53 protein-coding genes, 3 pseudogenes and 1 riboswitch (1 of these 57 only partly in view) are annotated in these 54270 nt (G+C 72.5%); of the genes and pseudogenes, 16 read left to right on the plus strand and 40 right to left on the minus strand.

What is annotated here, in order from left to right; genetic code table 11:
* Positions 1-108 precede the first annotated feature (108 nt).
* The 13 genes from ACWD4O_RS34130 to ACWD4O_RS34190 all read right to left on the minus strand — a co-directional run bounded on the left by ACWD4O_RS34130 (position 109) and on the right by ACWD4O_RS34190 (position 12951).
* Complete coding sequence (locus tag ACWD4O_RS34130; RefSeq protein WP_451285882.1) at positions 109-1485, minus strand: NtaA/DmoA family FMN-dependent monooxygenase; 1377 nt, start codon at positions 1483-1485, stop codon at positions 109-111.
* Positions 1486-1507: 22 nt separating this feature from the next.
* Complete coding sequence (locus ACWD4O_RS34135) at positions 1508-2710, minus strand: LLM class flavin-dependent oxidoreductase (RefSeq protein ID WP_451286120.1); 1203 nt, start codon at positions 2708-2710, stop codon at positions 1508-1510.
* A gap of 70 nt (positions 2711-2780) precedes the next feature.
* Positions 2781-2912: a putative leader peptide gene (locus ACWD4O_RS34140; RefSeq protein WP_451285884.1), complete on the minus strand. Its 132-nt coding sequence runs from the start codon at positions 2910-2912 to the stop codon at positions 2781-2783.
* 11 nt (positions 2913-2923) lie between these two features.
* A complete protein-coding gene (locus tag ACWD4O_RS34145) occupies positions 2924-3673 on the minus strand; it encodes a GNAT family N-acetyltransferase (RefSeq protein WP_451286122.1) in 750 nt (249 codons plus the stop codon).
* 79 nt (positions 3674-3752) lie between these two features.
* Complete coding sequence (locus tag ACWD4O_RS34150; RefSeq protein ID WP_451285886.1) at positions 3753-4775, minus strand: ABC transporter substrate-binding protein; 1023 nt, start codon at positions 4773-4775, stop codon at positions 3753-3755.
* 81 nt (positions 4776-4856) lie between these two features.
* On the minus strand, positions 4857-5660 hold the full coding sequence (locus tag ACWD4O_RS34155; RefSeq protein ID WP_451285888.1) for an amino acid ABC transporter ATP-binding protein: 804 nt from the start codon (positions 5658-5660) through the stop codon (positions 4857-4859).
* Positions 5657-6637 (minus strand): amino acid ABC transporter permease, encoded by a 981-nt coding sequence (locus ACWD4O_RS34160; protein WP_351912035.1) that lies wholly within the window; start codon positions 6635-6637, stop codon positions 5657-5659. The genes ACWD4O_RS34155 and ACWD4O_RS34160 overlap by 4 nt, the downstream gene beginning before the upstream one ends.
* A gap of 396 nt (positions 6638-7033) precedes the next feature.
* Positions 7034-7153, minus strand: a riboswitch (SAM riboswitch).
* 66 nt (positions 7154-7219) lie between these two features.
* Positions 7220-8119 carry a glutathione S-transferase C-terminal domain-containing protein gene (locus ACWD4O_RS34165; RefSeq protein WP_451285891.1) on the minus strand — a complete coding sequence of 300 codons (900 nt, stop codon included), beginning with the start codon at positions 8117-8119 and terminating at the stop codon, positions 7220-7222.
* 395 nt (positions 8120-8514) lie between these two features.
* Positions 8515-8835: a hypothetical protein gene (locus ACWD4O_RS34170; RefSeq protein ID WP_451285893.1), complete on the minus strand. Its 321-nt coding sequence runs from the start codon at positions 8833-8835 to the stop codon at positions 8515-8517.
* A complete protein-coding gene (locus tag ACWD4O_RS34175) occupies positions 8798-9400 on the minus strand; it encodes a hypothetical protein (protein ID WP_451285895.1) in 603 nt (200 codons plus the stop codon). The genes ACWD4O_RS34170 and ACWD4O_RS34175 overlap by 38 nt, the downstream gene beginning before the upstream one ends.
* Positions 9397-10155 carry an ABC transporter ATP-binding protein gene (locus ACWD4O_RS34180; protein ID WP_451285897.1) on the minus strand — a complete coding sequence of 253 codons (759 nt, stop codon included), beginning with the start codon at positions 10153-10155 and terminating at the stop codon, positions 9397-9399. Before ACWD4O_RS34180 ends, ACWD4O_RS34175 begins: the two co-directional genes overlap by 4 nt.
* Complete coding sequence (locus ACWD4O_RS34185; RefSeq protein ID WP_451285899.1) at positions 10152-10862, minus strand: ABC transporter ATP-binding protein; 711 nt, start codon at positions 10860-10862, stop codon at positions 10152-10154. The genes ACWD4O_RS34180 and ACWD4O_RS34185 overlap by 4 nt, the downstream gene beginning before the upstream one ends.
* The gene (locus ACWD4O_RS34190) at positions 10843-12951 is read right to left on the minus strand and encodes a branched-chain amino acid ABC transporter permease (protein ID WP_451285901.1); all 2109 of its coding nucleotides are present in this window, start codon (positions 12949-12951) and stop codon (positions 10843-10845) included. Before ACWD4O_RS34190 ends, ACWD4O_RS34185 begins: the two co-directional genes overlap by 20 nt.
* A 69-nt stretch (positions 12952-13020) precedes the next feature.
* On the opposite strand from ACWD4O_RS34190, the gene ACWD4O_RS34195 reads away from it, so the two are divergent.
* The 5 genes from ACWD4O_RS34195 to ACWD4O_RS34215 all read left to right on the plus strand — a co-directional run bounded on the left by ACWD4O_RS34195 (position 13021) and on the right by ACWD4O_RS34215 (position 16710).
* Positions 13021-13485: a pyridoxamine 5'-phosphate oxidase family protein gene (locus ACWD4O_RS34195; protein ID WP_451285903.1), complete on the plus strand. Its 465-nt coding sequence runs from the start codon at positions 13021-13023 to the stop codon at positions 13483-13485.
* Between the two features lie 65 nt (positions 13486-13550).
* Positions 13551-13967 (plus strand): nuclear transport factor 2 family protein, encoded by a 417-nt coding sequence (locus ACWD4O_RS34200; RefSeq protein ID WP_451285905.1) that lies wholly within the window; start codon positions 13551-13553, stop codon positions 13965-13967.
* Positions 13964-15082, plus strand: a complete 1119-nt coding sequence (locus ACWD4O_RS34205) for an acyl-CoA dehydrogenase family protein (RefSeq protein WP_451285907.1) — start codon at positions 13964-13966, stop codon at positions 15080-15082. The genes ACWD4O_RS34200 and ACWD4O_RS34205 overlap by 4 nt, the downstream gene beginning before the upstream one ends.
* Before the next feature lie 7 nt (positions 15083-15089).
* Positions 15090-15893: an acyl-CoA dehydrogenase family protein gene (locus ACWD4O_RS34210; RefSeq protein ID WP_451285909.1), complete on the plus strand. Its 804-nt coding sequence runs from the start codon at positions 15090-15092 to the stop codon at positions 15891-15893.
* Positions 15894-15906: 13 nt separating this feature from the next.
* The gene (locus ACWD4O_RS34215; protein ID WP_451285911.1) at positions 15907-16710 is read left to right on the plus strand and encodes an acyl-CoA thioesterase; all 804 of its coding nucleotides are present in this window, start codon (positions 15907-15909) and stop codon (positions 16708-16710) included.
* A gap of 38 nt (positions 16711-16748) precedes the next feature.
* Here ACWD4O_RS34215 and ACWD4O_RS34220 read toward each other — a convergent pair whose 3' ends face one another.
* Positions 16749-17894, minus strand: a complete 1146-nt coding sequence (locus ACWD4O_RS34220) for a thiolase family protein (protein WP_451285913.1) — start codon at positions 17892-17894, stop codon at positions 16749-16751.
* Positions 17887-19317 (minus strand): class I adenylate-forming enzyme family protein, encoded by a 1431-nt coding sequence (locus tag ACWD4O_RS34225; RefSeq protein ID WP_451285915.1) that lies wholly within the window; start codon positions 19315-19317, stop codon positions 17887-17889. Before ACWD4O_RS34225 ends, ACWD4O_RS34220 begins: the two co-directional genes overlap by 8 nt.
* Before the next feature lie 54 nt (positions 19318-19371).
* Here ACWD4O_RS34225 and ACWD4O_RS34230 point away from each other — a divergent pair, with 54 nt between their 5' ends.
* On the plus strand, positions 19372-20139 hold the full coding sequence (locus ACWD4O_RS34230) for an SDR family oxidoreductase (protein ID WP_451285917.1): 768 nt from the start codon (positions 19372-19374) through the stop codon (positions 20137-20139).
* 7 nt (positions 20140-20146) lie between these two features.
* On the opposite strand, the gene ACWD4O_RS34235 is transcribed toward ACWD4O_RS34230, so the two are convergent.
* The 3 genes from ACWD4O_RS34235 to ACWD4O_RS34245 form a co-directional block, all read right to left on the minus strand.
* Entirely contained in the window at positions 20147-21250 is a 1104-nt protein-coding gene (locus ACWD4O_RS34235; protein WP_451285919.1) for a phosphotransferase family protein, read from the minus strand.
* Positions 21247-22572 carry an acyl-CoA dehydrogenase family protein gene (locus tag ACWD4O_RS34240; RefSeq protein ID WP_451285921.1) on the minus strand — a complete coding sequence of 442 codons (1326 nt, stop codon included), beginning with the start codon at positions 22570-22572 and terminating at the stop codon, positions 21247-21249. The genes ACWD4O_RS34235 and ACWD4O_RS34240 overlap by 4 nt, the downstream gene beginning before the upstream one ends.
* 67 nt (positions 22573-22639) lie before the next feature.
* Positions 22640-23254: a TetR/AcrR family transcriptional regulator gene (locus ACWD4O_RS34245; protein WP_451285923.1), complete on the minus strand. Its 615-nt coding sequence runs from the start codon at positions 23252-23254 to the stop codon at positions 22640-22642.
* 46 nt (positions 23255-23300) lie between these two features.
* On the opposite strand from ACWD4O_RS34245, the gene ACWD4O_RS34250 reads away from it, so the two are divergent.
* Entirely contained in the window at positions 23301-24068 is a 768-nt protein-coding gene (locus ACWD4O_RS34250; protein WP_451285925.1) for an SDR family NAD(P)-dependent oxidoreductase, read from the plus strand.
* A 79-nt stretch (positions 24069-24147) separates the two neighbouring features.
* On the opposite strand, the gene ACWD4O_RS34255 is transcribed toward ACWD4O_RS34250, so the two are convergent.
* The 7 genes from ACWD4O_RS34255 to ACWD4O_RS34285 are packed head-to-tail and all read right to left on the minus strand — an operon-like array spanning position 24148 to position 32383.
* Entirely contained in the window at positions 24148-25185 is a 1038-nt protein-coding gene (locus ACWD4O_RS34255; RefSeq protein WP_451285927.1) for a CaiB/BaiF CoA transferase family protein, read from the minus strand.
* The gene (locus ACWD4O_RS34260; protein ID WP_451285929.1) at positions 25182-26138 is read right to left on the minus strand and encodes an LLM class F420-dependent oxidoreductase; all 957 of its coding nucleotides are present in this window, start codon (positions 26136-26138) and stop codon (positions 25182-25184) included. Before ACWD4O_RS34260 ends, ACWD4O_RS34255 begins: the two co-directional genes overlap by 4 nt.
* Before the next feature lies 1 nt (position 26139).
* Positions 26140-26577, minus strand: coding sequence for a cobalamin B12-binding domain-containing protein (locus tag ACWD4O_RS34265; RefSeq protein ID WP_451285931.1), 438 nt, complete (start codon positions 26575-26577; stop codon positions 26140-26142).
* On the minus strand, positions 26577-28157 hold the full coding sequence (locus ACWD4O_RS34270) for a methylmalonyl-CoA mutase family protein (RefSeq protein WP_451285933.1): 1581 nt from the start codon (positions 28155-28157) through the stop codon (positions 26577-26579). Before ACWD4O_RS34270 ends, ACWD4O_RS34265 begins: the two co-directional genes overlap by 1 nt.
* Positions 28154-29596: a FadD3 family acyl-CoA ligase gene (locus ACWD4O_RS34275; RefSeq protein ID WP_451285935.1), complete on the minus strand. Its 1443-nt coding sequence runs from the start codon at positions 29594-29596 to the stop codon at positions 28154-28156. The genes ACWD4O_RS34270 and ACWD4O_RS34275 overlap by 4 nt, the downstream gene beginning before the upstream one ends.
* A gap of 8 nt (positions 29597-29604) precedes the next feature.
* On the minus strand, positions 29605-30783 hold the full coding sequence (locus ACWD4O_RS34280) for an amidohydrolase family protein (protein ID WP_451285937.1): 1179 nt from the start codon (positions 30781-30783) through the stop codon (positions 29605-29607).
* A gap of 37 nt (positions 30784-30820) precedes the next feature.
* On the minus strand, positions 30821-32383 hold the full coding sequence (locus tag ACWD4O_RS34285) for an AMP-binding protein (RefSeq protein ID WP_451285939.1): 1563 nt from the start codon (positions 32381-32383) through the stop codon (positions 30821-30823).
* Between the two features lie 89 nt (positions 32384-32472).
* Between ACWD4O_RS34285 and ACWD4O_RS34290 the strand changes: the two genes are divergently transcribed.
* Genes ACWD4O_RS34290 through ACWD4O_RS34300 form a run of 3 tightly spaced genes read left to right on the plus strand, consistent with a single transcriptional unit; the run spans position 32473 to position 34979 of the window.
* Complete coding sequence (locus ACWD4O_RS34290) at positions 32473-33534, plus strand: 2Fe-2S iron-sulfur cluster-binding protein (RefSeq protein ID WP_451285941.1); 1062 nt, start codon at positions 32473-32475, stop codon at positions 33532-33534.
* 1 nt (position 33535) lies between these two features.
* Positions 33536-34255, plus strand: coding sequence for an enoyl-CoA hydratase/isomerase family protein (locus ACWD4O_RS34295; RefSeq protein WP_451285943.1), 720 nt, complete (start codon positions 33536-33538; stop codon positions 34253-34255).
* The gene (locus ACWD4O_RS34300) at positions 34245-34979 is read left to right on the plus strand and encodes an alpha/beta hydrolase fold domain-containing protein (RefSeq protein WP_451285945.1); all 735 of its coding nucleotides are present in this window, start codon (positions 34245-34247) and stop codon (positions 34977-34979) included. Before ACWD4O_RS34295 ends, ACWD4O_RS34300 begins: the two co-directional genes overlap by 11 nt.
* Positions 34980-35043: 64 nt before the next feature.
* Here the strand turns inward: ACWD4O_RS34300 and ACWD4O_RS34305 are convergent, their stop codons facing one another.
* From ACWD4O_RS34305 to ACWD4O_RS34320, 4 genes are read right to left on the minus strand one after another with little or no spacing between them, the layout of a single operon-like run.
* Positions 35044-36642, minus strand: a complete 1599-nt coding sequence (locus ACWD4O_RS34305; RefSeq protein ID WP_451285947.1) for a GMC family oxidoreductase — start codon at positions 36640-36642, stop codon at positions 35044-35046.
* A 23-nt stretch (positions 36643-36665) separates the two neighbouring features.
* The gene (locus ACWD4O_RS34310) at positions 36666-37931 is read right to left on the minus strand and encodes an amidohydrolase family protein (RefSeq protein ID WP_451285949.1); all 1266 of its coding nucleotides are present in this window, start codon (positions 37929-37931) and stop codon (positions 36666-36668) included.
* Positions 37931-38260, minus strand: a complete 330-nt coding sequence (locus ACWD4O_RS34315) for a hypothetical protein (RefSeq protein WP_451285951.1) — start codon at positions 38258-38260, stop codon at positions 37931-37933. Before ACWD4O_RS34315 ends, ACWD4O_RS34310 begins: the two co-directional genes overlap by 1 nt.
* 31 nt (positions 38261-38291) lie before the next feature.
* The gene (locus ACWD4O_RS34320) at positions 38292-39569 is read right to left on the minus strand and encodes an aromatic ring-hydroxylating oxygenase subunit alpha (protein WP_451285953.1); all 1278 of its coding nucleotides are present in this window, start codon (positions 39567-39569) and stop codon (positions 38292-38294) included.
* A 116-nt stretch (positions 39570-39685) separates the two neighbouring features.
* Here ACWD4O_RS34320 and ACWD4O_RS34325 point away from each other — a divergent pair.
* The 4 genes and pseudogenes from ACWD4O_RS34325 to ACWD4O_RS34340 all read left to right on the plus strand — a co-directional run.
* Positions 39686-39905 (plus strand): annotated as a pseudogene (locus tag ACWD4O_RS34325) (aldehyde dehydrogenase family protein); the annotation flags it as partial.
* A 24-nt stretch (positions 39906-39929) separates the two neighbouring features.
* A pseudogene (locus ACWD4O_RS34330) lies at positions 39930-40172 on the plus strand (aldehyde dehydrogenase family protein); the annotation flags it as partial.
* A 128-nt stretch (positions 40173-40300) separates the two neighbouring features.
* A complete protein-coding gene (locus tag ACWD4O_RS34335) occupies positions 40301-40681 on the plus strand; it encodes a carboxymuconolactone decarboxylase family protein (RefSeq protein ID WP_451286124.1) in 381 nt (126 codons plus the stop codon).
* Positions 40678-41682 (plus strand): NAD(P)-dependent oxidoreductase, encoded by a 1005-nt coding sequence (locus ACWD4O_RS34340; RefSeq protein ID WP_451285955.1) that lies wholly within the window; start codon positions 40678-40680, stop codon positions 41680-41682. Before ACWD4O_RS34335 ends, ACWD4O_RS34340 begins: the two co-directional genes overlap by 4 nt.
* A gap of 374 nt (positions 41683-42056) precedes the next feature.
* Here the strand turns inward: ACWD4O_RS34340 and ACWD4O_RS34345 are convergent.
* The 11 genes and pseudogenes from ACWD4O_RS34345 to ACWD4O_RS34395 form a co-directional block, all read right to left on the minus strand.
* Positions 42057-42287 (minus strand): annotated as a pseudogene (locus tag ACWD4O_RS34345) (helix-turn-helix domain-containing protein); the annotation flags it as partial.
* Positions 42271-43104 carry an NAD(P)-dependent oxidoreductase gene (locus ACWD4O_RS34350; RefSeq protein ID WP_451285957.1) on the minus strand — a complete coding sequence of 278 codons (834 nt, stop codon included), beginning with the start codon at positions 43102-43104 and terminating at the stop codon, positions 42271-42273. The pseudogene ACWD4O_RS34345 and the gene ACWD4O_RS34350, both read right to left, overlap by 17 nt.
* Complete coding sequence (locus ACWD4O_RS34355; RefSeq protein ID WP_451285959.1) at positions 43101-43610, minus strand: DoxX family protein; 510 nt, start codon at positions 43608-43610, stop codon at positions 43101-43103. The genes ACWD4O_RS34350 and ACWD4O_RS34355 overlap by 4 nt, the downstream gene beginning before the upstream one ends.
* Positions 43611-43612: 2 nt before the next feature.
* Positions 43613-44542: an alpha/beta hydrolase gene (locus tag ACWD4O_RS34360; protein ID WP_451285961.1), complete on the minus strand. Its 930-nt coding sequence runs from the start codon at positions 44540-44542 to the stop codon at positions 43613-43615.
* Positions 44539-46212, minus strand: coding sequence for a thiolase C-terminal domain-containing protein (locus ACWD4O_RS34365; RefSeq protein WP_451285963.1), 1674 nt, complete (start codon positions 46210-46212; stop codon positions 44539-44541). Before ACWD4O_RS34365 ends, ACWD4O_RS34360 begins: the two co-directional genes overlap by 4 nt.
* Positions 46209-47567: a cytochrome P450 gene (locus tag ACWD4O_RS34370; RefSeq protein ID WP_451285965.1), complete on the minus strand. Its 1359-nt coding sequence runs from the start codon at positions 47565-47567 to the stop codon at positions 46209-46211. Before ACWD4O_RS34370 ends, ACWD4O_RS34365 begins: the two co-directional genes overlap by 4 nt.
* 12 nt (positions 47568-47579) lie before the next feature.
* On the minus strand, positions 47580-47771 hold the full coding sequence (locus tag ACWD4O_RS34375) for a ferredoxin (protein ID WP_450949153.1): 192 nt from the start codon (positions 47769-47771) through the stop codon (positions 47580-47582).
* A gap of 69 nt (positions 47772-47840) precedes the next feature.
* Positions 47841-49223 (minus strand): ABC transporter substrate-binding protein, encoded by a 1383-nt coding sequence (locus tag ACWD4O_RS34380; RefSeq protein ID WP_451285968.1) that lies wholly within the window; start codon positions 49221-49223, stop codon positions 47841-47843.
* A gap of 53 nt (positions 49224-49276) precedes the next feature.
* Complete coding sequence (locus ACWD4O_RS34385; protein WP_451285970.1) at positions 49277-50482, minus strand: CaiB/BaiF CoA transferase family protein; 1206 nt, start codon at positions 50480-50482, stop codon at positions 49277-49279.
* Positions 50479-52002, minus strand: a complete 1524-nt coding sequence (locus ACWD4O_RS34390) for an aldehyde dehydrogenase family protein (RefSeq protein ID WP_451285971.1) — start codon at positions 52000-52002, stop codon at positions 50479-50481. Before ACWD4O_RS34390 ends, ACWD4O_RS34385 begins: the two co-directional genes overlap by 4 nt.
* Positions 51999-52730 carry an SDR family oxidoreductase gene (locus tag ACWD4O_RS34395; protein WP_451285973.1) on the minus strand — a complete coding sequence of 244 codons (732 nt, stop codon included), beginning with the start codon at positions 52728-52730 and terminating at the stop codon, positions 51999-52001. The genes ACWD4O_RS34390 and ACWD4O_RS34395 overlap by 4 nt, the downstream gene beginning before the upstream one ends.
* A gap of 151 nt (positions 52731-52881) precedes the next feature.
* On the opposite strand from ACWD4O_RS34395, the gene ACWD4O_RS34400 reads away from it, so the two are divergent.
* Both ACWD4O_RS34400 and ACWD4O_RS34405 read left to right on the plus strand, forming a co-directional pair.
* Positions 52882-53688: a TauD/TfdA dioxygenase family protein gene (locus ACWD4O_RS34400; protein ID WP_451285975.1), complete on the plus strand. Its 807-nt coding sequence runs from the start codon at positions 52882-52884 to the stop codon at positions 53686-53688.
* Positions 53685-54270 carry the 5' portion of an SDR family NAD(P)-dependent oxidoreductase gene (locus ACWD4O_RS34405; protein WP_451285977.1) on the plus strand. It continues 146 nt past the right edge of the window, so 586 of the gene's 732 nt are visible here — the first part of the coding sequence; it begins with the start codon at positions 53685-53687; the stop codon falls past the right edge of the window. Before ACWD4O_RS34400 ends, ACWD4O_RS34405 begins: the two co-directional genes overlap by 4 nt.

The raw sequence follows: 54270 nt of genomic DNA on the forward strand, positions 1-54270 counted from the left end.
AGGAGGAACCATGAACAGCGACCACAGCGACCACAGCGACCACGGCGATCGCGAACCGGTGTACCTGGCCGTGTACGACGCCCTCGCCGACTGGGCGACCGAGGAGCTTCACGAGGCCACCCGCGCTGCGCCGACCGCCTCGTCCGGGTGGGCGAGGCCGAGGTGGTCCCGGAGCGTGGTGCCCTCGTACTCGGTGCGGAAGACGCCCTGTTCCTGGAGGAGCGGGACGACCTGGTCGGCGAACGCGTCGAGGCCGCTCGGGGTGATGTGCGGGACGAGGATGAAGCCGTCGGCGGCGTCGGCCTGCACGTACTCGTTGATCGTCCTGGCGACGGTCGCCGGGGAGCCGACGAAGTTCTGCCGGTTGCCGGTGTTGATGACCAGGTCGCGGATCGACCAGTTGTTGGCCTCCGCGAGCTCCCGCCATTCGCGGGCCGTGGCCAGCGGGTCGCGGTACATCCGGACCTGGGCGCGGCCGCGCGCGATGTGGTTCTCGCCGAGATCCGGGTCGATGTCGGGCAGGGGGCCCTCCGGGTCGTAGCCGGACAGGTCCCTGTTCCAGACGAACTCCAGGTGCTTGAGAGCGGTGGCGCCGCTGACCTGCTGGCGGCGCACGTCCTTGGCGATCTCCTCGGCCTCGGCGTCGGTGTCGCCCAGCACGAAGCTCGCGGCGGGCAGGATCAGCAGTTGGTCGGCGCGCCGGCCGTACTTGGCGAGGCGTGACTTGACGTCGGTGTAGAAGGCCTGCCCGGCGTCGAGCGCCGCGTACCGGCTGAAGATCGCGTCGGCGGACGAGGCGGCGAACTCGCGGCCCTCGTCGGAGTCTCCGGCCTGGAAGATCACCGGGCGGCCCTGGGGGCTGCGCGGCACGTTGAACCGGCCCTGGATGTCGAACTGCCGGCCCTCGTGGACGAAGGCCCCGGCCTTGGCGTCCTGGAGGAAGGTGCCGGTGCTCTGCTCGGCGACGATCTCGTCGCCCTGCCAGGAGTCGAAGAGCTCGCCCGTGGTGGCGAGGAACTCCTTGGCGCGGGCGTACCGCTCGTCCTGCGGGAGGTAGCCGCCGCGACGGAAGTTCTCGCCGGTGAAGGCGTCCCAGGAGGTGACGACGTTCCAGGCGGCGCGGCCGTCGGAGAGGTGGTCGAGGCTGGCGAACTGGCGGGCCACCTCGTAGGGCTCGTTGAAGGTGGAGTTGATGGTGCCGGTCAGGCCGAGGCGCTCGGTGACGGCGGCGAGCGCGGCCAGGATCGTGAAGGTGTCGGGGCGGCCGACCACGTCCAGGTCGTAGATCTGGCCGCCCTGTTCGCGCAGCCGCAGCCCCTCGGCGAGGAAGAGGAAGTCGAACTTGGCGCGTTCCGCGGTCCGCGCGAAGTGGGCGAAGGAGCTGAACTCGATATGGCTGCCGGCCCGCGGGTCGCTCCACACGGTGGTGTTGTTGACGCCGGGGAAGTGCGCGGCGAGGTGGATCTGCTTCTGGGGCTTGCTCATGGTCGGGGGCTCTCCGTCCGGCTCAGACTGCGGCGTAGCGGTTGGCGGGGCGGGGCAGACCGAGCAGCCCGCGCAAGGTGTCGGCCTCGTAGGCGCGGCGGAACGCGCCGCGGCGCTGGAGTTCGGGGACGAGACCGCGGGTGATCGCCGGGAGGTCGTGGCCGGCGACGGCGGGGCGCAGCCGGAACCCGGTCAGCCCCGACGCCTGGAAGTCCTGGAGGAGATCGGCGAGTTGGGCGGGCGAGCCGGCGAAGACACGGGCGTCGCTGCGGTACTCCTCGCCGGCGAGGGCGTCCAGGCGGTCGCGTCGGGCGGCGGCCTCGGAGGGGTCGTCGTCGAGGAAGACCACCAGGTCCCCGAAGATGTGCAGCGGCTCGGCGGCCCGCCCGGCCCGCTCCTGTTCGGCGCGGATCTCGGCGACGATCGCCCGGGCCTGGTCGGTGTCGTGCGGGGTGACATACCCGACGTCGGTGGCGCGGGCCACCAGCCGGTAGGGGACCGTGTCGTGCGCGAGAGCGGTGACCAGGGGCTGGCCCTGCGGCGGGCGCGGGGTGATGGAGGGCCCCTTGACGCTGAAGTGACGGCCCTCGAAGTCGATGTAGTGGAGCTTGTCGCGGTCGACGAAGCGGCCCGTCGCCACGTCCCGGATCTCCGCGTCGTCCTCCCAGCTGTCCCAGAGGCGGCGAACGACCTCGACGTAGTCGGCGGCCTCGTCGAACAGCTCGGTCACCAGGTCCTGGGTGGCCGGGGAGTCGTAGGCCTCGATCCGGGGGATCGTGCGGCGGCCGAAGTGGGCGGCTTCGGTGGGGCGGGCGGTGATCTGGACGCGCAGGCCGGCGCGGCCGGTGCTGACGTAGTCGAGGGTGGCGATCGCCTTGGAGAGGTGGAACGGCTCGGTGTGCGTGGCCACCGCGGTCGGCACCAGGCCTATGTGACGGGTGAGCGGGGCGACCCGGGAGGCGATGAGCACGGCGTCGAGCCGGCCGCGCACCTGGTCGGTGCGGTCGTCGGGGTCGAGGAAGTGGGAGGACTGCGGGCCGAGGCCGTCCTCGATGGTCACGAAGTCGAGCAGTCCGCGCTCGGCCTCGGCGACCAGGTCGGCCCAGTATCCGGCGGTGAACAGCTCACGGGGTCGGGCGACGGGCTCGCGCCAGGAGGCGGGGTGCCAGCCGGTGCCGTCCAGAGCGACGGCGAGATGCAGCGGGGAGGAGGGGGTCGAGGACACGAGGGTGCCTTCCTGGAGGTCCGTACGAGAGCGCACGCCACCCATGACAGGGGTGCGGCAGTGGAGAACGTCAGGAGCAACAGAGCGCGCCGGCCACGCGCTGAAGGTCGATGTGGGGCCGGGAGTAGAGGTGCACGGCGTGGCGTATGCAGGTCACGGCCGCACCTCCCGCTTTCCGGGCGCCGGGCGGCGCCTCATACATCTCGACATGACTCAGAACGCCCCGGCCTTGCGGGATGTTCCCGGCGTGCGGACCGAGACGATGGTCGAGCGACGGCGCAGGGTGAAGCCGAGCGACTCGTACAGGCGGATCGCGGGGGCGTTGCCGGCGGCGGCGTGCAGGAACGGGGTGTCGCCGCGCTCGCGGATGCCGTCACCTACCGCGCGGATCAGCCGGGTGGCGAGGCCCTTGCCACGGTGGCCGGGGTCGGTGCAGACGGCGCTGATCTCGGTCCAGCCGGGCAGTCGCAGGCGCTCGCCCGCCAGGGCGATGAGACGGCCCTGGCGGCGGATGCCGAGGTAGGTGCCGAGCTCGATGGTCCGCCGCAGGAACGGGCCGGGTCGGGTGCGGGCGACGAGGTCGAGGATCTCCGGCACGTCGTCGGGGCCGAGGCGTACGGCCTCGGGCGCGGGTTCGGTGCGGAACTCCCCGGTGGCGACGAGCTGGACGCCCTCTCCCCCGCCGATGACCTCCCAGCCGTCGGGCACCTGTTGAACGGGCTTGACGCGTACGGCCGTTCCGGGGCCGACGAGGGTGAGCAGGTCGGCCCAGGCGGCGGGGTTCCCGGGGTCGGCGAGGGCGGCGAAGTCGTAGACGTCGGCCGGGTAGCGCGCGGCGCGGCCGACCCGGTCGGCGAGGTGGGCGTGCGGGCCGTCGAGCGCGGCCCACACCGCGTTGTCGAGGGCGTGCGGGTGGGTGAAGGTCGGAGCTCCGCCTCCGCGGAGGTCGATCGAGGTGGCCACGGAGGCGAAGTCCCTTCCTGTCATCCCTGTCGTTGTTCCTAACTCAACTTGCATGCGTCAGCGCCATGGTGACGGTCGGTCAGGAGTTGTCCAGCGGCAGTCCGGGCGGGTTGATCTCGGACTTGGCGACGGCCTCGTTGGAGAGGTTGTAGGCGGCCAGCCACTTGGCGTACTGACCGTGCTCGATCAGGTAGTTGATGGCGTCGGCGACCGGCTTGGCGAGTCCGCTGTCCTTCTTGGCGGTGGCGGCGATCAGACCCTGGAGCGTCTCGCCGGCGCCGGAGAAGGTGCCCGCGTTACGGGTGGCGTTGGCCTTGCCCGCCGTCTGGGAGACGTTGTAGGCGATGCCGGGGTTGGGGCCGAAGTACGCGTCGATCTTGCCGCTGGCGAGCGCCAGGTAGATGCCGTTGCGGTCCGGGTAGTACTTGACGGTGAGCTTCTTGCCCTCGGACTCCAGCTTCTTCTTCCACTCCAGGAGGATCTTCTCCTGGTTGGTGCCGGAGCCGACGGTGACGGTCAGTCCGGCGAGGTTCTCGTAGTTGCCGTCGAAGTTCCACGTGTTGGACTTCTTGACCTCCCAGCCGAGGTTGTCCTGGCGGTAGGAGGCGAACTCGTACTTCTTCTTGCGCTCCTCGGTGTCGGTGATGTTCGAGAAGCCGACGTCGACCTTGCCGCTGTCGATGCCGACGAAGAGGTTCTCCCAGGTGAAGTTCTTCGTCTCCGGCTCGAGGCCGAGGACCGCGGCCACCAGACGGCCGAGGTCGGGCTCGGCCCCGGTGAGGGTCTTCTGGTCGTCGCCGACGTACGCCAGCGGGGCGAAGCCGGAGGGCAGGGCGCCGATGCCGATGTTCAGCTTGCCGCTCTTCTTGATGGCGTCGGGCAGTTCGGCGCTGATGGACTTGACCTCGGAGACCTTCAGGGCGGTCTCCTTGGCGGCGCCGTTGGACACCCGGCCGACGGTCACACTGCCGGCGGAGCTGTCGGTCGTGGTGGCGGCCTCGCTGTCACCACCGCAGGCGGCGAGCCCGGTGGCGAGGGTGGCGACCGCGGTCGCCGCGGTGATGCCGCGAATCAGGCTGCGTCGGGTGAAGTGGGCAGACATGGCCGTCCTTTGTGACTCAGAGGGTGGTGAGGGTGTGGCGTGAGGGCGTGGCGTGGGGGGAAGTCGTGGGGCGCGTCGGTGTCAGAGCACCTTGCTGAGGAAGTCCCGCGTCCGCTCGTGCTGCGGTCGGTCGAGGACCTCGCCGGGCGGGCCCTGTTCGACGATCTTTCCTTCGTCGATGAAGACGACCCGGTCGGCGACCTCGCGGGCGAATCCGACCTCGTGGGTGACGATGACGAGCGTGGTGCCGCTGGTCGCCAGGTCCTTGATGACGGCGAGGACCTCGCCGACGAGCTCGGGGTCGAGCGCGGAGGTGGGTTCGTCGAAGAGGATGACGCCGGGGCGCAGCGCGAGGGCGCGGGCGATGGCGACGCGCTGTTGCTGGCCGCCGGACAGCTGCCGGGGGTAGGCGCCGGCCTTGTCGGCGAGGCCCACCCGGTCCAGGAGTTCGCGGGCCAGTTCCAGGGCGGCGGGCTTGGCGAGTCGCCCGGTGGCAACGGGGGCGGCGGCGACGTTGTCCAGCACGGTCAGGTGCGGGAAGAGGTTGAAGTTCTGGAAGACGAAGCCGATCCGGCCCCGCTGGGTCAGGATGGCCCGTTCGCTCAGCTCGCGCAGCCGGTCGCCGTGCCGGCGGACGCCGATCAGCTCGCCGTTGACGCTGACGTAGCCGATCTCGGGCTTCTCCAGGTGGTTGATGACCCGCAGCAGGGTGGACTTGCCGGAGCCGGACGGGCCGAGGATCACGGTGACCTCGCCGGGCCGCACGGTCAGACTCACCCCGTCCAGGACGCGGTGGGCGCCGTACCACTTGTGCACGTCGTGCACCTCGACGGCGGCGGGCACGACCGCGGCGATGGCGGCGCTCTGCACGGTCTCGGTGGTCATACGGCGGCCTCCCGGCGGATGCGGGCCCGCAGGTCGGTGAGACCGGTCCGCAGTTTCTGCAACGGCGTCGGCGGCAGGGAACGCGTGGCGCCCCGGGCGTAGTACCGCTCGACGTAGAACTGGACGACGGAGACGAGGCTGGTCAGGATCAGGTACCAGACGGTGACGACCAGCAGCAGCGGCACGATGTCGCCGGGGTACGTGGCCCCCATGGTCTGCGCGGTGCCGAACAGGTCGAGCAGCGACACATAGAAGACCAGCGAGGTGGACTTGACCAGGCCGATCAGCTGGTTGACGTAGTTCGGCGTGATCGACCGCAGGGCCTGCGGGAAGACGATCTTCCAGAACTGGTAGCGCTTGGGCAGGCCGAGCGCGGCGGCCGCCTCGTGCTGGCCCTGGTCGACGGAGAGGATGCCGCCGCGGACCACTTCGGCGGCGTAGGCCGCCTCGTTGAGGCTGAGGCCGACGACGGCGATCACCATGTCGGTGGCCAGCCGGGACTCGTCGAAGCGGAAGAACGCCGGGCCGAAGGGAACCCCCACGCTCAGGGTCTGGTACAGGGCGCTGAAGTTGTAGAGGAAGAGCAGCACCACGATCAGCGGGATGGAGCGCAGCGCCCATACGTACGTCCAGCTGACCGCGCGCAGCACCGGGCTCCTGGAGAGCCGGGCGAGGGCGAGCAGGATGCCGCCGAGGAGGCCCAGCACCGCGCTGTAGGCGGCCACTTCCAGGGTGATCAGCAGTCCGTCGAGGATGACCGGCCGCAGGAACCAGTAGCCGAAGCGGTCCCACTGGTAGAAGGGGTTGGAGATCAGTCCGTGCGTGAACTGCGCCACCAGGACCAGGACCACGGCGGTGGCGATCCAGCGTCCGGGCTTGCGCAGCGGCTGGACGCGCTGGGCGGTGAGCTTCGCCGGCGGGACGTCGACGGCGGGTGCGGCCTCGGCGAGGGTCACGGCACCTGGGGGTTCACTCATGAGGGGCTCCGGCGGAAGTCGGACACCCCGGGTCACGGCAGCCGTGCGTGGCCGGACGCGCTTCGGCGGGGCGGCGGGGGCCGCTCCGGGGGCGCGAACAGGGCATGGCGCACGGATGCGTACAGGAGACCGGGGTGGGGCGGACAACGGCACACCGCTCGGGCGGTGTTCGTCAGGAACGCGGCGGCGGGGCTGCGGTGCGAGGGGTTCGTTCAGCCCCGACAGCGGGCACGGCCCGGTGCGGTACACAGTGCGCTGTTCACACGCAGGAGGTCGACGGCGCGGTTGGCGACGAGGATGTCGAGGTACGGCCGTACGCAGCCCCGGGGGCGGCGGGGCGCCGTCCGAAGAGCTGCGTACATGTCCGTCACCGTCACTGTTCCGGCCCCTGAGGGGCCCTCGCGCTTACCGATACGTCATTACCGAAACGTCGGTCCGGTCGTCACCTGGGGCACCCCACCGCGGAGCGAGGGTTGCCGGTCAGCTAGCCAGGGCTTGTCGCTGACGCTCATGACCGTTCTGGGCCGTAAGTAAGACAGTTGCCCGAACGAATGTCAACGGCGGTCCAGTGGATGGACCGGGTCAGGGCCGGTTGACCTGCGGTCGGACCGCCGAACCGTCCGCTGCATGGGTCTCCCAGTCCAGGATCTGGACAGCGGCGCCGGCGGCCTCCAGGCCCTGGCAACGGGCGTGGTGACGGCGGGCGATGGCGTCCAGGTCGAGGTGGGCGCTGAAGGCCGGGTGGGCGGCCAGCCGGCGGGCGTAGGCCCACAGGGCGGGGTGGTCGGCGATGCGGTGCACGGCGGCCGCGTCCAGGTGGTAGCGGTGCACGGTGTCGAGTTGGACCAGGGCGACCCACAACTCAACGTCGGCTGCGGTGATCTGATCGCTGATCAGATGGGTGTGCACACCGAGGCCGCGCTCCAGCACGCCGAGCGTGTCGAGCAGCGTCTCGAGGGCGGCGGCGCGCTCGGCCTCCCCGGCGTCGACCGCTCCGGCGCGCTGGGCGGCCGCCTCGATGCCCTGTGCGCACATCCGCTCGACGGCCTCGATCTGCGACTCGGCGCCGCACGGGTACAGCGTGGCCCGACCGCCGCCGAACCTGCGGGCGAGGTCGCGGGCGATGTCGGGGCCGTGGCTGCTGACGATGCGCCCGGACCAGTCGTCGCTGAGCACCGGCGCGAGGGCCGGTCCGCGGTACCGGTGCGCGCTGGCGTCGTACAGCGGGCGCAGCGCGCTGTGGCCGCCGTCGGGGCTGTCCGGGACGGCGGGCAGGAAGGTGACCGGACAGGCCTTCTCCAGGCCGAGGAGGCTGTGGGTGACGGCGATGCGCAGACAGTCGGGGTCGGCCGCGGCCAGGTGGAGGCGGTAGCGGCGCGGCACGGCGTAGTGGCCGCTGCGCGCGTCGCGGCCGATCCGGCCCCGGAAGACGGGTGCGGGCCGGGCGGACGGGTGGGCGGCGGCCAGTGGTGTGACGGACATGACTCTCCCCGGGGCGGGGCGCGCAGCGACGGTGCGCGCGGCGGCGGATACGACGTCGAACAGGGAGGTGTGGACCTCGTCCGTGCGCGCCGGGTGCGGCCGTGTCCGGGGGACACCGCCGGTGCGGTTCGGCGCGGGGACGGGCCCGGCTCAGCCCTGGGAGCTGATCGCGCTGCAGACGCGCTGCAGGTCGATGTGACGGCGGGAGGTGAGAAGGGGCGAGGACCACGCCGTGCGGCTCGCTCGGCCGCTGATCGGCTTCCGTCGCCCCATTGGCTCTACCTTCCCTACCTGTTCACTAGGATTCCCGGTTCGAGTGTCGATCCGCCCCGACCGCCCGTCAAGAGGGCGTCCACCTGGTGAGTACCCGGGACAGCACCCGGGGACTCGGGGCCTCAGTCGGAGGCGGGCAGCGCCTTGGGGGCCTTGACGGTCAACGGCTCGCCTCCGTAGGTCAGTCGGCCGGCGCCGGACGCGGTGCAGAGCAGTTCGAGGGTGTCGGCGGCGTCCACGTACCGCTTGCCGATGAGTGTGCCGGGGGTCTCCCCGGCGGCCGGCCCGGCGGGGACCTGCGCGGCAGGGACCATGGGGACGCCGCCGCATTCGACGACGCCCGTCGTGCCCTCGGGGGCCCGGATGACGATCACGCGGGTGGTGCCGCCGGCGACGGCGAGCTGGTCACCGGGGCGCGGGGTCGGTGCGGGGGACGACGCCATTGTGCGGCTCTCCTTCTGCTGGTTCTGCCGGGGGTGCGGGTTCCGCCGAGGGCGCGGGGGTGACCGAGGGCGCGGGGGCTGCAAGGGGTGCGGGGGCTGCAAGGGGTGCGGATACGGCCTGGGGTGCCGGTGCGGCCTGGGATGCGGGCGCGGCCTGGGATGCGGAGGCGGCCTGGGATGCGGGCGCGTGTGCCGGAGGGGCGGCGGGCCACTGGCCGGTGAGCCGCTCGCCCAGTCGGTCGAGCTCGTAGGACTGGCGGGCGAGCCAGAAGCGCAGGAAGCCGGTGAGCGAGTAGCGCAGGAACAGCGCGCCGCCCACCAGGGCGGCGGCCACGCCGCCGAGGCCGAGGGCGAGCGCGTCGCCCTGGCCGAGGGCGGAGTCGGTGGCGTGGGCGAGGGGGAAGGCGAGGCCGCCGAGGACCAGGCCGAGCAGCATCAGCAGCCCGCCCAGCCGGAGCCAGAGCGCGGCACGGGCGGTGGCCGGGTCGGGGATCTTCAGCTCGGCGAGGGTGCGGACGAACCGTTCCGCCCGGTCGGCGCTGTCCGCCTGGTCGGTAGTGGTCATGGGGCGCTCCCCAGGTAGTAGGACGAGAGTTCGGCGTGCAGCGAGCTGTCGGGGTGCCCCTGCCACTGGACCCGGCCGCGGACGACGACGGCGGCGTGGTCGGCGATCTTCAGCACGGCGGCGGCGAACTGCTCGACGACGAGGACGGCCACTCCCCGGCGGGCGATCTCGGCGACGAGCTCGTACAGTTCGGCGACGACCAACGGGGCGAGTCCCATGGAGAGTTCGTCGAGCAGCAGGACCGCGGGGTCGGTGGCCAGGCCCCGGGCCAGGGCGAGCATCTGCTGCTCGCCGCCGGAGAGGGTGCCCGCGTGCTGGGCGCGGCGGTTGCCGAGGACGGGGAAGCGGGCGTACGCGCTCTCCTCTATCTCCTCCCGGCCGCGGCCGGTGAAGGTCATCATCAGGAGGTTCTCGCGGACCGTGAGGTTGGGGAAGACGCCGCGGCCCTCGGGGATCAGACAGACCCCGGCGCGGGCCAGGTCGCCGGGCCGGACGCCGGTGGCGTCGCGGCCGCCGAACAGAAGGCGTCCGCCGCTGGGCGGGTGGACGCCGGAGGCGACCTTGAGGACGGTGGTCTTGCCGGCGCCGTTGGGTCCGAGCAGGGCGACGACCTGGCCGGCGGCGACCGCGAGGTCCACGCCGTGCAGGACGGTGATGCCGCCGTAGGCGGCCCGGACGCCGGCCAGCTCCAGCAGCGGCCGGACGGTCGTCGCGGGGGTGGGCTGTGCCTCGGGGGCGGCCCCGGTCGTCGTCATGTCTCCCCCAGGTAGGCCGCGAGGACGGTCGCGTCGCGCCGGATGCGGTCGGGCGGTCCGGCGGCGACGACCGAGCCGAGGTCGAGGACGTGGACGTCGTCGCAGACGGTCATCACGAGGCTCATGTCGTGTTCGACGAGGAGTACCGCGACGCCGTCGGCGGCCAGCGCGCGCAGCAGGGCGGCGAACCGCTCGGTCTCCTCGGCGTCCTGGCCCGCAGCGGGTTCGTCGAGGAGCAGGACGCGGGGCTTGAGGACGAGGGCGCGGCCGACCTCGACGAGGCGGGCGACGCCGGTGGGCAGGGCGTCGGCGGGGGCGTCGGCCTGGTCGGCGAGGCCGAGCCGGGCCAGGACCGCGTCGGCCGTGCGGGCCGCGTGCCGGCGTTCGGGGCCGAGTTCGGCGGCGACGAGGAGGTTGTCGCGGACCGAGAGCCGGCCGAAGAGCTCCAGGTGCTGGAAGGTGCGGGACATGCCGCGCCGGGCGCGCCGGGCGGGGCCTTCGCGGGTGATGTCGCGGCCGTCGAGCCGGACCCGGCCGGTGCGGGGTCGGCGCAGACCCGAGACGACGTCGAACAGGGTGGACTTGCCTGCCCCGTTGGGGCCGATGAGCCCGGTGACCCGGCCGGCCTCGGCGGTCAGGGAAACGGCGTCCAGGGCGCGGCGGCCGCCGAAGGAGACGGTCACCTCCTCAGCCTGCAGCAGTGGCACGGCTCAACACCTCCTCGTCCTCGGGCCGCCAGGGGCGGCGCACACCCCACCACTCGGGCGGCGTGTCAGGGGGCGGCCGTCGACCCGCCGCGGCGCGGATCCGCAGGGCGGTGGCGGCCGCGAGGGCGACGGCCAGCAGGAGCCATCCGTCGGCCGCCTCGATCGCGGCGAGCAGCCAGCAGGCGGCGAGGACCGTGCCCAACGCGCCCAGCAGCAGCCGGTCCTGGGCCAGCGGCGCCCATTCGGCGCGCAGCCGGGAGATGACGCCGGCCGGGCTGCTCGCGAGGCCCATTCCGGCGAGGGCGATCAGCAGCGCGGACAAGTCCTGTGCCCAGGGGCCGAGTTCGCCGAGCGCCTGGGTCGGCACCACGAACGCGAGGCCGGCGAAGAGGCCCGCGCCGACCGAGCCGAGTCCGGCGATGACCGCGATCAGGAAGATCGGCAGCCCGGCGACGAGGTTGAACTGCTCAGCGGTGACCGTCTGCAACTGCATGCCGTAGAGGGCGCCGCCCAGGCCCGCGAGTCCGGCCGACAGCGCGAAGACGGCGACCTTCGCACCGAGCAGCCGGCCGCCGAGGGTGGCGTAGGCGGCCTCGCTGTCGCGCACCGCGATGAGCCGGCGTCCGAACCGGCCCCGGCGCAGCGCGGCCACGCCGAGCGAGGCGAGGGCGAGACAGCAGGCGGCCAGCACCAGCAGTTCGGCGGGGGTGGTGAGGTGCAGTCCGAACAGGTCGGGGCCGGTGACCGACACCGAGCCCTGGTCGAACAGGGCGATACGGACGCCGAGGACGTCGAAGGCGGGCAGGGTGAAGATCCACCGGTCGAGGACGACGGCGAAGGCGGTGGTGCCGAGCGCGAGGTAGATGCCGGAGAGCCGCAGCGCCGGGAGCGCGATCGCCGCGCCGACGGCCGCGCACACGAGGATCGCGGCCGGCAGCGCCCACAGTTCGCCGTGCGCGCCGAGATGCCCCCAGGTCACCGCGCCGATCCCGGCGATGGACAGCTGGCAGAGCGAGACCTGCCCGGCGTACCCGGCGAGCGGGACGTAGGACAGGGCGATGACGCCGAGCGCGAAGATCGCGCCGTAGGAGATGAGCGCGTCTTCGGAGAGAACGGTGACCAGGACCAGCGCGAGGAGGAGGACGGCGCCGGCGAGGAGCAGGGCGCCGCGGCGGCCGGGGAGGGCGACGGGGACCAGACGGCGGTCCCGGCCGCGCAGCCTGCGGTGCGGGAAGGCGAGCAGGGCGAGGAGGAGGAGCAGGGCGGGGGCGGCCAGCCGCAGGCCGGGCAGGTAGTCGTTCTGCGGCAGGTAGCCGGCGAGAAAGGCCTCCAGGAGGCCGACGACGATCGCGCCGAGGAAGGTCAGCGGCAGGCTGCGCAGCCTGCCGAAGACGGCGGCGGTGTAGGCGCTGACGATGAGCAGGGAGAGCTGCTGGGCGTCGAGCGCGACGGTGGGCGCGATGAGGATGCCGCCGACGGCCGCGAGCTGGATGCCGAGCACCCAGGCGAGTCGGCCGGCCCGCAGCGGGTCGGCGCCGGTGAGCCCGGCCAGCGCCCGGTCGTCGACCGAGGCGCGCATCTCGGTGCCGGCGCGGGTGCGGTGCAGCAGGAACCAGAGCGCGGCGGCGACGGCGAGGGCGACCGCCATGGTGACGGCCTGGTGCCAGGTGACGGCGGCCGGCCCGAGACGCAGGGCCGGCCGGCCGGCGAAGAACGGGCTGAGGGGACGGGGGGTGTTGGGGTCCCACGCCCAGCGGGCGAGCGCGATGCAGCCGGTGAGCAGCGCGACCGTCATGACGAGGCGCTCGGCCTCGCCGAGGGCCTGCACCGGGCGCATCAGCACCCGTTCGACGAACAGGCCGAAGGCGGGCGCGAGGACGAGGAGGACGGCGGCCAGGGCGAGCGGGACCGGCCAGCCCCAGCCGACGGCGAGTTGCCAGTAGGCGAAGGCCGCGAGCATTCCGGCCGCACCGTGCGCGAAGTTGAAGACACCGGCCGTGGTGTGGGTGAGCACCAGACCGCTGCCGATCACGGCGTAGATCGCGGCGGTGCTCAGGCCGACCACCGTGAAGGCCAGGAACTGATCCATGGACTGGAAACTAGCTTCTCGCTATTGGAGAATCAACCATTCGGACAGAGGGAGACAGAGGGAGGTTCCATGACCGGAAAACAGAAGCGGGGCTCCGCGATCGCGATGAGCACCGCCGAGACCGACGCGTTCCTGCGGGCCCAGCCGGTCTGCCGGGTCGCCACCACGGCGTCCGACGGGCATCCGCACATCAGCCCGCTCTGGTTCGTCTGGGACGGCACAGCACTGTGGCTCAACTCGCTGGTGCGCAGCCGCCGCTGGGCGGACGTGGTGCGGACGGGGCGGCTCGCGGTCGTCGTGGACGAGGGCGGCCACGACTTCCTGGCGCTGCGCGGGGTGGAGCTGCGCGGCCCGGCGACAGCGGTCGGCGAGGTACCGCGGACGGGTGAGCCCAACGACGAACTCGTCGAGCCCGAGCGGCTGTTCGGGGAGAAGTACGCGGGCGGGACGTTCCGGTACGACGGGCGGCACGGATGGCTGCGGATGGTGCCGGAGGACGTGGTCAGCTGGGACTTCGGAAAGCTCCGGCGTTGACGGGCCGCCCTGCGCATGGAAGCGTGATACTCACTCACGAGAATGTCATTCTCACTGGAGGTCCCTTGAGCGACACCGACGACCTGGTGGAGATCGAGCAGCTCCTCGCCCGCTACGCGGTCTCGATGACCCGCGGCGACGTGGACCGGGTGCTCGCCGTCTTCACCCCGGACGGCGCGTACAGCGCGTTCGGCGACACCTACCCGCTCGACGAGTTCCCGGCGCTGATCTCGGCCGCCCCCAAAGGACTCTTCCTCGTCGGCCCGCCCGCGATCGAACTGGCGGCGGACGGCGCCACCGCGTCCGGCACCCAGCCGCTGTGCTTCGTGGAGCATGCGCAGCACGAGATGCGCATCGGCTACTACAACGACACCTACGTCCGCACGCCCGGCGGCTGGCGGCTGCGCACCCGGGCGATGACCTTCATCCGGCGCAGCGGCGACCACGACTCGGGCCGCCCGCACGCCTTCACGCGTTCATGAGGCTCTCCCCGTTCACCGGCCTCGACGCGTTCCGGGTCGAGCTGCGCGCCTGGCTGGACGACCATGACCTGACCCCGCCCGCCGGTCACGACCTGGACGCGCAGGTCGCCCAACTGGCCCGGGTGCGTGGGGCGTTGTGGCAGGCGGGCTGGATGCGGTACGGCTGGCCGCGCGAGGTCGGCGGGCTGGGCGGGACCGGAGCGCGGCGTGCCGTGCTCGGCGAGGAGGTCGCCGCCCGCGGCCTCGCCGAGCCCGGGATCTGGTCGATGGTCGAGGTGCTGGTCCCCACCCTGATCGACTACGCGCCGCCCGCGCTCGCCGCCGAGCTGGTGCCCCGGCTGCTGAGCGGCGAGGAGCAGTGGTGCCAGGGCTTCTCCGAGCCGGACTCGGGCAGCGATCTGGCGTCCCTGTCGACCCGGGCCGCCCCCGGCGGCGACGGGGAGGACGGCTGGACGGTGTCCGGGCAGAAGGTGTGGACGAGCCTCGCCCAGTACGCCGCCCGCTGTGTCCTGCTGGCCCGCACCGGAGGCCCCGGACACGCCGGGATCAGCGCGTTCCTCGTCGACATGGACTCCCCCGGGATCACGGTCCGCCCGCTGCGCACGATGCACGGCGTGGACGAGTTCGCCGAGGTCTTCTTCGACGACGTCCAGGTACCGGCGTCCCGGCTGCTGGGCGCGCCCGGCGACGGCTGGCGGCTGGCCATGGACCTGCTGCCGTACGAGCGCTCCACCTGCTTCTGGCATCGGATCGCCCACCTCTACAGCCGCCTCGACCGGCTCCTCGCCGACGGCTGCGAGCCCGACGCGGACGCGCTGGGCGGCGCCTGGCTCGATCTGCACACGGTCCGCTGCCGCTCCGCGGCCACCCAGGCCCGGCTGGCCGCGGGGAGCCGGCTCGGCCCGGAGACCTCCGTGGACAAGATCCTGCTGGCCGGCGCGGAGCAGCGGCTCTTCGACACGGCCCGCGACCTGCTGCCGGGCACGGTCGAACTGGCCGACGGCCCCTGGCGCACCGAGTACCTCTACTCGCGGGCCGCGACCATCTACGGCGGCACCGCCGAGATCCAGCGCAACATCGTCGCCCGCCGTCTGCTGGACCTCGGGAAGGAGTGAGCGCCGCATGGACACGGCCGAACGTGACCTGCTCGAAGAGACCCTGCGCAAGACGATGACGGGCGCCGCCGGCCCCCGGCTCGACGCCGCGCTGGCCGACCTCGGCTGGCCGGAGATGCTCGCCGAGGAGCCCGGTGTCGCGATCCCGCTGGTCTTCCGGCTGCTCGGCGAGACCGGCGCGCACGCCTGCGTCCTCAACGACGTCCTGCTGCACTCGGCCGGCCTGCCGCCCGGCGGCGCCCCGGCGCTGCCGTACGCGGGCGGGGCGTGGGTGGAGTGGAGCCGGGGGGAAGTGCCGTACGGCAGCGCCCTGGACCCCGAACTGCCCCTGCGGCAGGTGCCCGTGGGCGCGTCGGCGCCGGTGGCCGCGTCGGCGCCGCTGGCCGCCGGGCGGGGTGCGCTGGGCTGGTGGCTGCTGGGCACGGGCCGCGCCATGCTCGCGCTGGCCCGCCGGCACGTCCTCGACCGGGAGCAGTTCGGACGCCCGCTCGCCTCGTTCCAGGCGCTGCGACACCGGCTCGCCGAGACGTACACCGCTCTGGAGGGCGCCGAGGCGGTCCTCGCCGCGGCCCGGGACGACACCGGGGCACTGCTGGCCAAGGCGGCCGCCGGGCGGGCCGCGCTCTTCGCCGCCCGGCACTGCCAACAGGCGCTGGGCGGAGTCGGGTTCACCGCGGAGCACGAGCTGCACCGGCACGTCCGACGGGCCCTGGTGCTCGACGGGCTGCTCGGCTCGACCCGCGAACTCACCCGTGAGGCGGGCGCGTTGCTGTTGCGCGAGGGCCGGGCACCTCATCTCGTCGATCTGTGAAGGGAGTTCGCGCATGACCACCGACACGGACCTGTGGCCCGATCTGCTCGGCTGTCTCGACCTCACGCCCCGGGGCGCGGGCGTCCACGAAGGCCGCTCCCAACAGCTCTCCTACCGCCGGTTGTTCGGCGGACAGCTGCTGGCCCAGTTCGCCCGCGCGGCCCTCCTCGCCGCCCCAGGCAAGGGTCTGAAGTCGCTGCACACGCAGTTCCTGCGGGAGGGCCGCACCGGGGAGCCGGTTCGCTACGAGAGCGAAGTCCCGCAGGAGGGGCGGACGTTCGCCGCCGTACGGCTCGTCGCGCGGCAGGAGCACGGGGTGGTGGCCGTCGCGAACGCGAGCCTGCACACCTGGGAGGAGGGACCGGACCGGCAGACCCTCGACCCCGCTCCCGCCCTCCCGGGACCGGAGCGCCGGGTCGAACTCCCGCTGCTGCCCTGGGAGTCACGTGCCGTCACCGACCTGGACACCGAGACGTCCGAACCGCCCGCCTTCGAGCTGTGGACGCGTGTCCCCGAGGCGCACGGCTCGCTCGCGCCGGCACTGCTCGCGTACGCCACCGACCTCACGCCGATCGGCACCGCGCTGCGGCCGGTGGCGGGGGTGACGCAGCCGGACTCGGGGCGGGCGTTCGCCTCGGCGGTGACCTCGCACACGGTGTGGTTCCACCGGCCGGTCGAGCTCGGCGGCTGGCTGCTGCTGCGCCAGCACAGCCCCGTCGCCGCGCACGGCCGGTGCTTCGGACGCGGGGACGTACTGACCGAACAGGGACTGCTGCTCGCCTCGTACGCGCAGGAGGCGCTGCTGCGGTTCCTCTGAACGCCCCGAACGGTCCCGCCCCGGCCCACCACAGGCTCTCAGGGCGCGGGGACCTCCACCACGACCGCCGAACCCATGCCCCCGCCCGCGCACATCGACGCCACTCCGACTCCCCCGCCCCGGCGGCGCAGCTCGTGGATCAGGGTGACGAGCATGCGGGCGCCGCCGGCGGCGACCGGGTGGCCGAGGGAGCAGCCGCTGCCGTTGACGTTCACCGTGTCGGCGTCGAGGCCCAGCCGGTGCACGGCGGCGATCGGCACCGACGCGAACGCCTCGTTGATCTCGAAGAGGTCGACGTCGGCGACCGTCATCCCGGCCCGGCCGAGCGCCTTGGGGATGGCCTGGACGGGTGCCAGCCCGGTCTGAGCCGGGTCCACGCCGACCGAGGCCCAGGCGCGGACCGTGGCGAGCGCCGGCAGCCCGGACCGCTCGTCGGCCACCGCGAGCAGCGCCGCCGCGTCGTTCGCGCCGGAGGCGTTCCCGGCCGTGATCGAGAACCCGTCGATCTCCGGGTGCAGCGGCTTCAGCCCGGCCAGCTTCGCCGCGCTGGTGTCGCGGCGCGGATGCTCGTCCGTCTCGAAGGGACCGTGCGGGGTGTCGACCGTGACCGTCTCCGCCTTGAAGCGGCCCTCGTCCAGGGCGCGCACGGCGTTGCGGTGGGAGCGCAGCGCCCACTCGTCCAGTTCCGCACGGCCGAGGCCGGCCAGGACGGCCGTGTTCCAGCCGACGGTGATCGACATGTCGAGGTTGGGGGCCTCGGGGCGGTCCGGGTGGGTGGGCGGCACCCAGCGCTCCGCCCACTCGTCCGACGAACCCCGGTACGACAGCCGGGGGGCGGTGGACAGGGACTGGACCCCGCCCGCGAGCACCAGCCGGTCCATGCCGGCCCGCACGGAGGCGGCGGCGGTCTGGACGGCCGCCAGGCTCGCCGCGCAGTGCCGGTTCACGGCAAGCCCCGGCACCTGCGGCAGGCCGGCGGTGAGCGCCGCGTGCCGGGCGACGACTCCGCCGCCGTGGTGCGACTCGGCGAGGACGACGTCGTCGACCCGCTCGGGATCCAGGCCCTCCGCGACCGCGGCCACGACACGGTCGGCGAGTTCATAGGCGGTCGTGTCGCGCAGGGCGCCCTTGAAGGCGGTGCCGATCGGGGTGCGCAGCGCGGCGACGATCACGGCTTCAGGCATCGGCGGCCTCTTCCAGTTCGGCGACGAGGGTCCGCCGCAGCAGCTTTCCGGTGGAAGTGCGCGGCAGTTCGGGGCGGAAGACGACGGTGTCGGGGGTCTTGGCGGAGCGCAGCCGTTCCTTGGCGAAGGACCGGATCTCCTCGGGGTCGCCCACCCCCACGAGCACGGCGACCAGCCGCTGGCCCCACTCCGGGTCGGGCAGTCCGAGGACGGCGGCCTCGCGCACCCCGGGGTGTTCCAGGAGGACGTCCTCGATCTCGGCCGGTGCGATGTTCTCGCCGCCCCGGATGATGGTGTCGTCGGCGCGGCCCTCGACGAAGAGATAGCCCTCGGCGTCCAGGCGGCCCCGGTCGCGGGTGGCGAACCAGCCGTCCTCGGCGGTCCCCGCGACGCCGGTGTACTCGCCGGAGATCTGCTCCCCGCGTACGAAGACGAGTCCGGTGTCGCCCGCGGGCAGCGGGCGGCCGTCCTCGCCGCGGACCTCGATCTCGACGCCGGGCAGCGGGCGGCCGACCGAGCCGAGGCGCTCACGGACCGCCGGGTCGGCGGCGGAGAGGGCCCGTCGGTGGTCGTCGGGGCCCAGGACGCAGATGGAGGAGGCGGTCTCGGTGAGGCCGTAGGCGTTGACGAAGCCGGTGTTCGGGAACTGCTTCAGGGCCCGCTCCACCACCGGGCGGGGCGCGCGGGCGCCGCCGTAGGCGAGGCTGCGCAGGCTCGGCACGTCCGCCGTGCCGTCACCCAGCTCGGCGGTGACCCGGGCCAGCATCGTGGGCACGAGCATGGCGTGGGTGACGCCCTCACGGCGCACGGTCCGCAGCCAGTCGGCCGGATCGAAGGACGGCTGGTAGACGACCCGGCGTCCCGTGTAGAGGTTGGTGAGCAGGTTCATCAGGCCGGCGACGTGGTACGGCGGGAGCGCCACGAGGGTCGCGTCGGCCGGGTCGGCGGAGCCGAAGTCCTGCGTGTTGAAGACATAGGCGAGCAGATGGCGGTGGCGCAGCAGGGCCGCCTTGGGCGCGGCGGTGGTGCCGCTGGTGTAGAGGGTGACGGCGGTGGCGTCCCGGTCGTCGGGGGCGGGCCGTCGGCCGCTCTCGCCGGGCGGGTCGAGGAGGGCGTCGAGGTCGCTCTGGTGCAGCACCTCGGCGCCCGGGTGGCGGTCGATCAGCTCCTTCGACCGGGCGTCGCTCAGGCGGTAGTTGAGAGGGACGAAGGGGACCCCCGCCAGGGCGGCGCCGAACAGGGCCACGGGGTAGGCGAGGTGGTTCGTCCCCAGGTACAGGACCGCCGAGCGGTCACGGAAGCGGTCGGCCGCGTGGTGTGCGAGGCGCTGGAGTCCGGCTGCGGAGAGCGACCGGCCGCCCTCGGTGACGGCCGGCCGGTCTCCGGCGGAGGCGGCCATTTCGAGGATCACGGCTATATTCATGAGAACGTCATTCTCGTACAGTTAGAGGCCGACTTGCAAGAGAGGGGAGTTACCGTGCGGATCGAAGGTTCCTCGGCCCTGGTGGTGGGCGGCGCGGGCGGTCTCGGCGAGGCGACGGTACGGCGGCTGCACGCGGCGGGGGCCGCGGTCGTGGTCGCCGACCTGGCCGACGAGAAGGGCAAGGCGCTGACCGCGGAACTGGGCGTGCGGTACGTCCGCACCGACGCCACCGACGAGGACTCGGTGGCGGCGGCGGTCGCGGAGGCCGAGGACGCGGGCGTGTTCCGCATGGCGGTGGACTGCCACGGCGGTCCGGCGAGCGGCGGCCGCCTGGTCGGCAGGGACGGCGCCCCGCTGGCGCTGGAGGGGTTCCGCACCACGGTCGACGTCTATCTCACCGGTGTGTTCAACGTGCTGCGGCTGACCGCCGCGGCCATCGCCCGCACCGCGCCCTTCGGCGAGGACGGCGGCCGCGGGGTCGTCGTCATGACGTCGTCCATCGCCGCGTACGAGGGTCAGATCGGCCAGCTGCCGTACGCCGCGGCCAAGGGCGGGGTGTCCGCGATGACGCTGGTCGCCGCCCGCGATCTGTCCCCGCTCGGCATCCGCGTCGTGTCGGTGGCGCCGGGCACGGTCCTCACGCCCGCCTACGGCAAGGCGGGTGACCAGTTGGAGGCGTACTGGGGGCCGCAGGTGCCCCACCCGCGGCGGATGGGGCGACCCGAGGAGTACGCGGCCCTGGTCCAGCACCTCTGCGAGAACGACTACCTCAACGGTGAAGTGGTGCGGCTGGACGGTGCGTTGAGGTTCCCGCCGAAGTGACGCGGCTTCAGTCGCGGTCCATCTCCTGGCGGGCCTTGGCCCACAGCCAGCCCGCGTAGGCGTGCAGGCCCTCGCCCATCCTGCGGTTCATCCGGCCGGCGAGGGCGCGGGCGTAGCTGCCCTCCAGGAGCGCGGCGAGGCGGAAGCAGGCCAGGACCTGGTACCAGCGGAACCCGGAGACGTCCCGGCCGGTCGACTCGCCGTAGTGCGCGACGAGTTCGGCGCGGCCGGGGACGCCGTCCCAGGGCTGGAACTGCGGTTCGCTGCCGGGCGGGTCGCCCTTCTCGCGCCAGGCGGTGAGGATCCACGCGAGGTCGAGGAGGGGGTCGCCGAGCGAGGCCATCTCCCAGTCGACGATGGCGGCGAGCTTCGGGGCGTCATGGGCGAACATCACGTTGGCGAACTGCAGGTCGCCGTGGACGATGCCGGTCGCGCCCCCCTTCGGCGGGTGCGCGGCCAGCCAGTCGGCGACCCGGTCCACCTCCGGGGACTCGCCCTCCCGGTAGGCGGGGTCGTCGCGGTAACCGTGCAGCAGCTTCAGGTACTTGGGGGTCTGACGCTCCAGCCAGCCCTCCGGCCGGCCCAGGTCGGCGATGCCGTGGCGGGCCGGGTCGACGGCGGCGAGCTTCGCCGCGCCGTCGACGAGGGCGAAGGCGACCGCGCGTCGCCAGGCGGCGTCCTCGGCGTACGCACCGGGGAGCCTGCCGCGCGGGGTGAAGCCGTCGATCTTCTCCAGCACGGAGAAGGGCGCTCCGAGCACCTCCTCGTCGAGCACGCTCGCGCGCAGTCGTGGGTGCGGTACGTCGGTGTCGGCGAGGGCGGCGAGAACGCGGCTCTCGCGGCGGAAGGCGTCCGAGGCCCCGGAGCGCAGATGGCGGCCGGGGCGGCGCAGGACGAGTTCGACGCCGTCCGCCCGGCGGAGGGTGAACAGCAGGTTCTGGGCGCCGCCGGTGAGCGGGTCGAGGGCGGTGACGGGTCCGTCGCCGGGGAGGTCGGCGAGACCGGGCCATGCGTTGAGCCGGTCCAGATCGGCCTTCCGGTCGTCGGCCTTCCGGTCGTCGGTCTTCGGGTCCTCGGTCTGCTTGTCGTCGGTCTTCGGATCGTCGCTCACCAGGTCACCGCCGTCTCCTTGAGGCGGTCCGCGTACTGTGCGCGGGCCGCGGTCAGCCGGGTGGGCAGATGCGCGGAGCCGAACAGGGTGTCCTCGGCCGGCTCGGCCTCCTTCAGCAACAGCCGGGCCACCACGTCCTGGTGGGCCTCGGTGGGCCCGTCGGCGACGCCGAGGGTCGGGCCGGAGTTCCACATCTTGGCGAGCGGGAGCTCGTTGGAGACGCCGAGGGCGCCGTGCAGATGGAGGGCCCGGTAGGCGACGTCGACCAGCACCTTCGGGGTGGCGACCTTCACGCCGGAGACGTGCAGCCGGGCGCGGCGGGCGTCGGTGCGGTCTCCGGTGCGGTCGGCCCGGTCCATGTGCCAGGCGGCGTGCAGGACCTGTAGCCGGAACTGCTCGATCTGGATCCAGGCGTCGGCGAGTTGATGGCGGACCGCCTGCTGGTCGGCGAGGGCGCCGCCGCGGGTGCGGCGGGAGGCGATGCGTTCGGTCATCATCTCCAGCGCCTTCCTGCACTGGCCGACGGAGCGCATCGCGTGGTGCAGCCGGCCGCCGCCGAGGCGGGTCTGCGCGATGAGGAAACCGGAGCCGGGCTCGCCGAGCAGGTTCTCGGCGGGGACCCGGCAGTCGGTGAAGCGGAGGTAGGCGTGGACGCCTTCGCCGAGCGGCTCGCCGGCCATGCCCGTGCCGCGCACCATCTCCATGCCGGGGGTCCCGGCCGGGACGAGGATCATGGAAGCGCCCCGGTGCACGGGCACGTCCGGGTCGGTGATCACCATCGCGATGACGAAGGCGGCCAGCGGATAGTTGGAGGCGAACCACTTCTCCCCGTTGATCACCCAGTCTCCGCCCGAGCGGACGGCCGTACAGGTGAAGCCGCCGGGGTCGGCGCCGCCGGTCGGCTCGGTCATCGCGAAGGTGGAGACGATCCGCCCGTCGAGCAGCGGTTCGAGGTAGTCCTTGCGCTGCTGCTCGGTGGCGTAGTGGGCGAGGATCTCCGCGTTGCCGGAGTCCGGGGCCTGAGTGCCGAACGCCATCGGCGCCCAACTCGACCTGCCCAGTATCTCGTTGAGCAGTCCGAGGTTCACCTGCCCCATGCCCATGCCCCCCAGCGAGGGCGGCAGATGCGCGGCCCACAGACCCTGCTCGCGCACCCGCCCCTGGAGCGGCCGGACGACTTCCCGGAACACCTCGCTCTGCCGGTCGTAGGGGTCGGCGTTGCCCGGAAACAGCACGTCCAGCGGCTCGATCTCCTCGCGGACGAGCGTCGCGGCCCAGTCGAGCTTCTCCTGGAACGCTTCATCGGTACTGAAGTCCCACATGACGCACCCTCCATCAGAATGGCGTTCTGAAGTTAGCAGAATGACATTCTCGGGTCCAGCAATCGCGCTACCGCCGATGGCGGGAATCCGGCGCCCGCACCCCGGCCAGCAGGAACCCGACCAGGTGCTCCACCTCGGCGGGCCTCGGCACCTCCTCGGTGAACAGCCAGTACTGCAGCGAGGCGACCGCCGCGGCGGCGGTGGTCCGCGCGGCCCGCAGCGGATCCCCGGCCCCCAACTCGGCTGCGGGCTGGGCGAAGAGCGCGGCCAGGGCGTCGACGAGGACGACGTCGACGTGGCCCGCATGCGGCGCGGCGCCGGTCGCGTTGGCGAGGACGGCCCGGGTCTGCCGAGCCAGCTCGGCGTCGGACGCCTGCCGGACGAGGGCGGTGAGCCCGGCCCGCAGCCGCGCCTCGGGACCGGCGTCGACGGCCCGGCCCATACACCGTCGGACGTATCCGACGACGGTACGGGCGCCGCGCAGGACGATGGCCTCGACCAGGGCGTCCTTGCCGTCGAAGCACCGGTAGAACGCGTCGTTGGACGATCCCGCGGCGGTCACGATGTCGGCCACCCGGGGCCGGCGGCCGTCGCTCGCGACCATCAGCGCGAGCCCGGCGTCCATCAGCGCCCCGGCCTCGACGCCCCCTCGGCCACCGACCTTCAGAATGCTATTCTGCATGGAAGAGAACGATACTCTCACTCGGGAGAACGCTCCAGGAGGCGTGATGGGATACGCGGACGAGCTGTTCGACCTCACCGGCCGGGTGGTGCTCGTCACCGGCGGCAGCCGGGGACTGGGGCGGGCCGTCGCGTTCGGCGCCGCGCACTGCGGCGCCGATGTCGTGGTCGCCAGCCGCAGGTACGACGCCTGCGCGGACGTGAGCCGGGAGATCGAGAAGGAGACGGGCCGGGCGGCCCTCCCGTACGCCGTCCACGTGGGCCGCTGGGACGAGCTGCCCGGCCTGGTCGACACGGTGTACGACCGCTTCGGCCGGCTGGACGCGCTGGTCAACAACGCGGGGATGTCCCCGGTCTACGACGACCTCACCGCCGTCACGGAGAAGATGTTCGACTCGGTCCTGGACCTCAATCTCAAGGGCCCGTTCCGGCTGTCGGTCCTCGCGGGCGCCCGGATGGCCGAGGCCGGCGGCGGCACGATCGTCAACGTCAGCTCCACCGGCTCGATCCGCCCACGCCCGGCGATCGTTCCGTACGCGGCGGCGAAGGCGGGCCTCAACGCGCTGACGGAGGGCCTGGCGCAGGCGCTCGGCCCGACCGTCCGCGTCAACACCCTGATGTGCGGCCCCTTCGCCACCTGGGCCACCCGGGGCTGGCAGGAGAACCCGGACGCCCTCGCCGAGGGCGTCCGCCCCCACGCCCTCCAGCGCATCGGCGCCCCGAGGGAAGTCGTGGGCGCCGCGCTCTACCTCGTCTCGGACGCGTCGTCCTACACGACCGGGGCGACCCTGCGGGTGGACGGCGGGATGCCGTAGGGCGGCGGCGGGAACGGTGGAGCGCCGGGCGCCGGGTGCTGCCGGGGCTCGGCGTCCACGTCGTCGCCCTCGGGGTTTCTCAGGCGTAGTCGCCGTGCCCGCCGAGTGCGGGCGGCGGGCCGTACGTCGGCTCGTGGCCGGGGATGCGGAACGGGCTGGCGACCAGGCGGTGGCCGGCCGCGTCCACCACCGCCTCGGGGGCGGCCGCCAGGGCCTCCGGGAGGGTGCGTACGGCTGCGGCCGGGACCCGCAGGGGGCGTAGGCGGGTCTCCCAGCCGGTCGCGGTGTCCGCGGCCAGGGCCTTGGTCACCGTCGCGACGACCTCCGCGCGGTGGGCCGCTCGCTCGGCCATCGTGGCGTGGCCCTCGATGCCGGCCTCGGCGGCGAAGGCCTGCCAGAAGGCGTCGTGGGTGATGAAGAGGGCCAGATGGCCGTCCGCGGTGGGGAAGAGCTGGGCGGGGACGTAGTAGGCGTGGGCGCCGCCCAGGCGGCGGGGGGCCTGGCCTTCGTTCAGCCAGGCGGCCGCGTGGTAGTTGAGCTGGGAGAGCATGACGTCCCGCAGGGAGACCTCGATCTGGCCGCCCCGGCCGGAGACCACCTGGGCGAGGAGGCCCAACGCGGCTGCGAGACCTGCCGAGTTGTCGGCCGAGGAGTAGCCGGGGAGCAGGGGCGGACCGTCGGGGTCGCCGGTGAGCGCGGCGATGCCGGTCGCCGCCTGGATCACGTAGTCGAAGGCCGGATCGTCACCCGCCGTCATGCCCCAGCCGGTCAGGGCCACGCAGACCAGCCGTTCGTTGTGCGGGCGCAGGGCCTCGTAGGTGAGGCCGAAGCGGTGGACGGCCGAGGGCTTGAGGTTGACCAGCAGGGCGTCCGCGTCGCGGACCAGGGTGTGCAGCCGGTCCTGGCCCCGCGCCGTCGCCAGGTCCACGCGCACCGAGCGCTTGCCCCTGTTGAGGCTGGCGAAGTAGGCGTCCGAGACCTGGCGGGAGAGGTCGCCGCCGGGGGGTTCCACCTTGGTGACGGTCGCCCCGAGGTCGGCCAGCAGCATCGTGGCGTACGGGCCGGCGAGAATGTGGCCGACCTCCAGGATCCGCAGACCCGCCAGGGGGCCGGTCATCGGAAGGTCGCCGCGATCGCCGCCACGGCCTCCCGGGTGCGCAGTTTCGACGCGATGAGCTCGTCGCGGCCGTCGCCGATGGGCAGGAGCCGGATCGAGAGGTCGGTGACGCCGGCGTCGGCGAAACTCCGGAAACGGGCCGTGATCGCCGACTCGTCGCCCGCCGCGCACAGGTCGCCGACGTCTCTCGCGTCGCCGCGGTCCAGCAGCCGCTGGTAGTTGGGCGAGATCTCGGCCTCGCCGAGGATGCGGTTGGCGCGTTCGCGGGCCGCGTCCACCTCGTGCGGGGCGCAGAGGCAGACCGGGATGCCCGCGACGACGCGCGGAGCCGGGCGGCCCGCCCCGTCCGCCGCCTTGGCGATGGTCGGCACGACGTGCTCGGCGACCGTCCGCTCGTCCGCCATCCACAGGATGGTGCCGTCGGTGCGCTCCCCCGCGATCCGCAGCATCACCGGGCCGAGTGCCGCCATAAGTACGGGTAGTCGGGTGATCGGGGCGATGGTCAGTGGATTGTGCACCTGGAAGAGTTCGTTCTCGACGTCCACCGAACGCGCCCCGCTCACCGCCTCGCCCAGCACCTCCAGATAGGCGCGGGTGTAGGCGGCCGGCTTGTCGTAGGGGATGCCGAGCATGTCGCGCACGATCCAGTGGTGCGAGGCGCCCACGCCGAGGGCGAGCCGGCCGCCCGCCGCCGCCTGCGCCGACAGCGCCTGCCGGGCGAGCGCGACGGGGTGCTGGGCGTGCACGGGGACGACCGCCGTGCCGAGTTCGATGCGCGAAGTGGCCTGTCCCATCAGGGAGACGGCGGTCAGCGCGTCGAAGTCGGTGGGCACCTGCGGCACCCACACGGTGTCGAAGCCGGCCTCCTCGGCCCAGCGGGCGTCGTCGACCATCCGCGCCGCCTTGTGCACGGCGTCGCCCCGCTCGGGGCCGCTCATCACTCCGACTCGCATGTCAGTCCCGTCCTGCGGCGATGCCCGCGGTGAGGTCACGGATGTCCGCGACGATGTCGTCCAGCGAAGTCCCCGTCGGGTACACGGCGGCCGCTCCCGCCGCGCGCAGCTTGGGCACGTCACCGGCGGGGATGGTGCCGCCGACGACGACGGGGATGTCGTCGCCCCCGGCCGCGCGCAGCGCCTCCACCGTGCGGCGGGTGAGCGCGAGATGCGCGCCGGAGAGGATGGACAGGCCGACCAGGGCCACGTCCTCCTGGACTGCGGTGGCGGCGATGTCGTCCACGCGGCGGCGGATGCCCGTGAAGACCACCTCGAAGCCGGCGTCGCGCAGGCCGCGGGCGACGAGCTTCGCCCCGCGGTCATGCCCGTCCAGGCCCGGCTTCGCCACGAGAACCCGTACCGGGGCCCGCACCGGCGACGCTTTTTGACGCTCCATCAGAACACCACCGGCTGCCGGAACTCGCCCCACACCGCGCGCAGGGCGTCGGCCATCTCGCCCACCGTGCAGTAGGCGTCGGCGCAGGCGATCAACGGGTGCATCAGGTTCGCGTCTCCTTCGGCAGCGCGCTTCAACTCCGCGAGCCGGGCCCGCACTTCGGAGGCGTCACGCTCCGCCTTCACGCGCGCGAGGCGTTTCAGCTGGCGTTCGCGGCCGTCGGCGTCGAGTTCGTAGGCGGCGAGATCGGGCGGGGGCTCGTCGACCGTGAAGCGGTTGACGCCGACGACCGGGCGCTCGCCCGAGTCGACCTCCTGGTGCAGCCGCCACGCCTCGTCGGCGATCAGGCCCTGGAGATAGCCGTCCTCGATGCAGCGGACCATGCCGCCGTGGCGCTCCAGGTCGGCCATGATGTGCTCGATGCGCTCCTCGGTGGCGTCGGTGAGGGCCTCGACGAAGTACGAGCCGCCGAGCGGGTCGGCGACCTTCGTGACGCCCGTCTCGTGGGCCAGGATCTGCTGGGTGCGCAGGGCGAGCGTCGCCGACTCCTCGCTGGGCAGCGCGAACGGCTCGTCCCAGGCCGCGGTGAACATCGACTGCACCCCGCCGAGCACGGAGGCGAGCGCCTCGTAGGCCACGCGGACGGTGTTGTTGCGGGCCTGCGGCGCGTACAGCGAGGCGCCGCCCGCCACGCAGCCGAAGCGGAACATGCACGCCTTGTCGGTCTTCGCGCCGAACCGCTCGCGCACGATGGTGGCCCAACGCCGCCGCCCGGCACGGTACTTGGCGACCTCTTCGAAGAACTCGCCGTGGGTGTAGAAGAAGAAGGAGATCTGCGGGGCGAACTCGTCGACGGTCATCCGGCCGCGGGCCAGGACGGTCTCGCAGTACGTCACCCCGTCGGCGAGCGTGAACGCCATCTCCTGCACGGCGTTGGCGCCCGCGTCGCGGAAGTGCGCGCCGGCGACGGAGATCGCGTTGAAGCGGGGCACCTCGGCGGCGCAGAACTCGATGGTGTCGGCGATGAGCCGCAGCGAGGGCTCGGGCGGCCAGATCCAGGTACCCCGGGAGGCGTACTCCTTGAGGATGTCGTTCTGGATGGTGCCGGTGAGCTGCGCGCGCGGGATGCCCCGCTTCTCGGCCGCGGCGACATAGAGGGCGAGCAGGATGGCGGCCGTGCCGTTGATGGTGAAGCTGGTGCTGGTGCGGTCCAGCGGGATCGCGTCGAAGAGGATCTCGGCGTCGGCGAGGGTGTCGATGGCGACGCCGACCCGGCCGACCTCGTCGCCGTACTCGGGGTCGTCGGAGTCGTAGCCGCACTGGGTGGGCAGGTCGAGCGCGACCGACAGGCCCGTGCCGCCCTGGTCGAGGAGGTAGCGGTAGCGGCGGTTGGACTCCTCCGGGGTGCCGAACCCGGAGTACTGGCGCAGGGTCCAGGTGCGACCCCGGTACCCGGTGGGGTAGTTGCCGCGGGTGAAGGGGTAGTCGCCGGGGCCCGGCGGTCCGCAGCGGAGGTCGGCGGGGCCGTAGACCGGCTTGAGGGGGATGCCGGATGCGGTGCGGGGGTCGTCGGTCGTCATGACAGCTGGTCCTTCATCACCTTGCCGGTGGCGTTCAGCGGCAGTTCGGTACGGAACTCGATCTGCCGGGGCGCCTTGAAGCCGGCCATCCGTTCGCGGGCCCAGGCGATCAGTTCGGCCTCGCTCACCTCGCCGCTCGGCACCACGAACGCCTTGCCGACCTGGCCGAGCCGTTCGTCGGGGACTCCGATGACGGCGACCTGGGCGACGGCCGGATGCTTCAGCAAGAAGCCCTCGATCTCGGCCGGGTAGGCGTTGAAGCCGCCGACGACGAACATGTCCTTCTTGCGGCCGACGATCCGCAGCCTGCCCTGCGCGTCCAGCTCGCCGAGATCGCCGGTGTGCAGCCAGCCGTCGGGGTCGATCGCCTCGGCCGTGGCGGCGGGATCGTCGAGGTAGCCGCGCATGACGCCGTAGCCCCGGACGAGGACCTCCGCGTCGTCGGCGAGGCGGATCTCGAAGCCCTCGCAGGGGCGGCCGACGGTGCCGGCGACGGCCTCGTACGGGTCGCCGGGGCGGGAGGCCGTGACGGTGCCGGCCTCGGTGAGGCCGTAGCCGGTCATGAGATGGCTGAACGGCAGCTCGGCGGTGATCCGCCGGACCAGCTCCACCGGGATGTCGGCGGAGCCGGTGACCGCGACCCGCAGCGAGGACAGGTCCCGGCCGCCGGCCGCCGCCAGGAGGGAGTGGTAGAGGGTCGGCGGGCCCGGCAGGACCGTCACCCGCTCCTTCTCCACCAGCTCCAGCACCCGTTCGACGTCGAACACCGCCAGCGGCAGGACCGTCGCGCCCCGGATCATCGACGCGACCAGGCCCGCCTTGTAGCCGAAGATGTGGAAGAACGGGTTGACGATCAAGTAGCGGTCACCGGCGCGCAGTTGCGCCAGCCGGCACCACTCCTCGTAGCCTCGCAGGGTCTGGCCGTGGGTGGTCATCACCCCCTTGGGCCGGCCGGTCGTGCCGGAGGTGAAGATGATGTCGGCCAGGTCGTCCTCGCCGACCTCGCGCTCCAGCGGCTCGCCCGAGCCGAGGAAGCCGTCGGTCTTCAGGTCGACGACCGGGACGCCGGGCGGGCCGGTGAACTCCCGGTCCAGGAAGCCGTTCTGGACGAGGAGGGCCTTCGCCCCGCTGCGGACGACGATGTCGTGCGCCTCCTCGTCGCGGAACCGGGTGTTCACCGGAACGAGCACCCCGCCGGCGGTGAGGAGACCGAACGCGGCGACGATCCACTCGGCGGAGTTGGGCGCCCACAGCGCGACCCGGTCGCCCGGTCCGATGCCCGCCGAGGCGAACGCCCCCGCGGTGCGCCGGACCTGTTCGGCCAGTTCGGCGAAGGTCAGCCGCCGGTCGCCGTCGACGACGGCCTCGGCGTCGCCGAAGCGGCTCGCGGCGCTGCGCACCAGCTCCGGGATGCTGTGCCACCGCGCGGTCGTGTTCATCGCGATCCTCAACCGTCGATCAGCCGGGCCAGGTTGCCGCCCATGACCTTCGCCTGGTCCTCCTCGGACAGCTTGACCAGGTGGTCGACGTAGGTGAGCGGGTCGGCGAGGCCCTCGGGGTGGGGGTAGTCGGAGCCGAACAGGACGCGCTCGATGCCGATGAGATCGCCGAGGGCGGCCATGTCCTCCTCCCAGAACGGGCTGATGTGGATGTTCCGGCGGAGGACCTGGACGGGGTCCTCCCGGAACTCGTGCGGCATCTTCTTGTAGACGTCGGCCAGGCTGCCGAGCACCGGCCCCACCCAGGAGGCGCCGTTCTCGATGACGGCGATCTTCAGCTCCGGGAAGCGGGTGAGCGCGCCGTGGCAGATCAGCGAGGTCACCGCGTCCTCGATCGGCCGCCACTCGTGGACCTGCCGGAACGCGTTGGGCTTGAAGGGCAGGAACTCCCGCTTGTTGCCCTCCCAGTCGCCTGCGTAGGTCGCGTAGCCGCTGTCGGAGGAGTGCAGCGCGACCAGGACGCCGGTCTCCACCACCCGCTTCCAGAACGGGTCGAACTCCGGCAGGGCGAAGGAGCGGGTGCCGCCGAAGCCGGGGACGGGGGCCGGGCGGATCAGGATCGCCCGGGCGCCGCGCTCCACGACCCAGTTCAGCTCGTCGATCGCCTTCTCGACGATCGGGAGCGTGATGACGGGGACCGTGTAGATGCGGTCCTTGTAGGCGAAGCCCCAGGTCTCGTGGAGCCACTGGTTGAGGGCGTGGATGACCGCGTGGATCAGCTCCGGGTCGTCCTTCATCCGCTCCTCGATGAGACTGGCGAGGGTCGGGAACATCAGGCTGCGCCGGATGCCGAGCTCGTCCATCAGCTCCAGCCGCGGGGCCGGCTCGCGGAAGGCGGGGATCGCGCGCATCGGCTCGCCGAAGATCTCCCGGCGGGTCTTGCCGGTCGGGTTGCCGACCTTGAAGTACTCCTCCATGGCGCCCGGGCGGGCGACCACGTCGAAGGTGGGGTTCGGGATGTACTCGCTGATCTGTCCACGGATCGCGATCTTCGTGCGGCCACGGACGTTCACGTACTCGATCGCCCCGTCGTACTCCTTGGGGAGATACCTGGTGAGCGCTTCCTGCGTCTCGTAGAGGTGGTTGTCCGCGTCGAACAGCGGATACGCGACGTCGCGAGAGGGCATGGGAGATCCTCCTTCACCGATCGCGAGAATCGTATTCTCACTTACGGGTAGTGGCAATGCTGTCACGAAGAACAAACTTCTTTACCTTGCCGCTGGGGGTCCGCGGAAAGTCGTCGACGACGCGCACCTGCTCCGGCCACTTCTGCCGGGCGAGACCGGCCCGTTGGAAGTGCAGCCGCACCTCCGGCAGGCCCGGGGCCGTCCAGCCCGGGAGCATCCGCAGCACGGCCGCGGCCCGCTCCCCGAGGCGCGGATCGGGCGCGCCGACGACCGCGGCCTCCGCGACGCCGGGCAGGCCCAGCAGGACCTCCTCGACCTCCAGGGCGCTGATGTTCTCGCCGCCGCGGATGATGACGTCGGCCTTGCGGTCGGTGATCGACAGCCAGCCTTCGGCATCCACGACGCCGATGTCCCCGGTCCGGTACCAGCCGGCCTCGTCGAAGGCGGCCGCGGTCAGCGCCGGGTCGGTGTAGCCGAGACAGAGGTCGGGGCCGCGGGTGAGGATCTCGCCGTCCTCGGCGAGTCTCAACTCCACGCCGGGCAGCGGGAGTCCGTCCGTGTGCAGGCGCTTGGCGGCCGGGCCGTCGTAGGGCGTGCAGGTCACGGAGGGGTGCTCGGTGGAGCCGTACGCCCTGAACACCCGGATCCCCAGGTCCTCCAGACGGGTCGTCACGGCGGAGGCGACGGACGCGCCGCCGAGGCCGGCGTAGCGCATGCGGGCGATGTGCTCGGGCGTGCAGTCGGGATGGTCGAGCAGGCTCGTCATGTAGTACGTCGCCCCGCCGCCGACGGTGAGGCCCTCGTCCTTCGTCAGCGCGAGCGCCTGCGCGGGGTTCCAGGTGTCGCCGAGGTTGACCGGACAGGCGTCGAGGACCGGGATGAGGAAGGCGTTGACCATGCCGATGAAGTGACCGACCGGGGCGACCGTGAACTGCCGGCCGCGGTCGGGCGGGTAGCTCGCGGCCAGCTGGCGGGTCTCGAAGCCGAGGGTGCGATGGCTGTGGATCACCCCCTTGGGGTCGCGGGTGGTGCCGGAGGTGAAGGCGATCAGGGCGGGGGCGGCCGGGTCGACCGGGAGGACGCCGGGCATCGGCTCGTCGGCGAGCAGTTCGTCGAAGTCCCGGCCGACCACGCCCACGACGGGCACGGAGGCGCACAGCTCCGGGCGGAACTCCAGGCGTCCGAAGCGCTCGGCGGCGAAGAACGCCTTGGGGCGGGTGGCCTCGACGATGTAGCCGACCTCCTTGGGCCCGTAGAAGTGGACCACCGGCACCACCACCGCGCCGAGGAAGGCGGCGGCCCAGAACACGGCCGCCGCCTCCATCCAGTTGGGCAGCTGCATGACGACCACGTCGCCGGGGCCGACGCCGCGCTCGCGCAGTCCGCCGGCGAGCCGCCGCGCCACCCGCTCCACCTCGGCGAACGTGCCCGACCAGGGGCGCACTTCGGAGTGCACGCGGAACTCCGTGCCGCCGGCCGTCGCCAGCCCCGCGCTCAGCAGGTCGCCGAGGGTCTCGTCGGTCCACCAGCCCTCCGCCTCGTAGCGCTTGGTCAGCTCGGGGGGAACGATCCGCAGGGCGCCGGGGGGAATCGTGTGCATGCGACGGCTCTCCTCACTCGAGTCTCGGCTCCTCACTCGCACCGGTACGAGAATTGCACTCTCGCACAGCGAGAAGGTAAGTTCCATACATGGCACGCGACCATGGCTTCCATCCGGTACGGATCACCCGGATCGTCGACGAGACGCCGGATGTGCGCACGTTCGCCCTCGACGCCGACTTCCCTTACCGAGCCGGGCAGTTCCTCACCTTCCGGGTGCGCGGGACCCTGCGCAGCTACTCGATGTCGTCCTCGCCCGACACGGACGGCGAGCTGTGTGTGACCGTCAAGCGGGTGCCGGGCGGGCTGGTGTCCGGCTGGATGCACGACGAGCTGCGGCCGGGGGACGTGCTGGAGGCCACCCGGCCGAGCGGCGCCTTCTGTCTGCGCCCCGACCCGGGCGGCGGGCCGCTCGTCGCGTTCGCCGGGGGCAGCGGGATCACCCCCGTGTTCTCCCTGGTCAAGAGCGCGCTGGCGACGACCGGCCGGCCCGTGCGCGTACTGGCCGCCCACCGGGACGCGCCGGGCGCGATCTTCCGCGCCGAACTGGACGCGCTGGCGGACCGCCATCCCGGGCGGCTCGCCCTGCACCACCACCTCGACGACCGCGACGGCCTGGTCACGGCGGAGCGGATCCGGGAGCTGGCGGACGGCCGGGCCGACGGTCGGGCCGGCAGTCGGGCCGACCGTCGGGCCGACTTCTACCTGTGCGGACCGGAGCCGTTCATGGCGCTGGTCGAGGAGACGCTGTCCGCCCACGGGATCGCCGAGGAGCGGATCTTCGTCGAGCGGTTCACCCCGGTGAACGGCACGGCGAACAGCGCCGTGAACGGCACCGTGAACGGCCCGGAATCCGCCGCTCCGCAGCCGGTGACCGGCGGCGCCGTCACCGTCGTCCTGCGAGGTCGGCGGCGTTCGGTGCCGCGGCGCTCCGGCGAGACCCTGCTGCAGAGCGCCCGCCGGGCCGGCTTCACGCCGCCGTTCTCCTGCGAGTCGGGGGACTGCGCCACCTGCATGGCCCGGCTCACCGTGGGGGAGGCCAAGATGCGGGTGAACAACGCCCTCGACGCCGACGAGGTCGCCGAAGGGTATGTGCTCACCTGCCAGGCCGAGCCGACCTCATCCGACGTGACCGTGGAGTACGAGGACTGACATGGTTGAACTGGAGCTGGAGGACGGCCTCGCCGTCATCACGATCGACCGCCCGCACGCCCGCAACGCCGTCGACCTCGCCACCATGGCCGAGCTGGAGAAGGCCCTGGACGCGGCCGACGGGGCGCTCGCGCTGGCGGTGACCGGGGCGGGCGAGAAGGCCTTCGTCTCCGGCGGCGACCTCAAGGAGCTGGCCCGGCTGCGCACCGAGCCGGAGGCGTCCGCGATGGCGCTGCGGATGCGCGCGGTCTGCGACCGGATCGCCGCCTTCCCCGGTCCGGTCGTCGCGGCGCTCAACGGGCACGCGCTGGGCGGCGGCGCGGAGGTGGCGGTCGCCGCCGACATCCGGATCGCCGCCGCCGACGTCCGCATCGGCTTCAACCAGTCCCGGCTGGCCATCGTGCCGGCCTGGGGCGGGGCCGAGCGGCTGGCCCGGCTGGTGGGTCCGGGGCGGGCGCTGCTGCTGGCCGGCACCGGGCGGGTGCTGGACGCGGCCGAGGCCGAGCGGCTGGGCCTGGTCGACGTCGTCCTGCCGCGCGCCGGATTCGCCGACGCCTGGCGGGAGTCGGCACGCGGTCTGGCCACCGCGCAGGCCCGCGAGATCAAGAACCTGACCACCCGCAGGCGAACGCCGGAGGAGGCCGCCGCGGCCTTCGCCCGGCTGTGGGTGGCCGAAGAGCACTGGGAAGCGGCCGAGAGGGTGATGTCCCGTGGCAGGTGAAGTCCGTGTCGAGGAAGGTCCGTTCGGGCCGGAGGTGCGTCCCGACCGCGCAGCCGTGGAGCAGACGGTGCTGTATCTGCACGGGGACCCGCGGCTCGCGGGCACGGTGCAGGACGCCCTGCCCACCGCGCGCGAACTGGCGCGCGCCACCGGGTTCGCCGTGGTCTGCGCCCGCTACCGGCCGCGGTTCCCGCAGGCGCTCGACGACGTGTACGCCGCCTGGGAGCACTGCCGGGCCCGGGGCGGCGCGGTGGCGGTGACCGGCAAGCGGCTCGGCGGGGCGCTGGCGGCCGGGCTGCTGCTGCGGCTGCGCGACGAGGGCGCGCCGCCGCCCACCTGCGCGGTGCTCGTCTCCCCGCTGCTGGACTTCACGCTGGAGGCCCCGAGCCTGCTGCTCAACGCCGCCGCCGACCGCACGGTGGACGCGGAGTCGCTGCCGCTGCGGGCGGCCGCGTACGCGGGGCCCGAGTCCCGGAGCAATCCGCTGCTCAGCCCGCTGCACGGCAACCTGCACGGGCTGCCGCCGATCCAGCTGCACGCGGCCGGCACCGAGGTCCTGCTGGACGACGCGCTGTCGTTCGCGACGCGCGCCGCCCACTCGGGGGTGGCGGTGGACCTGCGGGTCTACGAGGACGCGTCGGCCCAGGGGATGCGGCACGTGGGGGCGGCGGCGGACTTCCTGCGGGTGTGGTGCCCGAACGGGCTGGTCACGCACTCGGGCTGACGACGGACAGGACGGGCAGGGGGTGCCTGGAGGGCGCTCCCTGCCCGTCCTGTCCCGTCCCGGGTCAGGCGTCCTCGAGGACGAGTTCCGCCGCCCGCCAGGCCAGCGCCATCACCGGCCCGTTCAGGTTCCCGGCGACCATCGCGGGCAGCACGGACGCGTCGACGACCCGCAGCCCGTCGACCCCGCGCACCCGCAGCCGGGCGTCGGTCACGTCCTCCGGGGCGGAGCCCATCGCGCAGGTGCCGATCGCGTGGAAACCGCAGTATCCGCCGTCGAGCGAGGACCGCAGGATCTCCTCGTCGGAGGTGACCGCCGGGCCGGGGAACGTCTCCCGTCTGATCCGCGAGGCGACCGGATCGAGGGCGAAGAACTCCCGCAGCCGCCGGAAGAGCGCCGCGCCCGTCTCCCGGTCGTGGGCCGAGCTCCAGTAGCCGGGGTCGATGTCGAGGCCGCCGTCCGGGTCCGCCGAGGTGATCGCCAGCACCCCTTCCGACGTGGGCCGCAGCACCATGGCGCATGCGGAGATCCCGGGCTCCCGCTCCACGCCCGCCGGTCTCCCGGGCACGAGCGCGTCCAGGGACCAGGGTGCGAGCAGCACCTCGGCGTCGGGGCGGGCCAGTCCGGGACGGGTCTTCAGGAAGCCGATCACGTCGTAGGCGGGCCGGGCCAGCGGGCCCCTGCGGGTGAGGAGGTAGCCGGCTCCGGAGCGGGCCTGGGCGGCCGGCGTGGCCAGGAGGCGGTTGGCGCCGAGCGGGGCGTTGAGCCGGAACCGCAGGGCCAGGCACCGGTGTTCACGCAAGTGCGCGCCGACGTTCGGCCGGTCGAGGCGGACGTCGACCCCGGCCGCGCGGAGCACCTCGGCGGGGCCGATGCCGGACAGCTGGAGCAGCTTGGGCGTGGCGAGGCTGCCGAGGCTGAGGACGACCTCGCGGCCGGCCCGGACGTCCTCCTCGTGCCCTGCGGCCGTCCGGACCCGTACGCCGACGGCCTTGTCGCCGTCGAACAGGACCCGGACGGCGGTCGTGTTCGGTGCGACGGTCAGGTTGGGCCGGGAGCGGGCCGGACGGAGGAAGGCGCGGGCCGAGCTGAAGCGCTGCCCGGCCTTGATGGTGGCCATCGCGTAGCCGATGCGCTCGCCGTCCTCCTCGTTCACGTCGGTGACCGCCCGCAGCCCGAACGCCTCGCCGGTGGCGACGAGTTCGTCGCACAGCGGATCCGGATCGCGCACCCCCGACACATGCAGGGGGCCGCCGGCGCCGCGGGTGGCGGTGGCGCCCAGGGCGTTGTCCTCCAGGGCGCGGAAGGCAGGCAGGACGGCGTCCCAGCCCCACCCGGGGTTGCCGAGCCCTTCCAGTGCGTCCCAGTCGGCGCGGCTCCCCCGGTTGTAGACCATGCCGTTGACGGCGCTGGACCCGCCCAGCACCTTGCCGCGCACCCACACCTCCGGGTTGCCGCCCTCCCGCAGGGGGCGGGTGCGGTAGTGCCAGGAGTAGGCGGGGTCGCCGAAGAGCTTCCCGACGCCCTTGGGGATCCGCAGATACGGGTGCCGGCCGGGGCCGCCCGCCTCGACGAGCAGCACCCGTGCGCCGGGATCGCGCGAGAGCCTGTTCGCCAGGACACAGCCCGCCGAGCCCGCGCCCACAATCACGTAGTCGTACATCGCCGACACCTCTTTTTTCGTTGTCAGCCTGCCGGGACGCTCCCCGTGTCGTCCCGGACCACCCGGCCGCCCTTCATCACGAAGGACACCCGCTCGGTCACGGACAGGTCGGAGAGCGGGTCGCCGGGGACGGCGACGATGTCCGCGAGAAGTCCCGCCCGCAGCCGTCCCCGGTCCTCGGCGTCGATCAGATCGGCCGCCACGACCGTGGCGGCGCGCAGCGCGTCCACCGGCCGCATACCGCGGTCGACCAGGGCGAGGAGCTCCTTGGCGCCCCTGCCGTGCGGGATCGCGGGAGCGTCGGTGCCGAGCGCGACCTTGACGCCGCGTCGGATCGCGCGCGCCGTGGACTCCCGGGCGCGCGGGAAGACGTCGGCCGCCTTGGCCCGGAGCGCGGGGTCGGCGTGGGCGGTGTTCATGCCCTCGGTCAGGTAGGTGGTCGCGACGAGGAAGGTGCCGCGCTCCACCATCAGGTCGAGGGTGGCGTCGCTCGCCAGGAAGCCGTGCTCGATGCAGTCGACGCCGGCCTCGACGGCGGCCCGGATCGCCGAGTCCCCCATGCAGTGCGCGGCGACCTTCACGCCGGCCCGGTGCGCCTCGTCGACGACGGCCCGCAGCTCTTCGTCGGAGTACTGCTGGGCGCCGGCCGGCCCGGTGTGCGACATGACCCCGTTGGACGCGCACACCTTGATGACCTGCGCCCCGTACTTGAGCTGGTACCGGACGGCCCTGCGCACCTCGGCGACCCCGTCGGCAATCCCCTCCTCAACCGTCAACGGCAGCACGCCCGGCGCGAACGCCTGGAACATGGTCGGGTCGAGGTGTCCGCCGGTGGGCGCAATGGCGTGCCCGGCGGGCACGATCCGCGGGCCCTCCACCCACCCCAGGTCGATCGCCTTCTTCAGCGCGACGTCCAGCAGCACCCCGCCGGTCTGCACGAACAGCCCGAGGTTGCGGACGGTCGTGTAGCCGCGGTGGAGGGTGCGGCGGGCGTTGGCGACGGCGCGCAGGGTCCGCAGCGCGGGGTCCTCCTGGACCGGGATGAGCGGGCTGCGGTGGTCGGGGCCGCCGAGGAAGAGGTTGACCTCCATGTCCATCAGGCCGGGCAGCAGCGTGACGTCCCCGAGCTCGCGGAGAGCCGTGCCCTCGGGGAGCCGGGCCGGCCGGCCCACCTCGGCGATGCGCTCGCCGACCACCAGCACCTCGCCCGGCTCGACGAGTTCGCCCTTGTCGACGTCGAGGAGCCGGGCGGCCCGCAGCAGGACCGGGGTCTCGGGGGGCGGTTCCATCACACGGCCGGTTCGACGACGGCGTCGATGCTGGAAGGGCCGCTGTCCGGGACGCGGGGCTGCCCCCACGCCTCCACCGGGAAGGCGACGGTGATGAGTGAGCAGAACGCCCACAGCAGGTGCTTGTCCTCGTCGCCGATGCCGTCGAGACTCACCCCCTCCAGATACGTGGTTCCCTGCTCCAGGAGCGGGAACGCCACGTCGTAGAAGGCCTGGAGCTCCTCCATCGTGGACCCGATCCGCTTCGCGTAGCGGGCCCGTTCGCCCTTGAGGGCCCAGTCGGCAAAGGGTTCGAGCTCGGCGAACTCGGCGGGAAAGACGTTGGCCATATCCGGGATCTCCCTCTGTGCTCGCTGGACTTCAGGACTCAGTGGACGGCTGCTTGGCGTACGCGTCCACGAACTGCCGGGCGGTGGTGTGCAGATGCCGTAGCAGGACCTCCTGGTCGCACAGCGGGAACTGCTCCAGGGTGCGCGACTCCAGCATGGTCTGGGTGGCCTCCAGGGTGTTGCCGTCCTGCAGTCCGTACTCCTTGAACGACACCACCGCGAGCTCCTGTTGGAGGCGCTGGAAGGCGTTCTGCGGCGGCACGAAGTAGGCGGTGCCCTCGAAGATGTGCGTGTTGTACGAGGTCGGCCAGTAGTGGTAGGTCAGCACCCAGTTGGGCCGCCAGACCAGCAGCATGAAGTTGGGGAAGAAGACGAAGGAGTCCATGCCCCAGACCTTGCTGCGGGTCGGGTTGATCGCGGGCGGCAGCTGCTCGGTGGTCAGCCCGATGTCGGGCTCCTCCCAGGCGCCGAACAGTCCGCTGCGCAGGGCCCGTTCGATCGGCTTGACCATGGCCCGGGCCTTCGGCGGGGCGATGCCGCCCCAGGAGGAGACCATGCTGTGCGGGCCGTCGATGTCGTAGTGCAGCGCCTCGTAGCCGTACTTCTTGATCTTGGCGGCCTCTTCGGCGACGTACTGGCCGGAGTGCAGGATCGGCGCGTGGTAGAACTCGGCGAACGCGTCGATGAACAGCTTCCAGTTGCTGCCGATCTCGGCCCGGTACTTGTGCACCTGGGTGAGCTTGTCGAAGGGGTAGCCCTCGATGCCGGCGCCGAACTTTCCGAGGTAGTCCTTGAGGGACGTGGTGTTGTCCGGGTCGAGGTTGACGAAGATGAAGCCTTCCCAGATCTCCGTGTGCACCGGCAGCAGTCCGTAACTCGACTTGTCCAGGCCGAAGAACTCCGACTCCTGCTGGACGAAGCTGAGCTTGCCCTCCAGGTCGTAGCGCCAGGCGTGGTACTTGCAGGTGAACGCGCGGCAGTTGCCCTTGGTCTCCGCGCGGGGGAAGTCGTCCCAGACGAGCTTGTTGCCCCGGTGCCGGCACACGTTGTGGAAGGCGCGCACCTTGTCGTCGGTGCCGCGCACCACGATGACGGAGGCGCGGGCGGCGTCCAGCTCCTTGGTGAAGTAGCTGCCCTTGCGCGGGACTTGCTCCACCCGTCCGACATTCAGCCAGGTCCGCCGGAAGATCGCGTCCCGTTCGCGTTCGTAGTGCTCCGGTGAGATCGAGTCCGCGTAGGAGACCGGCTCGGTGTCGATCTTGAAGTGCTCGGTCCAGCTGCCCTCGGGGGGCTTGGGGAAGTACGCCATGGAACGGAACCTCCGGTCGGTTGACACCGCCAAGATAACAGCGATCTCTCTTGAGGAGAATACCGTTTCCGCTTATCGTCAGGTCAGCTCTCACCGATGGCCCAGGGAGGACCCAGGTGACCTCGACCGCCCGCCACCAGCACTGGATCGACGGCCGGGACGCGCCTCCGGCCGGCCGGACCTGGCTGCCCACCCTCGATCCCGCCACCCGGGAGAGCGGCGACGAGATCGCCGCCGGCGGCGCGGACGACGTGGACCGGGCCGTGTCCGCGGCGCAGCGGGCCCGGCACGGCTGGGCCGACCGCTCCCCCGCCGACCGCGCCGCCGTGCTGCACCGGATCGCCGACCTGCGACGAGGCCCATGCGCTCGCCCTCGCCAACGACACCGACTACGGGCTGGTCGCCGCGGTGTGGAGCGGCGACCTGGCCCGCGGACTGCGGCTCGCCGAACGCATCGACGCCGGTCAAGTGGCCGTCAACGGCGGCCCGTTGACCGTGGAGACCCCGTTCGGCGGCTACAAGCAGAGCGGCTACGGCCGGGAGAAGGGGCTGGCGGCCCTGCACGAGTACGCACAGCTCAAAACCGTCAGCGCGCACTTGTAGCAGGAACCTCCGGCAGGACAGCCGTGGGACAGCCGCAGACATCGGCAAGACAGCGGCGAAACATCGGCGCGACCTCGGCACGACCTCGGCGCGACTTCGGCGCGATTCCGGCGAGAAGGAGACAGCGGATGTACGACGACGACCGGCAGCGGGCCGCACGGGCGGTCCGGGCCGAGATGATCGGCGACGACGGCTCACGGACCGCACCGCCCGGGGACCCCGTGCCGCCCGACTACCAGGACTACCTGACCGCCATGGCCTGGGGGGTGTGGGCGCGGGGCGGCCCGCTGACCCACCGGGACCGCAGCCTGCTGGTGCTGGCGATGACGGCCGCGACCGGCCGGATGGACGAGTTCCGCATCCATCTGCGGGCGTCGGTCAACGCGGGGGTGAGCGACGACGAGGTGAACGAGCTGCTGTACCAGATCACCGCGTACTGCGGCGCCCCCGCCGGGAACGCGGCCCGCTCTGCCATCCGCGAGGTGCGCACCGCGCGGGAGGCGGTTTGAGCGGCCCGGTCGTCGGCTTCGTCGGGCTGGGCAACATGGGCGGCGCGCTCGCCGCGAACCTGGTCGAAGCGGGCTTCGAGGTACTGGCGTACGACGCCGCTGGACCGGCCCGCACCCCGCTGGGCGCCCGCTGGGCCCTGGGCCCGACCGACCTCGCCCGCGCCGTGGACGTCGTCGTGCTCAGCCTGCCCGACGGAGACGTCTGCGAGCAGGTGGTACGGGACCTCAAGGCCGTCCGCGACCGCCGGGTCACGCAGGTCGTGGACACCTCCACGGTGGGCGTGTCGGCTGCCCGCCGGCTGGCCGCGATGGGCCTGGGGTATGTGGACGCGCCGGTCTCCGGCGGAGCGGCGGGCGCCCGCAGGCGCACCCTGATGGTCATGTACGCGGGCCCGGAGGCGGACTGCGCGCGGGTGGAGCCGGTGCTGGCGGGGCTCAGCGACCGTCGGCGGCGGGTCGGCGACCGGCCCGGGCAGGCCCAGGCGCTGAAGCTCGCCAACAACTTCCTGTCGGCCACCGCGCTCGCCGCGACCAGCGAGGCCGTCGCGTTCGGCACGTCCGCGGGACTGGATCCGGCGGTGCTGCTGGAGGTCCTCAACGCCTCCAGCGGGCGCAGCGCGGCGACGGCCGACAAGTTCCCCGACGAGGTGCTGACCGGCCGCTACGCCTCCGGTTTCAGCAACACGCTGATGGCGAAGGACGTACGGCTCTACCTGCGCGAGGTGGCCGAGCTGGGCGGTGCGACGGTGCTGGCCGAGGTGACGCAGGCGGTGTGGGGCGCGTTCGCGACGGCTCAGCCGGGCGTGGACTTCACCCGCATCTACCCCTTCACCACCGGAACCTCGCAGACGGCCGACGCTTCGGAGACCACGGACGCTTCGGAGACGGCCGACACTTCGGAGACCATCGACACTCCAGGCACCGCCGGCACTCCGGGGGCGGTCGGCGGCTCGGAGTCGCCCAGCAGCACCGACAACGCCTCGCGGACGACCTCGGGGTAGCGGTCGTCGCCGTCCTGGTCGACCAGCCACAGCTGGTGGATGCCCTCGATCAGGGCGAAGACGGCGGTCGCGCCGGTCCGGGTGTCCAGACCGCTGGGCAGCCGGTCCCCGTACCGGGCGACGAGATGCTCGGTGAGATGGTTCTGCAGGGTGCGGCGGCGGTCGCGGACATAGCCGCGGGCGGGTTCCTGACCGGTGACCGCCTCCGCCATCACCACGCTGTGCACCCGGGCGAGGGCGGGGTGGTCCTGTTCGAAGGCGACGGTCTCGGCGAAGTCGCCGGCCCAGTCCTCGCCCACCTTCGGCTCGCCTGCCTTGCGGTCGGCCAGGTGCTCCCGGTTGAGCTGGTTGCGGAGGTCCAGCACCTCCAGGAGCAGCCGCTTCTTGCTGGGGAAGTAGTGCAGGACGCCCTGCCGGGTGAGCCCGGCGCGCTCGGCGACCGCGTCGATCGAGGTGCTCTTGAACCCCCGCTCGGCCAGCAGTTCGAGCGCTGCCTCGAGGATCTCCTCGCGCCGTGCGGACACCACGGGCCACCCCTTTCCGCCGTTGGACGGGTGCCCGCTCACAGTACAGATTCCGGGATGTTCCTCACAGACCCATCGCACGCAGGGCCGCCCGGGCGGCCTCCCGCGTCGGCCCTTGACCGGCCCCCTCCGCGGCCCCCTCCGCCGTCCCCTCCGCAAGCCCCTCGAACAGCCGGACGTCCTTGGCGAGCAGCTTGCCCGCATGGGCGGAGATGCGGTCGAGGGTGCCGCCGGCGTCGACGACCCGCTGCATCGCGAAGCTGGCGGAGCTGCCCTGTGGGAGAGAGCGGCCGAGGCCGTCGCGGTCCAGGCCGAGCCGTCCGCCGATCTCCAGCACATCGGCGGCCAGCCCCAGCTGGGCGGTGAAGAGCAGGTTGTTGAGGAGTTTGGCGAGCTGCCCGGAGCCGGTGGGGCCGAGATGGACGACCGGGTCGCCGTAGGTCTCGAACACCGGTCGGCAGGTGTCCAGGACCTCGCCGTCCCCGCCGACCAGGACCAGCAGAGTGCCCTGGTCGGCGGCCCGGCCGCCGCCGCTGACGGGGGCGTCCAGCACATGGACGCCCTGGGCGCGGGCCCGTCCCGCGAGGCGACGGCAGGTGTCGGGGTGCACGGTGGAGTGCACCGCGACGATCCCGCCCGGGCGGAGCCCGGACAGCACCTCCGCGCCCACCTGCTCCACGTCGACGTCGTCGACCACGCACAGACACACCAGGTCGCTGGCGGCGGCCAGTTCGGCGACCGAGCCGGCGCTTCGGGCGGGGGTGTCGGCGAAGGGTTCGAGGGCGGCGGGCCGTCTGGCCCACAGGGTGGTCTCGAAGCCCGCGCCGACGATCCGGCGGGCCATCGGCGCGCCCTGGCTGCCCAGTCCGATGAACCCGACGCGCAACGGGTCGCTCATGAGGATGTGTCCTCTCCCTTGGGACGCCAGAACACGGCCAGCAGACCGGCCGTCGCCACGACGCCCACCCCGAGCACCACACCGGCGCCCGCCCAACCGGTCACCCCTATGTCCGCGGCCTCGTCCAGCGCGTACTCGCCCGGCCCCCACGCCCCCAGCGCCAGCGCGAGGACGCCCAGGACGAGGACGTACTCGTAGCCCTCCTTGAACACGAAGAAGCCGTTGCGGCGGTGTGCGAGCAGACCCGCCACCAGCATCACGGACAGCACCGCCGCGCAGGCCAGGGAGGTGAAGAGGCCGGCCAACAGCAGGACGCCCGCGCCGAGTTCGGTGAGGACGCTGAACCACGCCTGCAGCCGTGGCCGGGTCAGCCCGAGGCCGCCGAACCAGCCGGCGGTGCCGGCGATGCCGCCGCCGCCCTTCCAGTGGTTCCAGCCGTGCGCCACCATCACCACCCCGAGTACGACCCGTACGAGCAGCAGTGCGGTGTCCGAAGCCTCGTTCATCCCTAGGTTCCCTTCTCCGTCGGCAGCGCCTGGACACCCAGCGCACATTCCTCGACGAAGGCCAGGACGTGCAGGTGATAGGCGAGAGCTGTACGGCCGACGCTGGTGTTGTGGCCCGCGCCCGCCTGCTCGTGGCGTACCACCCGTGGGGCTCCGGTGAACATGGCGGCGAGGTCCGACAGTCCCTCGGGCCCGTTCAGCCACACCTGTTCGTGCTCGGCGAGGGTGAGGTGCATTGGTACCGGGACGCGCGCCGAGAGCCGGGCGAACTCCTCCTGCCAGCCCTCCCGGTGCGCTTCGTAGGCGGGCGAGGCGGAGCCGATGCTGCGGCCGCCGTGCACGTCGGGCGGGTAGGCGTGCGGCGGATGCCACAGCACACGGCGCAGGTCGGGGCGGGTGCGGGTCGGGTCGCGCCGCCACTCCTCCATGGCCCGGATCGAGCGCGGGTGGTGGGTGCGGCCCATGCCGGCCAGTTCCACGCCGAGCAGTTCGGCGCCGCGCGGGTCGCTCGCCATGCGGACGGTGAGTTCGCAGCCCGCCGAATGCGCCCACAGGAACACGCCGACGCCGCGTTCACGGCCCCGCAGGAAGGCCTCCACCGCCGCGAAGGCGAAGTCGGTGCGCTGCTCGGGCGTCCGCATCCGGTCCTCGAATCCGGCCGAACTGCCGTAGCCGGGACGGTCGACGGCGAGCACCGTGAATCCGGCCGCGGCGGCCGTGCGCAGCAGGGAGAGCCTGGGGTGGCCGGGATGGTCGAAGTAGGCGGAGGTGGTCGCGCCGCCGTGCAGGGCCACGATGACCGCCTGCGGGCGGGGGGCCTCGGCGACGAGCGCGGAGGCGGGCACGCCGTGCACGTCGACGACCTGTCGGTGCACGGCGGGGGCGGGGGCGAGTCCGGGCTCCGTCGAGGGGGTGGGCGTGGGTGAGGTCATCCGTCCGTCCTGAGCAGGAGTACGCCGCCGGGGGTGAGCCCGCCGCTGGAGACGACGGCGGTCCGCGCGCCCGCCACCTGCCGTGCGCCCGCCTCGCCGCGCAGTTGGAGCACGGCCTCGTGCAGCAGGCCCATGCCGTGGGTGCGGCCGTGCGAGAGCTGTCCGCCGTGCGGGTTGAGCGGGATCACCCCGTCGCGGGCGATGTTCTTGCCGCCGTCGAGGAAGTCCCGGGCCTCGCCGATACGGCAGAAGCCGAGCGCCTCCAGCCAGGACAGACAGTTGAAGGTGAAGCCGTCGTAGAGCAGCGCCACGTCCACGTCGTGGGGGCGCAGTTCGGTGCGGGTCCACAGGTGGGCCGCCTGGCCGAGCACCTGTGGCTCGTGGGTGAGGGCGGCCTGGTCCCACTCGGGGCGCTCGACGATCTGGGTGCCGACGGCCTCGATCCGTACGGGGGTCGTCGGCAGGTCGGTGACGGTGTCCGCCGCCGAGACGACGACGGCGGTCGCCGCGTCGCACGGGACGTCGCAGTCGTAGAGGCCGAAGGGGGTGGTGATGGTGCGGGCGGACAGGTAGTCGTCCATGGTGAGCGGGTCGCGGTAGATCGCGTCCGGGTGCAGGGCCGCGCCCGCGCGCTGGTTGAGGGCGATCCAGCCGAGGGTCTCGCGCGTGCTGCCGTAGCGGTGCATGTGCCGCTGGGCGTTCATCGCGAGCATCATCGCGGGCGAGACCGCGCCGAAGGGCTTGAACCAGCCCTCGGGGCCCGCCGGTCGGGGCAGGCGGATGCGTCCCTGCCGGATCAGTTCGGCGTACGTGGCCTCCCACACCGTGCGGAAGCACAGCACGTGCCGGGCGAGGCCGCCCGCGACGGCCAGCATCGCGGCGACGACGGAGCCGCCGGGGCCGAAGGTCTCGCCGGCGCCGTTGTGCCAGACCGGGCGCAGGCCGAGCGCCGACTCCAGGGCGGTGACGCCTCCTTCGGCGAAGCCGCCGTAGGCGCCGCCGCCGGGGTAGGTGGACAGTCCGTCGATGTCGTCGAAGGTGAGTCCGGCGTCGGCGACGGCCTTCTCGCAGGCCTCGACGGTGAGTTCGAGGGGTGGCGTCATCAGCCGACGGCCCAGGCGGGAGGCGCCGGCTCCGCTGATGACGGCCCGTTCCTCGAACTTGCGGCCCGTGGACCGCGGGGTGCGGATGTGGTCCCGGATGCGCTCGGGGGCCGGGTCGTCGGGCGGGAGGGGGGCCGGGGGCGGCTGTTCGGCCGTCGGGCGGAACAGGGGCAGCCAGGTCTCCCCGGCCGCCTCGAACACGACCTCCAGCCGCATGCCGATCCGCAGGTCCTCCGGCGCGCAGCCGACGATGTTGGTCGTCAGCCGGACGCGCGGGTCCTCCTCGATCGCCACCTGGGCGACGACGAAGGGCGTGGGCAGGCCGGGGAACGGGAAGCGGTGGTTGAGCGTGAAGCCGATGAGGGTGGCGCGGCCGGAGACCTCGCGGACCTCGGTGGCGTGCGAGCGGCAGTGGCGGCAGACCGGCTGCGGCGGGTGGATCGGGGCCTGGCAGGCGGTGCAGTGCTGGAATCGGAGCCGCCCGTCGCGGCCGGAGGCCCAGAAGAACTCGGTCTCCTGGGCGACCTGCGGCTGCGGACGGGCGGTCTCCTCGGGCGGAGCGCTCAACGGATCTTCGCCTCCGCCTTGCGCACGGTGACCGGCTGCGCCAACCCCTGTTCGTCGCAGGCCCGTTGGAGGACAGCCAGGGTCTCCTCCAGGCCCGGCCCGAGGCGGGGCCCGGGAGTGAAGGTGGCCGGCAGGTGGCGCATGCCCTGGATGACGCCGATGGTCTCGTAGTGGACGGCACCCTCGGCATCGCACACGAAGTCCGGTACCCGGTCCAGGACTTGGAGGAGCATTCGCTTGAACACCGTCCGGGCCACGTTGGAGCCGATGCAGCGGTGGATGCCGAGCCCGAAGGAGGTGTGGCGGTTGCCGGGGCGGGCGAGGTCGACATGGTCGGGGTCGTTGAAGACGGCCGGGTCGCGGTTGGCCATGGCCCATGACAGCCACAGCCGGTCCCCCTCCTTGAGCTGCTTGCCGGCGATCTCGCAGTCCTCCGCGACCGTGCGCCCGTCGCCGGGCGCCGGGGTGAAGTAGCGCAGGAACTCCTCGGTCGCCGAGTCGAGCAGGGTGTCGCGTGCGCCGCTCAACCGGGTGCGTTCTTCCGGGTGTTGGGAGAGCCACTCCAGGGCATGGGCGGTCAGGGCGGTGGTGGTGTCGAAACCGCCGCCGATGAGCAGGGCGAGCGCGCCGACGAGGTCCCCGTCGGAGGGCGCCCCGCCGTCGATCTCCATCCGGGCCAGGGCGTCCGCGAGTCCGGGACGCGGGTGCGCGCGGACCTCCTGGAGGGTGGCGCCGATGTCCTTGATCATGGCCATGTGGGCCTCGATCACCCGGGCCATCCCCGGTGAGTTCGGCGGGGTGTAGACGCCGGCGTGCGCGGGTTCGTTGTACAGCTCCCACTTCTTCAGCGGGATGCCCATCATGGCGAGGGTGAAGACGGCCGGGACGATGTTGGCGAGGTCGTCGACGAAGTCGATCCGGCCGGACACGATCCGCTCGTCGAGGCAGGCCCGGGCCACCTCGTCGACGAACGGGATCCAGCGGGCGATCGCCGCCGGGGAGAGATAGGGATTGAGGGCGTTGCGGTAGGCGCGCTGCTCGGGCGGGTCCATCTCCAGGAAGCCGCCGCGGATGCCCCGGCCGCGGGCCGGTGCGGGGATGTTGATGCCCTGGTAGCCGCGGCGCTCGCCGTGTATGTCGTGGTCGTTGGAGAGCTTGTCCTGCTCACGGGCGAAGGCCAGCAGCTCACGGTTGCCCGCGGCCACCCAGTGGCCGCCGTAGGTGTCGGACCAGGCCATCGGGCAGCCCGCGTGGAAGGCGCGGGTCTGCTCCTCGAACCCGTCGCGGTACTCGGGGGCGTGCCGGTCGAAGTGGACGCGGGGTTGCTTGCGGGCCTCGTCGTCGGTGGTTGCCATCTGTGCCTCCTCTCAGAACACGCCGATGGCGCGCTCGGGGCAGGAGCGGACGGCCTCGACCACCGCGTCCTGTTCGTCCTCGGGAACCTCTTCGACGACCGGCGTGGAGTGCCCGTCGATCTCGCTCAGTTCGAAGACCTCCGGGGCGCGCATGAAGCACAGGGTGTGGCCCTGGCAGCGCTCGGGGTCGACGCGTACCTTCACGGCTGCTCAACTCCCTTTCAGGACACGTGAGATCGGATCAAGGTCAGGTCAGGTCGGTGTCAGGTCAGGTCAGGTCAGGTCGGACATGGACTTGCCGACGGAGGCCAGGGTCGCGGGGTCGCCGTACTTCCCCCGGTACTTGTAGACCGGGGCGTCGCAGCGGTAGGCGCCCTGGTCGGGCTTGAAGTCGGCCGGCTGCCAGCCCTCGGCGGTCGCCTCGACCACGGAGTAGCACGTGGTCGGTTCCTTCGAGGACAGGTCGAAGGGGGCCTGGAGGCCGCCCGCGGTCCAGGCGGTCTGCTTCGCCGCGTTGTCGTAGACGCAGGTGCGGGTCAGCTCGGCGCAGTCGCGGGCGGAGGTGGCGAACAGCAGCCAGGCGGAGAAGGCCCGGAGCACCGGGTAGGTGACCTGCTTGTCGGGCGCGTACTTCTTGAACAGGTCGATGACCTGCTGGGTGGCCGGGTTGCTGCTCGCGCTCTCCAGCGGTGCGGTGGCGAAGAGTTCGGCGTAGTTGTGCTGCTCGGCCAGGGCGGTGCCCGCCAACTGCTGGAAGGCGGGGCCGTAGGCGTTGCTGTTGGCGTCGATCCAGTCGGGGGCGTAGTCGATGTTGGTGAGGGCCTGCTCCAGCTTGGCGAGGGACGCGAAGTCCCCCAGGAACACCAGGCCCTTGACGCCCTTGTTCTTGATCGACTGGGCGTAGGGGGTCCAGTCGGAGACGCCGGCCGTCGGGTACAGGTCGCTGTAGCCGACCGTGCCGCCGAGGCCCGAGATCGCCTCCTTGAACTGGGCGGACATCACCTTGGTGACGGGCGCGTCGCCGGAGATGATGCCGACCTGCTGCGCGGAGTCGGGGTACTTCTCCTTCAGGAGCCAGGTGTAGTAGCCGGCGTACGAGAAGTATCCGGCGGTCGGCTGCGAGGCGATCAGCTGGAGGTCGGAGCCGATGGCGCCGATCTGGCTGGACTGGCCGGGGAAGTTGGGCAGCAGGCACTTCAGCCGGTCCTGCACCCCGAGGCTGTCCAGCGCGGCGCCGCCGCCGACCAGCGCGAAGTCGGACTTGCATGCCTCCAGCACGCGCTGGCGGACCTCCATGAGCCTGGTGTCGCGGGTGACGGGTTCGAGCTGCCGTCCGTTGATGCCGCCCGCGTCGTTGCACCACTTGGTGAACACCGCGGCGGCGTCCACGAATTCGGACTTCTTGGTGAAGCCGACGTCCGACATGACGCCGACCTGGATCTTCTTGTCGGTGACGCCCTGGACGGTCGTGGCCTTGGCGGTGCCGGGGCCGCAGACGTCCTTGAGGGTGCCGAAGTCGGCCGAGGCCGTCGACGCTCCGGCGGCGGGGGTCGCGTTCTGCGCGGCGTCGGTGCCGGTGTCGTCGTCGGATCTGGTGGAACAGCCGGCCAACAGCACCGCTACCACGGTGACGGAGCCGATCAGCAGCCTGCGCAAGGTGCCTCCTCGGGGAGCCCGGACGTCGTCGTCCGGGCGAGGAACAGCGGGATTCAGGTGACCGCGCCGCTCGCCTTGAGGGCGAGGATGCGGTCCCAGTCGTAGCCGAGCTCGGAGAGGATCTCCTCCGTCTGCGCGGCGAACTCGGGAGCGGGGCCGAGGCGGGTGTCCTCGACGTCGAACTGGACGGGGCTGGCGACGAGTTCGAGCTCGCCGGCCTGTCCGATGTAGCCGTTGGCGCGCACCTGCGCGTCGGCGGCGGCCTGCAGGGTGTCCTGGACGGGCGCCCAGGGACCGTCGAGCGCGGCCAGGTCCTCGGACCACTCGGCGAGGGTGCGGCCGGCGATCACCTCACGCAGGATCTTCACCGCGTCGGCGGTGTGCGCGGCGATGGACTCGGCGGTGCCGAAGCGGGGGTCGTCGGCGAGGTCGGGGCGGCCGAGGCAGTGACAGACGTTCGCCCAGAACTTGGCGGGCTGGAGCATGACGAAGGACAGATAGCGCTCGTCGGCGGTGCGGTAGAGCCCGGAGAGCGGGTTGGCGGGCGAGCCGTGGGCGTTCGGGGTGACGCCCTCCCAGGCGCGGTCGAGGTGCAGGGAGAGGCCGATGGCGTGGCCGAGCGCCCACAGGCCGCTGCCGAGGAGGGAGACGTCGACGACCGAGGTCTCGCCGGTGCGTTCGCGTCGCAGCAGCGCGGCCGCGATGCCGCCGGCGAGGTTGGTGCCGGAGACGGTGTCGCCGTAGGCCGGGCCCGGCGGGCTGATCAGCCCCTCCGTGCCGGGCGGGGTGATGCTCACGGCCGTCCCGGCGCGGGCCCAGAAGGCGGTCATGTCGTAGCCGCCCTTGTCGGACTCGGGGCCGCGCGGGCCGAGCGCGCTGCCCCGGGCGTAGACGATGCGCGGGTTCACGGCCCGGATGTCGTCGACGTCGATGCCGAGCCGGGCGCGGGAGGCGGGCAGGAAGCTGGTGAGGAACACGTCCGCGCCTCTCACCAGCCCGTCCAGCACCGCGCGCCCCTCGGGGGCGGCCATGTCGAGGCCGAGGGAGCGCTTGCCGCGGTTGGCGTGGGCGACGTTGGGGTTGGGGTCTCCCGCCACCTTGAAGGAGCCGGTCTGGCGCAGGCCGCGCTGGGGGTCGCCGGTGACGGCGTGCTCGACCTTGACGACGTCCGCGCCCCAGTCGGCGAGCACGGCGCCGGCGGAGGGCACGAACCCGTACATGGCGACCTCGAGGACGCGGATGCCCTCCAGCGGCCTCACGGCTGCTCCTGCGAGGTCTCGGCCGGTACGACCACGCGGGCGAACGACTTCTCCTCAAGGAACTCCTCGAAGCCCGCCCGGCCGCTCTCCCGGCCGATCCCGGACTGCTTGTAGCCGCCGAACGGCACGTCGGGGGCGAAGTAGTTGCCGCCGTTGATGGAGAAGGTGCCGGTGCGGATGCGGCGGGCGACGCGCAGGGCGCGCTCCTCGTCGGCGCTGTGCACGGCTCCGGACAGTCCGTACCTGGAGTTGTTGGCGATCCTGACGGCGTCCTCGTCGTCGTCGAAGGGGATCACCGCGAGGACCGGGCCGAAGACCTCCTCCTGGGCGATCTCGCTGTCCGGGTCGACGCCCGCGAGGAGGGTGGGCTCGTAGAACCAGCCGGGGTCGATGCGGCGGCCGCCGCGCACCAGGGTCGCCCCGTCGGCCACGGCCCGTTGGACCATGGCGTCCACCTTGTCGCGCTGCTGTTCGCTGATGAGCGGGCCCATGGCGGTCTTCGGGTCGGTGGGGTCGCCGACCTCGACGCGGTCCAGCCCGGCGGCGACCAGCCGCACGATCTCGTCGTGGTGGGCGCGCGGCACGAGGAGCCGGGAGGTGAGCGCGCAGCCCTGGCCGGAGTGGGAGCAGATGGTGAACGCGGCGAACATGGCCGCCTTCGGGAAGTCCGCGTCCTCGAAGACGATCATCGCGGACTTGCCGCCGAGTTCGAGGAAGACCTTCTTCACGGTGTCCGCGGCGGCGGCCATGATGCGGCGGCCCACGGGGGTCGAGCCGGTGAAGGTCACCGCGTCGACGTCCGGGTGCGTGGTGAGGAGTTCGCCGACCTCGGCGCGCGAGGAGCTGAGGACGTTGACCACGCCCGGCGGTATGTCCGTGTGCTCCGCGACGAGTTCGCCGAGCGCGAGGGTGATCAGCGGGTTCTGCGGGGCGCCTTTGAGGACGACCGTGCAGCCGGCGGCGAGCGCGGGGGCGAGCTTGGCGAGGGCGAGCTGGTTGGGGTAGTTGTACGGCAGGATCGCCGAGACGACCCCGGCGGCCTCCTTCTCCACCCAGCGGCGGTGGCGCTGGCCGCGCGACTCGATCTCGCCCAGGTCCTCGCTGAACTCGTAGTTCTCCAGCAGGTCGGCGTAGAAGGGCACGATGCCGATCGGCTCGTCGAGCTGGGGGCCGTGGGTGAGCCGGCGCGGGGCGCCGACCTCGGCGATGGTCAACTCCCGCAGTTCCTCGCGGTGTTCGTCGAGGGCCTGGTGCAGCTGGCGCAGACAGCGCAGCCGCAGTTCCCGGTTCGTGGACCAGTCGGTGGTGTCGAAGGCTCGGCGGGCGGCGGCGATCGCGGTCTCGGCGTCGGCGGTGGTGGCGTCGGGGGCGTGGCCGAGGAGGGCGCCGGTGGCGGGGTCGTGGGAGGGGAAGGAGGTCTCGGCGGCGGTCAACTTGCCGTCGATCAGCTGGGACTTGACGACCAGGGATCGCTTCTGGCCGGCGGCGGCAGCAGCGGCTGCGTCGGCGGAGGTGCTCACAGCCGCACCACCTGTCCGCCGTCCACGGCGACGATCTGGCCGGTGAGCCAGCTCGCGTCGTCGGAGAGCAGGAAGAGCACCGCGCCCGCCTGGTCGGCCGGGGTGCCCATGCGCTTGAGGGCGAGCTGCTGGACCATCGCCGCGCGGTACTCCTCGGGGATGATGCTGCGGGACGCCTCGGTGTCCGTCGGTCCGGGCGCGATGGCGTTGACCCGGATGCCGCGCCCGCCGAGCTCTGCGGCGAGGGAGACCGTCAGATGGTTGACGCCGGCCTTGGCGAGCCCGTAGAAGCCGGTGGCCTGGTAAGCGGCCGTGGACGACTGGTTGACGATCGCCGCCCCCTCCTTCAGATGCGGCAGGACGGCACGGGTCACATGCAGCGCGCCCAGCAGGTTCACCTTGAGGAAGCGGTCGAGGTAGTCGTAGTCGACGGTGACGATGCCCTCGCGGCGCATGCCGTGGAAGATGGCGGCGTTGTTGACCAGGTAGTCGATGCGGCCGAGTTCGGCGACGACGGTGTCGGCGAGCTGCTGCGCGGAGGCCGGGTCCGCCACGTCGACCCGCACGAACAGCGCGTCGCCGATCTCCTTGGCGACGCGCTGCCCCTGCTCCTCGTTCAGCTCGGCGACCACGACCCTCGCGCCCTCGGCGGCCAGGGCCTTGGCGTATCCCTCGCCTATGCCCTGGCCGGCCCCGGTGACGATCGCCACCTTGTCCTTGAACCGCATCCCAGCCTCCTTGCTCGTCGACCCCGGATGACCGGAAACTACATTCTCCATTTGCGCGAATCAAGGATTCGGACAAGAGAACCTGATGCTCTCCACTTCACGTACCGTCCCCGTTGAGAATATGGTTCTCGCGTATGGAAGGGGTATTTCCATGATCGAATCGAAGGCCTTGAGCCCGTCGCTCGGGGTGGAGTTCACCGGCGTGACCGATCCACTCGACGACTCCTTCGTCGAACGCGCCGCAGAGGCCCTCAAGTGGCGGGGGGTGCTCCTCGTGCGCGGGCTGCACCTCGACGACGAACGGCAACTGGCGTTCAGCCGCCGCCTCGGCGAGGTCGTCAGCCTGCGCGGCCAGGAGATCTTCCCGATCTCCGTCAACCCGGCGATGAGCAGCAGCGCCAAGTACCTGAAGGGCGCCTTCTACTGGCACCTCGACGGCACCAGCGACGACATCCCCGTCAAGGCCACGACACTGACGGCCCGTCATGTCGCCACGGTCGGCGGCGGCACCGAGTTCTGCAACACGTACGCCGCCTACGAGAACCTGTCGCACAAGGACCGCGAACGCTACGAGAACCTGCGCGTGGTGCACAGCTTCGAGGCCTCCCAGCGACTGGTGACCCCGGACCCCACCGAGGAGGAACTGGCCGCCTGGCGCACCCAGCCCACCCACGAGGTCGCCCTGGTCTGGCAGCGCCGGGACGGCCGCCGCTCCCTCGTCACCGGCACCACCGCCGACCACGTCGTCGGCCTGGACCCCGCGGAGAGCCGCGCGCTGCTCGACGAACTCCTCGACTTCACCACCCAGGAACGCTTCCGCTACGCCCACGACTGGGCGGTCGGCGACCTCGTGGTGTGGGACAACACCGGGATCCTGCACCGGGCGCTGCCCTACGCCGAGAGTTCCGAGCGGCTGCTGCACCGGACGACCGTCGTCGGCGAAGAGGCCTTCGCATGAGCGCCGCAGCGGACTCCGGTCCGGTGCGGACGGCCGTCGTCACCGGCGGCGCCTCCGGCATCGGCCGGGCCGTCGCCCGGCGGCTCGCCGCGGACGGCATGAAGGTCGCCGTCCTGGACATCGCGCCCACCGAGGAGGGCTACGGCCTGACGGTCGACGTCACCGACCGGGCCCAGGTCGACAAGGCTATGGACGCGGTGCGCGAGCGGCTCGGGCCGGTGTCGGTGCTGGTCAACGCGGCCGGCAAGGACGGCTTCACCCGCTTCGGCAAGCTGTCCTTCGCGGACTGGCAGCGGGTCGTCGACATCAACCTCAACGGCGTCTTCCACTGCGTGCAGTCCGCCCTGCCGGACATGTGGGACGCCCACTGGGGCCGGATCGTCAACATCTCCTCCTCCAGCACCCACTCCGGCCAGCCGTTCATGGCGCACTACGTCGCCGCCAAGTCCGCGGTGAACGGGCTGACCAAGTCCCTCGCCCTCGAACTCGGGCCGCGCGGCATCACGGTCAACGCGGTCCCCCCGGGCTTCGTCGACACGCCGATGCTGCGCACCGCCGAGCAGTCGCAGCAGCTCGGCGGCT

This window comes from Streptomyces sp. NPDC002623 (genome assembly GCF_053592635.1).

Excerpts from the sequence above, each read along its gene's own strand:
- ACWD4O_RS34240 (WP_451285921.1), bottom strand. The coding sequence starts at position 22,572 with ATGTGGGACTTCAGTACCGATGAAGCGTTCCAGGAGAAGCTCGACTGG.
- ACWD4O_RS34165 (WP_451285891.1), bottom strand. The coding sequence starts at position 8,119 with ATGTCCGTCACACCACTGGCCGCCGCCCACCCGTCCGCCCGGCCCGCA.
- ACWD4O_RS34320 (WP_451285953.1), bottom strand. The coding sequence starts at position 39,569 with ATGGCGTACTTCCCCAAGCCCCCCGAGGGCAGCTGGACCGAGCACTTC.
- ACWD4O_RS34155 (WP_451285888.1), bottom strand. The coding sequence starts at position 5,660 with ATGACCACCGAGACCGTGCAGAGCGCCGCCATCGCCGCGGTCGTGCCC.
- ACWD4O_RS34360 (WP_451285961.1), bottom strand. The coding sequence starts at position 44,542 with ATGACCTCACCCACGCCCACCCCCTCGACGGAGCCCGGACTCGCCCCC.
- ACWD4O_RS34280 (WP_451285937.1), bottom strand. The coding sequence starts at position 30,783 with ATGCCCTCTCGCGACGTCGCGTATCCGCTGTTCGACGCGGACAACCAC.
- ACWD4O_RS34170 (WP_451285893.1), bottom strand. The coding sequence starts at position 8,835 with ATGGCGTCGTCCCCCGCACCGACCCCGCGCCCCGGTGACCAGCTCGCC.
- ACWD4O_RS34215 (WP_451285911.1), top strand. The coding sequence starts at position 15,907 with ATGACCACCGACACGGACCTGTGGCCCGATCTGCTCGGCTGTCTCGAC.
- ACWD4O_RS34395 (WP_451285973.1), bottom strand. The coding sequence starts at position 52,730 with ATGCGGTTCAAGGACAAGGTGGCGATCGTCACCGGGGCCGGCCAGGGC.
- ACWD4O_RS34355 (WP_451285959.1), bottom strand. The coding sequence starts at position 43,610 with ATGAACGAGGCTTCGGACACCGCACTGCTGCTCGTACGGGTCGTACTC.
- ACWD4O_RS34350 (WP_451285957.1), bottom strand. The coding sequence starts at position 43,104 with ATGAGCGACCCGTTGCGCGTCGGGTTCATCGGACTGGGCAGCCAGGGC.
- ACWD4O_RS34265 (WP_451285931.1), bottom strand. The coding sequence starts at position 26,577 with ATGGAGCGTCAAAAAGCGTCGCCGGTGCGGGCCCCGGTACGGGTTCTC.
- ACWD4O_RS34255 (WP_451285927.1), bottom strand. The coding sequence starts at position 25,185 with ATGACCGGCCCCCTGGCGGGTCTGCGGATCCTGGAGGTCGGCCACATT.
- ACWD4O_RS34270 (WP_451285933.1), bottom strand. The coding sequence starts at position 28,157 with ATGACGACCGACGACCCCCGCACCGCATCCGGCATCCCCCTCAAGCCG.
- ACWD4O_RS34245 (WP_451285923.1), bottom strand. The coding sequence starts at position 23,254 with ATGCAGAATAGCATTCTGAAGGTCGGTGGCCGAGGGGGCGTCGAGGCC.
- ACWD4O_RS34315 (WP_451285951.1), bottom strand. The coding sequence starts at position 38,260 with ATGGCCAACGTCTTTCCCGCCGAGTTCGCCGAGCTCGAACCCTTTGCC.
- ACWD4O_RS34205 (WP_451285907.1), top strand. The coding sequence starts at position 13,964 with ATGAGGCTCTCCCCGTTCACCGGCCTCGACGCGTTCCGGGTCGAGCTG.
- ACWD4O_RS34130 (WP_451285882.1), bottom strand. The coding sequence starts at position 1,485 with ATGAGCAAGCCCCAGAAGCAGATCCACCTCGCCGCGCACTTCCCCGGC.
- ACWD4O_RS34220 (WP_451285913.1), bottom strand. The coding sequence starts at position 17,894 with ATGCCTGAAGCCGTGATCGTCGCCGCGCTGCGCACCCCGATCGGCACC.
- ACWD4O_RS34335 (WP_451286124.1), top strand. The coding sequence starts at position 40,301 with ATGTACGACGACGACCGGCAGCGGGCCGCACGGGCGGTCCGGGCCGAG.
- ACWD4O_RS34285 (WP_451285939.1), bottom strand. The coding sequence starts at position 32,383 with ATGCACACGATTCCCCCCGGCGCCCTGCGGATCGTTCCCCCCGAGCTG.
- ACWD4O_RS34190 (WP_451285901.1), bottom strand. The coding sequence starts at position 12,951 with ATGGATCAGTTCCTGGCCTTCACGGTGGTCGGCCTGAGCACCGCCGCG.
- ACWD4O_RS34295 (WP_451285943.1), top strand. The coding sequence starts at position 33,536 with ATGGTTGAACTGGAGCTGGAGGACGGCCTCGCCGTCATCACGATCGAC.
- ACWD4O_RS34160 (WP_351912035.1), bottom strand. The coding sequence starts at position 6,637 with ATGAGTGAACCCCCAGGTGCCGTGACCCTCGCCGAGGCCGCACCCGCC.
- ACWD4O_RS34260 (WP_451285929.1), bottom strand. The coding sequence starts at position 26,138 with ATGCGAGTCGGAGTGATGAGCGGCCCCGAGCGGGGCGACGCCGTGCAC.
- ACWD4O_RS34290 (WP_451285941.1), top strand. The coding sequence starts at position 32,473 with ATGGCACGCGACCATGGCTTCCATCCGGTACGGATCACCCGGATCGTC.
- ACWD4O_RS34140 (WP_451285884.1), bottom strand. The coding sequence starts at position 2,912 with ATGTATGAGGCGCCGCCCGGCGCCCGGAAAGCGGGAGGTGCGGCCGTG.
- ACWD4O_RS34175 (WP_451285895.1), bottom strand. The coding sequence starts at position 9,400 with ATGACCACTACCGACCAGGCGGACAGCGCCGACCGGGCGGAACGGTTC.
- ACWD4O_RS34250 (WP_451285925.1), top strand. The coding sequence starts at position 23,301 with ATGGGATACGCGGACGAGCTGTTCGACCTCACCGGCCGGGTGGTGCTC.
- ACWD4O_RS34210 (WP_451285909.1), top strand. The coding sequence starts at position 15,090 with ATGGACACGGCCGAACGTGACCTGCTCGAAGAGACCCTGCGCAAGACG.
- ACWD4O_RS34195 (WP_451285903.1), top strand. The coding sequence starts at position 13,021 with ATGACCGGAAAACAGAAGCGGGGCTCCGCGATCGCGATGAGCACCGCC.
- ACWD4O_RS34400 (WP_451285975.1), top strand. The coding sequence starts at position 52,882 with ATGATCGAATCGAAGGCCTTGAGCCCGTCGCTCGGGGTGGAGTTCACC.
- ACWD4O_RS34370 (WP_451285965.1), bottom strand. The coding sequence starts at position 47,567 with ATGGCAACCACCGACGACGAGGCCCGCAAGCAACCCCGCGTCCACTTC.
- ACWD4O_RS34225 (WP_451285915.1), bottom strand. The coding sequence starts at position 19,317 with ATGAATATAGCCGTGATCCTCGAAATGGCCGCCTCCGCCGGAGACCGG.
- ACWD4O_RS34275 (WP_451285935.1), bottom strand. The coding sequence starts at position 29,596 with ATGAACACGACCGCGCGGTGGCACAGCATCCCGGAGCTGGTGCGCAGC.
- ACWD4O_RS34310 (WP_451285949.1), bottom strand. The coding sequence starts at position 37,931 with ATGGAACCGCCCCCCGAGACCCCGGTCCTGCTGCGGGCCGCCCGGCTC.
- ACWD4O_RS34150 (WP_451285886.1), bottom strand. The coding sequence starts at position 4,775 with ATGTCTGCCCACTTCACCCGACGCAGCCTGATTCGCGGCATCACCGCG.
- ACWD4O_RS34305 (WP_451285947.1), bottom strand. The coding sequence starts at position 36,642 with ATGTACGACTACGTGATTGTGGGCGCGGGCTCGGCGGGCTGTGTCCTG.
- ACWD4O_RS34180 (WP_451285897.1), bottom strand. The coding sequence starts at position 10,155 with ATGACGACGACCGGGGCCGCCCCCGAGGCACAGCCCACCCCCGCGACG.